General features: G+C 27.8%; 50 protein-coding genes, 3 pseudogenes and 2 other annotated features (1 of these 55 running past the window's edge). Of the genes and pseudogenes, 46 read left to right on the top strand and 7 right to left on the bottom strand.

What is annotated here, in order from left to right; all coding sequences use genetic code 11:
* The 7 genes from CLPU_RS12465 to CLPU_RS12440 all read left to right on the top strand — a co-directional run.
* A protein-coding gene (locus tag CLPU_RS12465; RefSeq protein ID WP_050355999.1) for an MBL fold metallo-hydrolase crosses the window boundary here: on the top strand, window positions 1-252 show its end. Its footprint begins 483 nt before the window's first position; the window shows 252 of its 735 coding nt (coding positions 484-735); the start codon falls outside the window, past its left edge; its stop codon occupies window positions 250-252.
* A gap of 721 nt (window positions 253-973) precedes the next feature.
* The gene (locus CLPU_RS17720; protein WP_200898585.1) at window positions 974-1,276 is read left to right on the top strand and encodes an HAD family hydrolase; all 303 of its coding nucleotides are present in this window, start codon (window positions 974-976) and stop codon (window positions 1,274-1,276) included.
* 14 nt (window positions 1,277-1,290) lie between these two features.
* On the top strand, window positions 1,291-1,611 hold the full coding sequence (locus CLPU_RS17715; RefSeq protein WP_235436180.1) for an HAD family hydrolase: 321 nt from the start codon (window positions 1,291-1,293) through the stop codon (window positions 1,609-1,611).
* Between the two features lie 245 nt (window positions 1,612-1,856).
* A complete protein-coding gene (gene dcd / locus CLPU_RS12455) occupies window positions 1,857-2,381 on the top strand; it encodes a dCTP deaminase (protein ID WP_050355998.1) in 525 nt (174 codons plus the stop codon).
* Window positions 2,382-2,637: 256 nt separating this feature from the next.
* The gene (locus CLPU_RS12450; protein ID WP_050355997.1) at window positions 2,638-3,222 is read left to right on the top strand and encodes an ATP-dependent Clp protease proteolytic subunit; all 585 of its coding nucleotides are present in this window, start codon (window positions 2,638-2,640) and stop codon (window positions 3,220-3,222) included.
* Window positions 3,223-3,319: 97 nt separating this feature from the next.
* Complete coding sequence (locus CLPU_RS12445) at window positions 3,320-4,663, top strand: MATE family efflux transporter (protein WP_050355996.1); 1,344 nt, start codon at window positions 3,320-3,322, stop codon at window positions 4,661-4,663.
* 367 nt (window positions 4,664-5,030) lie between these two features.
* Window positions 5,031-6,329 carry an acetamidase/formamidase family protein gene (locus tag CLPU_RS12440; protein WP_050355995.1) on the top strand — a complete coding sequence of 433 codons (1,299 nt, stop codon included), beginning with the start codon at window positions 5,031-5,033 and terminating at the stop codon, window positions 6,327-6,329.
* A gap of 435 nt (window positions 6,330-6,764) precedes the next feature.
* On the opposite strand, the gene CLPU_RS12435 is transcribed toward CLPU_RS12440, so the two are convergent.
* From CLPU_RS12435 to cbiM, 3 genes are read right to left on the bottom strand one after another with little or no spacing between them, the layout of a single operon-like run.
* Entirely contained in the window at window positions 6,765-7,376 is a 612-nt protein-coding gene (locus CLPU_RS12435; protein WP_162198916.1) for an energy-coupling factor ABC transporter ATP-binding protein, read from the bottom strand.
* Window positions 7,377-7,391: 15 nt separating this feature from the next.
* Window positions 7,392-8,180: an energy-coupling factor transporter transmembrane component T gene (locus tag CLPU_RS12430; protein ID WP_097677573.1), complete on the bottom strand. Its 789-nt coding sequence runs from the start codon at window positions 8,178-8,180 to the stop codon at window positions 7,392-7,394.
* Window positions 8,164-9,165 (bottom strand): cobalt transporter CbiM, encoded by a 1,002-nt coding sequence (gene cbiM / locus CLPU_RS12425; protein WP_050355994.1) that lies wholly within the window; start codon window positions 9,163-9,165, stop codon window positions 8,164-8,166. Before cbiM ends, CLPU_RS12430 begins: the two co-directional genes overlap by 17 nt.
* A 321-nt stretch (window positions 9,166-9,486) precedes the next feature.
* On the opposite strand from cbiM, the gene CLPU_RS12420 reads away from it, so the two are divergent.
* From CLPU_RS12420 to CLPU_RS12365, 14 genes and pseudogenes are all read left to right on the top strand, one after another.
* Window positions 9,487-10,404, top strand: coding sequence for an urea transporter (locus tag CLPU_RS12420; protein ID WP_082154219.1), 918 nt, complete (start codon window positions 9,487-9,489; stop codon window positions 10,402-10,404).
* A gap of 105 nt (window positions 10,405-10,509) precedes the next feature.
* The gene (locus CLPU_RS12415) at window positions 10,510-10,812 is read left to right on the top strand and encodes an urease subunit gamma (RefSeq protein ID WP_050355993.1); all 303 of its coding nucleotides are present in this window, start codon (window positions 10,510-10,512) and stop codon (window positions 10,810-10,812) included.
* 24 nt (window positions 10,813-10,836) lie between these two features.
* Window positions 10,837-11,187, top strand: a complete 351-nt coding sequence (gene ureB / locus CLPU_RS18140; RefSeq protein WP_082154218.1) for an urease subunit beta — start codon at window positions 10,837-10,839, stop codon at window positions 11,185-11,187.
* Between the two features lie 547 nt (window positions 11,188-11,734).
* Window positions 11,735-12,997, top strand: coding sequence for an aminotransferase class I/II-fold pyridoxal phosphate-dependent enzyme (locus CLPU_RS12405; RefSeq protein ID WP_050355992.1), 1,263 nt, complete (start codon window positions 11,735-11,737; stop codon window positions 12,995-12,997).
* A 341-nt stretch (window positions 12,998-13,338) separates the two neighbouring features.
* Complete coding sequence (locus CLPU_RS12400) at window positions 13,339-14,781, top strand: ATP-binding protein (RefSeq protein WP_050355991.1); 1,443 nt, start codon at window positions 13,339-13,341, stop codon at window positions 14,779-14,781.
* Between the two features lie 179 nt (window positions 14,782-14,960).
* Window positions 14,961-15,146 (top strand): annotated as a pseudogene (locus CLPU_RS17920) (DUF255 domain-containing protein).
* A gap of 409 nt (window positions 15,147-15,555) precedes the next feature.
* A complete protein-coding gene (locus CLPU_RS18155; protein ID WP_200898590.1) occupies window positions 15,556-15,855 on the top strand; it encodes a Uma2 family endonuclease in 300 nt (99 codons plus the stop codon).
* On the top strand, window positions 15,846-16,019 hold the full coding sequence (locus CLPU_RS18285) for a Uma2 family endonuclease (protein ID WP_200898589.1): 174 nt from the start codon (window positions 15,846-15,848) through the stop codon (window positions 16,017-16,019). The genes CLPU_RS18155 and CLPU_RS18285 overlap by 10 nt, the downstream gene beginning before the upstream one ends.
* 203 nt (window positions 16,020-16,222) lie before the next feature.
* A complete protein-coding gene (locus tag CLPU_RS12390; RefSeq protein ID WP_050355989.1) occupies window positions 16,223-16,561 on the top strand; it encodes a PadR family transcriptional regulator in 339 nt (112 codons plus the stop codon).
* Window positions 16,554-17,909, top strand: coding sequence for an FtsW/RodA/SpoVE family cell cycle protein (locus CLPU_RS12385; protein WP_050355988.1), 1,356 nt, complete (start codon window positions 16,554-16,556; stop codon window positions 17,907-17,909). The genes CLPU_RS12390 and CLPU_RS12385 overlap by 8 nt, the downstream gene beginning before the upstream one ends.
* A 255-nt stretch (window positions 17,910-18,164) precedes the next feature.
* Window positions 18,165-20,219 carry a thioredoxin domain-containing protein gene (locus CLPU_RS12380; RefSeq protein ID WP_050355987.1) on the top strand — a complete coding sequence of 685 codons (2,055 nt, stop codon included), beginning with the start codon at window positions 18,165-18,167 and terminating at the stop codon, window positions 20,217-20,219.
* A gap of 476 nt (window positions 20,220-20,695) precedes the next feature.
* A complete protein-coding gene (locus CLPU_RS12375; RefSeq protein ID WP_050355986.1) occupies window positions 20,696-21,415 on the top strand; it encodes an ABC transporter ATP-binding protein in 720 nt (239 codons plus the stop codon).
* Entirely contained in the window at window positions 21,408-23,015 is a 1,608-nt protein-coding gene (locus CLPU_RS12370; protein WP_050355985.1) for a hypothetical protein, read from the top strand. The genes CLPU_RS12375 and CLPU_RS12370 overlap by 8 nt, the downstream gene beginning before the upstream one ends.
* Window positions 23,016-23,229: 214 nt before the next feature.
* A complete protein-coding gene (locus tag CLPU_RS12365) occupies window positions 23,230-25,140 on the top strand; it encodes a M48 family metalloprotease (RefSeq protein WP_050355984.1) in 1,911 nt (636 codons plus the stop codon).
* A 121-nt stretch (window positions 25,141-25,261) separates the two neighbouring features.
* On the opposite strand, the gene CLPU_RS12360 is transcribed toward CLPU_RS12365, so the two are convergent.
* Both CLPU_RS12360 and CLPU_RS12355 read right to left on the bottom strand, forming a co-directional pair.
* On the bottom strand, window positions 25,262-25,825 hold the full coding sequence (locus tag CLPU_RS12360) for a cyclase family protein (RefSeq protein ID WP_050355983.1): 564 nt from the start codon (window positions 25,823-25,825) through the stop codon (window positions 25,262-25,264).
* A 24-nt stretch (window positions 25,826-25,849) separates the two neighbouring features.
* Window positions 25,850-26,308 (bottom strand): MarR family transcriptional regulator, encoded by a 459-nt coding sequence (locus CLPU_RS12355; RefSeq protein WP_050355982.1) that lies wholly within the window; start codon window positions 26,306-26,308, stop codon window positions 25,850-25,852.
* 519 nt (window positions 26,309-26,827) lie between these two features.
* On the opposite strand from CLPU_RS12355, the gene CLPU_RS12350 reads away from it, so the two are divergent.
* The 14 genes from CLPU_RS12350 (at window position 26,828) to trpS (ending at window position 44,484) form a co-directional block, all read left to right on the top strand.
* The gene (locus CLPU_RS12350; protein ID WP_050355981.1) at window positions 26,828-27,988 is read left to right on the top strand and encodes a M48 family metalloprotease; all 1,161 of its coding nucleotides are present in this window, start codon (window positions 26,828-26,830) and stop codon (window positions 27,986-27,988) included.
* Between the two features lie 555 nt (window positions 27,989-28,543).
* Window positions 28,544-30,235 (top strand): ABC transporter substrate-binding protein, encoded by a 1,692-nt coding sequence (locus tag CLPU_RS12345; RefSeq protein ID WP_050355980.1) that lies wholly within the window; start codon window positions 28,544-28,546, stop codon window positions 30,233-30,235.
* 67 nt (window positions 30,236-30,302) lie between these two features.
* Window positions 30,303-31,265 carry an ABC transporter permease gene (locus CLPU_RS12340; RefSeq protein WP_050355979.1) on the top strand — a complete coding sequence of 321 codons (963 nt, stop codon included), beginning with the start codon at window positions 30,303-30,305 and terminating at the stop codon, window positions 31,263-31,265.
* Between the two features lie 13 nt (window positions 31,266-31,278).
* Window positions 31,279-32,214: an oligopeptide ABC transporter permease gene (gene opp4C, locus CLPU_RS12335; RefSeq protein ID WP_235436176.1), complete on the top strand. Its 936-nt coding sequence runs from the start codon at window positions 31,279-31,281 to the stop codon at window positions 32,212-32,214.
* Window positions 32,215-32,227: 13 nt separating this feature from the next.
* Entirely contained in the window at window positions 32,228-33,226 is a 999-nt protein-coding gene (locus CLPU_RS12330) for an ABC transporter ATP-binding protein (RefSeq protein WP_050355978.1), read from the top strand.
* Window positions 33,204-34,169, top strand: a complete 966-nt coding sequence (locus CLPU_RS12325; protein ID WP_050355977.1) for an ABC transporter ATP-binding protein — start codon at window positions 33,204-33,206, stop codon at window positions 34,167-34,169. Before CLPU_RS12330 ends, CLPU_RS12325 begins: the two co-directional genes overlap by 23 nt.
* Complete coding sequence (locus tag CLPU_RS12320; RefSeq protein ID WP_050355976.1) at window positions 34,144-34,368, top strand: hypothetical protein; 225 nt, start codon at window positions 34,144-34,146, stop codon at window positions 34,366-34,368. Before CLPU_RS12325 ends, CLPU_RS12320 begins: the two co-directional genes overlap by 26 nt.
* Before the next feature lie 227 nt (window positions 34,369-34,595).
* Complete coding sequence (locus CLPU_RS12315; protein WP_050355975.1) at window positions 34,596-36,512, top strand: M48 family metalloprotease; 1,917 nt, start codon at window positions 34,596-34,598, stop codon at window positions 36,510-36,512.
* Window positions 36,513-36,690: 178 nt separating this feature from the next.
* Window positions 36,691-37,386, top strand: coding sequence for a response regulator transcription factor (locus CLPU_RS12310; RefSeq protein ID WP_050355974.1), 696 nt, complete (start codon window positions 36,691-36,693; stop codon window positions 37,384-37,386).
* 11 nt (window positions 37,387-37,397) lie between these two features.
* A complete protein-coding gene (locus tag CLPU_RS12305) occupies window positions 37,398-38,651 on the top strand; it encodes a sensor histidine kinase (RefSeq protein WP_050355973.1) in 1,254 nt (417 codons plus the stop codon).
* Window positions 38,652-38,692: 41 nt separating this feature from the next.
* On the top strand, window positions 38,693-38,779 hold the full coding sequence (locus CLPU_RS18280; RefSeq protein ID WP_422717879.1) for a zinc ribbon domain-containing protein: 87 nt from the start codon (window positions 38,693-38,695) through the stop codon (window positions 38,777-38,779).
* 1,027 nt (window positions 38,780-39,806) lie between these two features.
* Entirely contained in the window at window positions 39,807-40,469 is a 663-nt protein-coding gene (locus tag CLPU_RS12300; protein WP_050355972.1) for an ABC transporter ATP-binding protein, read from the top strand.
* Window positions 40,470-43,154 carry an ABC transporter permease gene (locus CLPU_RS12295; RefSeq protein ID WP_050355971.1) on the top strand — a complete coding sequence of 895 codons (2,685 nt, stop codon included), beginning with the start codon at window positions 40,470-40,472 and terminating at the stop codon, window positions 43,152-43,154. It begins immediately after the preceding gene.
* 44 nt (window positions 43,155-43,198) lie between these two features.
* Window positions 43,199-43,412: a binding site (T-box leader), on the top strand.
* Window positions 43,413-43,482: 70 nt separating this feature from the next.
* A complete protein-coding gene (gene trpS / locus CLPU_RS12290) occupies window positions 43,483-44,484 on the top strand; it encodes a tryptophan--tRNA ligase (RefSeq protein WP_097677572.1) in 1,002 nt (333 codons plus the stop codon).
* 67 nt (window positions 44,485-44,551) lie between these two features.
* On the opposite strand, the pseudogene CLPU_RS16750 reads toward trpS, so the two are convergent.
* A pseudogene (locus tag CLPU_RS16750) lies at window positions 44,552-44,662 on the bottom strand (winged helix-turn-helix transcriptional regulator); the annotation flags it as partial.
* Between the two features lie 228 nt (window positions 44,663-44,890).
* Here CLPU_RS16750 and CLPU_RS12285 point away from each other — a divergent pair.
* Both CLPU_RS12285 and CLPU_RS17910 read left to right on the top strand, forming a co-directional pair.
* Entirely contained in the window at window positions 44,891-45,451 is a 561-nt protein-coding gene (locus CLPU_RS12285) for a nitroreductase family protein (protein WP_050355969.1), read from the top strand.
* A gap of 254 nt (window positions 45,452-45,705) precedes the next feature.
* Window positions 45,706-46,044, top strand: a pseudogene (locus tag CLPU_RS17910) (IS1182-like element ISCpe5 family transposase); the annotation flags it as partial.
* A gap of 117 nt (window positions 46,045-46,161) precedes the next feature.
* Here CLPU_RS17910 and CLPU_RS12280 read toward each other — a convergent pair.
* Complete coding sequence (locus CLPU_RS12280; RefSeq protein ID WP_050355968.1) at window positions 46,162-47,184, bottom strand: ABC transporter substrate-binding protein; 1,023 nt, start codon at window positions 47,182-47,184, stop codon at window positions 46,162-46,164.
* Between the two features lie 460 nt (window positions 47,185-47,644).
* Between CLPU_RS12280 and pgsA the strand changes: the two genes are divergently transcribed.
* The 9 genes from pgsA to CLPU_RS12240 all read left to right on the top strand — a co-directional run.
* Window positions 47,645-48,175 (top strand): CDP-diacylglycerol--glycerol-3-phosphate 3-phosphatidyltransferase, encoded by a 531-nt coding sequence (gene pgsA / locus CLPU_RS12275; RefSeq protein ID WP_050355967.1) that lies wholly within the window; start codon window positions 47,645-47,647, stop codon window positions 48,173-48,175.
* A 66-nt stretch (window positions 48,176-48,241) separates the two neighbouring features.
* Window positions 48,242-48,464 (top strand) — a binding site (T-box leader).
* A 48-nt stretch (window positions 48,465-48,512) separates the two neighbouring features.
* A complete protein-coding gene (locus CLPU_RS17310; protein ID WP_157857732.1) occupies window positions 48,513-48,689 on the top strand; it encodes a hypothetical protein in 177 nt (58 codons plus the stop codon).
* Between the two features lie 44 nt (window positions 48,690-48,733).
* A complete protein-coding gene (locus CLPU_RS12270) occupies window positions 48,734-51,376 on the top strand; it encodes a valine--tRNA ligase (protein ID WP_050355966.1) in 2,643 nt (880 codons plus the stop codon).
* A 101-nt stretch (window positions 51,377-51,477) separates the two neighbouring features.
* A complete protein-coding gene (locus CLPU_RS12265; protein WP_050355965.1) occupies window positions 51,478-52,773 on the top strand; it encodes a bifunctional folylpolyglutamate synthase/dihydrofolate synthase in 1,296 nt (431 codons plus the stop codon).
* A 303-nt stretch (window positions 52,774-53,076) separates the two neighbouring features.
* A complete protein-coding gene (gene asrA, locus CLPU_RS12260) occupies window positions 53,077-54,084 on the top strand; it encodes an anaerobic sulfite reductase subunit AsrA (RefSeq protein ID WP_050355964.1) in 1,008 nt (335 codons plus the stop codon).
* Between the two features lies 1 nt (window position 54,085).
* On the top strand, window positions 54,086-54,892 hold the full coding sequence (gene asrB, locus CLPU_RS12255; RefSeq protein ID WP_050355963.1) for an anaerobic sulfite reductase subunit AsrB: 807 nt from the start codon (window positions 54,086-54,088) through the stop codon (window positions 54,890-54,892).
* An 11-nt stretch (window positions 54,893-54,903) separates the two neighbouring features.
* Window positions 54,904-55,911 (top strand): sulfite reductase subunit C, encoded by a 1,008-nt coding sequence (gene asrC, locus CLPU_RS12250; protein WP_050355962.1) that lies wholly within the window; start codon window positions 54,904-54,906, stop codon window positions 55,909-55,911.
* A 299-nt stretch (window positions 55,912-56,210) separates the two neighbouring features.
* Window positions 56,211-57,143: a YncE family protein gene (locus tag CLPU_RS12245; RefSeq protein WP_050355961.1), complete on the top strand. Its 933-nt coding sequence runs from the start codon at window positions 56,211-56,213 to the stop codon at window positions 57,141-57,143.
* 20 nt (window positions 57,144-57,163) lie between these two features.
* Window positions 57,164-57,671, top strand: a 508-nt coding sequence (locus CLPU_RS12240; RefSeq protein ID WP_268760471.1) for a cation-transporting P-type ATPase, incomplete at its 3' end; no start/stop codon positions are given.

The following is a 57,671-nucleotide window of genomic DNA, read 5'->3' as shown; positions in this document are numbered from 1 at the left end:
GACTATAAGCGTGAAGTTAGTAAAATTATAGGAGAAGATATAGATATTGCATTTATACCCGTAGATCCAAGACTTGATGAATTCTATTACTTAGGTGGAGAATATTTTATAAATACAATAAAGCCTAAACTACTAGTTCCAATGCATTTTAGAGATAATTTCTATATATGTGATGAATTTATTAATAAAGTGAGTGATAAATCTACTAAAATAGCTAATATTAATCAGTTAGGACAAGAAATTAGTTTTTAAAACTGGAAAATAAGTGAAAAACACTATTTTAAAATAGTGTTTTTTTAATACAGATAAACATGCTTATATATTATTATTTCATGAATGTAAAATCAAAACTACTATTTCATTGAATACTTTTTAGTTAAGTTAAGTTTTCAAAGAATTAGAATTAGTTACTCAAAACTTTAGGAAGTTCTTCTAATAATTTTTCTCTTGTAAAAGCATCATTAGAACTTCACTTTGCATAATCAACAAGATAGACATGTCCATTTTTTACAGCAGGAAGACTATGCCAAATAGGGTTGTTCATTAATTCTTTTATGGCTATTAAATATAATAAACTAGAAGATAGTACGTTATTAAAATTATGAAATATATAGTTGTTTTAGGATAGATTTAGATATTTTTTATTCAGAAATAAAAAAAGAAAAATATATTTAAAAATGATAATTAAAGAATTAATACTATGCATAAATGCTTAAGTAAAATTATATATAAAAGAGAAAATTATATAAATTATATGAATGAATCATCAGTAGTTTTCAAAAGATCTTATAGAATGATTAATGAATTTGTACAAAAAATGACTCAAGAATGTATATTTTACAAGTGAATACTGAGTGATATAATCGTGATAAATATAATGATAATCGTTATTTATAAAAAACGATATTATACTTAACAACTTATAGAGGCAGTAATTATATAATGAAAAAATTTATGAGGTAGTGATAATTTTATGATATTTTTTGATTTAGATGGAACATTACTTGATCATAAGCTTTCTGAATATTTAGGAGTAAAGGCACTTTATAAAATAAATAAAGAATACTTTAATGTCAATCAAAATGAATTTTATCATATGTGGTGTAATATCTCTGAAAAGAACTTTAGAAGATTTTTAGATGGTGAGCTTACATTTGAAAATCAAAGGAATGAAAGAATAAAAGAAATATTTGCTTTATCAGGAGTAAAACTATCTGATGATGAGGCAGAAAAAAGTTTCAAGCCTATTTATCAAGTTATGAAAATAATTGGGTAGCATTTGATGATGTCATTCCTTGTTTAAAAAGATTAAAGAACTATAGATTAGGTATTATTAGTAATGGGGACTATAATCAGCAACTTTTGAAACTTGAGAAAATTGGCATTAAGGATTATTTTGAGGTGATTATAACAGCAGATGATGTAGGAGTTGCAAAACCTGATATTAAGATTTTTGATATAGCTTGCAAAAAGGTAAAAATATCTCCTTCAAACTGTTATTACATAGGTGATGATCTAAAGACAGATATATTATCTTGCGAAAAAGTTGGTATAAAGGGTATCTGGTTAAACAGAAAAAATATAAAATTGACATACCAGATGTTAAAATAATATACGGATTAGATGAATTAGAAAAACATCTGTAGTTTTTATACTTTATAATAAAGGTTATATTATGAAAATAGTTTAATAAATCAGTAATGTTTATTATTCAAATATATAGTCATAATTATTTATGTAAATAACTATGTCATTTGATGATATAATTGTAAATAATACTTAGTATTATAGCATTATCTTGTAGAGTAGCGTGATAAAGTATAAAGTTAAAATCAAATTACATAGGGAGTGAAAAAATGATTCTATCAGGAAAAGAAATTGAAAATAGACTTGAAAAAGATATATTTATTGAGCCTTTTAATCCAAAACAATTGAATCCCAATAGCTACAATTTAAAGTTATATAATGAATTATTAGTATACGAGGACAATATTCTTGATATGAAGAAAGAGAATAAGGCAAAAAGTATCATTATACCAGAGGAAGGTATAGTTTTAGAACCTAACAAGTTATATCTTGGTAGAACTAAAGAATATACGAGGACAGAAAATCTTGTTCCAATGCTTGAGGGAAGATCTTCAATAGGAAGACTTGGGTTGTTTATTCATGTAACAGCAGGATTTGGTGATGTTGGATTTTCTGGATACTGGACATTGGAGATTCATTGTATTCAACCAATTAGAATTTATCCAGATATTGAAGTTTGTCAGATATATTATCATTCAATTGAAGGAGATTATGAAAAGTATAGTAGTGGTAAGTATCAAAATAATACTGGAATTCAACCAAGTCTATTGTTTAAGGATTTTGAAAATAAGTAGTAATATGTAAAGAAAATTAAAACAGAGTTTTAGGTGTAATGATTTATAAGTATTTAATAAAAGACTTATTCATTAAAGTTAAAGGTTTAGTAAATTAATTTTATGTATAATTTACTATGAATAGCAACTTTAAGAGAATAAAATAGATTTTGCCTTTATATGGCAATTGTGTTAAAATTGTTTGAAATCAAAACATATGATGATAAATATGCCTATCATCGTAATTAAATATCTTAAATAATAGGAGAGTGATATTATGAATAATCAAGAACAAGAACAAAAACAAAAAGCTTCTAATTTAGTGACAGAAAAGTTATTAAAATCTAGATCAATTATAATCTCTGGAGAGATTACTCAGGATTTAGCAGAAAAGGTAACTACGCAACTCTTAATTCTACAAGAAATGGGAGATGAACCAATAAAGTTATTTATTAACAGTCAAGGTGGGCATGTTGAAGCTGGTGACACAATTCATGATATGATTAAGTTTGTTAAACCACGTGTTATTGTTATTGGTACTGGTTGGGTAGTAAGTGCAGGTATTACAATCTATCTTGCAGCTGATAAACAAGATCGTTACTCTTTACCTAACACTAGATATCTGATACATCAGCCATTAGGTGGTTGTAAAGGGCAAGCTACAGATATTCTTATTGAAGCAGATGAAATACTGAGAGTACGTAGTAGAATCAATAAGATAATTAGTAATGCTACTGGTCAACCTTTAGAAAAGGTAGAGAAGGATACAGATAGAGATTATTGGCTAAGTGCTGATGAAGCAATTGAGTATGGAATAGTACATAAAGTAATTTCAAATTATGAAGAACTGAGTAACCTATAATTTATAGATGTATTAATATATGTTATTCTTCTTTGCTAAGATTAGAAAGTAATTGATCTCATATACTTTCTGTTTATCTAGAAAGGAATGGTGTTAGTTGAAACAAACAGAACAAAATTTAACTGAAGGGAATATTTATAAATCACTTATAAGTTTTTCAATACCTTTTATAATAGCTAATCTTATGCAGGCTTTATATGGAACAGCAGATTTGTTAATAGTAGGATTGTTTACAGATACGGTTGGACTTTCATCTGTAGCTATTGGTACACAAGTTATGCAGATTGTAAATGGATTAATAACAGGACTAACTATGGGAGGAACAATTCTTGTAGGTCAATATTATGGGGCAAGGAAGAATAAAGATACATCTGAAACTATAGGGACTATGTTGACTTTGGGAATCTTTATATCATTATTGATAACTGGTTTGATGTTTATATCAACAAAACATTTACTCAATATTTTACAAACACCATCAGAAGCTTATGCTGATGCCACAAGATATGTACTTATAGCTTCCAGTGGAATTATATTTATATTTGGTTATAATTCCATAAGTGCTATACTTAGAGGTCTTGGGGACTCTAAAAGACCTGTTTATTTTATTGCTATAGCTTGTGTATTTAATATAGTTCTAGATCTAATTTTAGTAGGAGCATTTAATATGAGAGCTGCTGGAGCTGCTTTAGCAACTATTGTATCACAAGGAATTAGTATGATTTTAGCAATTATATATCTTTCAAGGAGAAAGTTTATATTTGAATTTAAACGAAAGAACTTTATTGTAAATAAAGATAAGATGTTAAAGTTATTAAAGCTTGGAGGTCCTTTATCTTTACAGGAAGTACTACTTTGGATGTCTTTTTTAGTTATTGCTGCTATCGCTAATAGTCTAGGGGTATCGGAATCAGCAGCAGTAGGTATAGTTGCTAAATTTGAGGTATTTTCTATGTTGCCACCTATGGCAATGTCTTATGCCTTAGCATCACTAACTGCTCAAAATATAGGAGCAAATCAACCAGAGCGTGCTAGTAAAGCATTAAATATAAGTATATTAATATCTCTTGTATGTTCATTGTTTTTCTTTGTTTGGGCACAATTACATCCTCAATCTATAATGGGAATATTTAAGGCAGATAAAGATGTAGTAAAAGCAGGAACTGATTATTTGAAAACTTTTAGTATAGATTTTATGTTAGTTGCAATTAAATTCAATCTAAATGGTTTCTTAAATGGAAGTGGAAGAACTACTTTTGCAATGATAAATGGTATATTATCTTCTATATTAGTTAGAGTGCCAATGGCATTTTTACTAGCAATAACTTTCTTAAAAGGTCTAATTGGTTTAGGATTAGCAGCACCTATAGCTTCTGTAGTTTCTATTGTAGTATCTACTATATATATAAGAACAAATAAGTGGAAGGAAAAAGTAATTTAAAATAACAATAAATAAGACTCCCATTTGATAAAACAGAACAGGTTTCTAATATGTAGTCTTTCTTATAGGTAATATGATTATTAAATATACTTCTAAATACTTAATACTAATAACTCTTACTTTGAATATAAGTAGGAGTTTTTTTACTATTTTTTGAGAGAGGATTAAAATACAAAAATTACTCTATACTTTTTCGAATCATTTGGTGGCTATATTATACGAATAGTTATTTTGCATAATTAATATATTGTAATTTAATTAAGTAAAAATAAGGGCTATAAATATATAGAATACAATAGATGAATATGGAGAAAATACAAATATAAATAATGTTAGACGATTTTAGATAAAAGAAGGAGGAGATGTTTTGCCAAAGGAAAGTGTATTCGTAAACGAGTTCACGAATGGAATATTAGATCCAAATCAATCAATGCTTGGTCCTGTCAAAGATGGAGGGATAATAGTTGCTAATACGGCGCCAGGATGCTGGGGACCTATGATTACTCCCGCATTAAGGGGTGGACATGAAGTAACAAAACCTGTATTCGTGGAAAATGCAGAAATAGGAGATGCAATTGCAATCTATATTAAATCAGTTACCGTAACTTCTTCAGTAGCATCTTCAGGAAATGAAGTTGCAGTAGAGAAAAACTTTGTAGGAGACCCTTTTGTAGCTGGGAGATGTCCTAACTGTGGTACACTTTATCCAGAAACGAAACTAGAAGGTATTGGTTCAGCTTCGGTACACTGTGTAAAATGTGATGAAGAGATTTCTGCATTCCAGTTTACTAATGGGTATACAATTGCTTTTAATGAACACAAAACAATAGGGGTTACACTAACTAAAGAAGCATCGGAAGAAGCTGCCAAAAAAGCAAAGTCATACATGGCTGTTCCAGACAATTCAATTCAACATCCGGTAGTAACATTTGCACCTCATGATATAGTCGGTAACATTTCGAGATTGAAACCGTTTATTGGGCAACTAGGAACAACTCCGTCTATAGCTATGCCTGACTCTCACAATGCTGGAGATTTTGGATCATTCCTATTAGGTGCTCCACATAAGTATTCATTAACAGAAGAAGAATTGATAAAAAATAAAACTGATGGACATATGGATATTAATAGGGCGAGAGAAGGGGCAATAGTTATATGTCCTGTTAAAGTAAAGGGTGGAGGAGTTTATGTAGGAGATGTTCATGCTATGCAGGGAGATGGAGAAATAGCAGGTCATACTTGTGATGTTTCTGCAGTTGTTACCTTAAAAGTAAAAGTAATCAAAAATTTAAATATTGATGGGCCAATAATACTACCTGTTGAAGAAGATCTACCATATCTAGCGAAACCACTAAGCTTAGAGGAAAAGAAAAGAGCAGCGGAACTAGCAAGCGAGTGGGGAGTAGAATCCCTAGAAGATACTGCACCAATAAGCTTTGTTGGGACTGGATCAAACTTAAATGAGGCAATAGATAATGGACTTAGTAGGGCAGCTGAACTTTTTGGGATAAGTGTTCCAGAAGTAAAGAATAGAACTACAATAAATGGAGCGGTAGAAATTGGTAGATATCCAGGAACAGCTACAGTTACATTTTTAGCACCGATAGGGCTACTAGAAAAAGTAGGTCTTTATAGTTTAGTAAAAGAACAATATAATCTGAATTAATAAAGGCTATAAAGTATTTAAACTCATGTCGACATATTCGTTTTTCTATACACCAGACCTTAATGAAAATACTTTAGATAGGTGAAGATACTATAACTATTTATAGTATCTTTTTTATTTTAAGGTATAATAACTTATAAAAGAAAGTGATAGTACGACTAACTTAAATAGAGTATCGAACAGATTGATTAATGAAAAAGTCCATATTTTTTATAACATGCTTATACTCAGTAAATTAGAATTTATGAAGTGAAGAAATATTGAAAAAATAAAAGAAGATAAATATATATTTATCTTCTTTTAATAGTTTCATAAAGTTTATCACTTTATATTATACGCTCTTAATAATTCATCATCTTTTATTATTTCATTATAGTTTCCCTGCTTTACAATAGTATGATTTTCTGAAAATACTATTGCTTCTTTAAAGAGACCCTATAAATATTCAAAATCATGTGTTGCACATATAATTGTTTTCCCATGAAAATTAAGTTTAATAAGTATATCTTTTAAGAAATTTTTTGTCCTTGGGTCAAGATTATTAGTGGGCTCGTCTAGAACTAAAACATTTGGATTTAATGATAATACACTAGCTATAGCAACTTTTTTCTTTTCTCCTTCACTTAGATTATATGGTGGAGCCTTCATAAGATGTTCAATATTAAATAGCTCTAGACAGTCTTTAACTCTCTGATCTACATTCTCTTCATTCATATTCATTTGCCTTGGACCGAATGCGATTTCATCATATACTGTTGGACAAAAAAGTTGTGAGTCAGAGTTTTGAAATATAAAACCTATTTTTTTATGAAAAAGACTAGAAAATTTGCTATTATTCATTATCTTTTCATTAATCTCTATACCTTCAAAAGTATACCTTCCTCGGTCTGAAAAAACCAACCCATTCAAGAGCTTCAATAATGTAGACTTTCCACTACCATTAGAACCTATTATGGCAACAGAGTCACCCTTATTAATTTTAATATTTATATTACTCAACGCCTCTACATTCTTATATCTAAAAGACACATTATCAAGTTCTATCATTCTTTCACATCCTAGCTAAATAAAAACTATAAACATTAAAAATATTATTATATTAGCTAAACTATAAGCTAGATCTGTTAAGCTTATTCTATAATTTGAATACCTATTAAATTCTCCCTGAAATCCTCTACATTCCATAGCAAAATACAGTTCGTCCCCCAATTTTTTTGATTTTAGAAATAGCGTCCCTATCATTCCAGATAAATATTTATATTTGTTACTATTCTTACCTATAGATCTTAATTTCAAGCTGTAAAACATGTCTAGTGAAAACTTTCCTAATATAAATATATATCTTAGGGTAATTTCCATAATAAGAATAAAAATATCTGGAATATGTATTAATTTTAAAGATCTTACTATTTCATTCCACATAGTAGTATAGGATAAGATACTAGTAGTTAAAATAGTTATAAAAACTTTACCTACAATCAGTAATTCATGATAATTACCTCCAAAATATATAGAAGGTATTAGGGTTATAAACGTAAAAATAGGGACTACTATACTTATAGATAGTATTTTTTTAATGTCACATTTATCTAGCGAGGAAATTAAAGTTAATAAATATATACCTACACCTATAATAAACTTATAGTTAGTAGATAAAGATACAAGCACAACAATTAGTATAGTAGATATGAGTTTCATTTCACACTTTATATTGTAAATAAAATTTTCTTTATTTGTATTACTACTCTTTATTCTAGATAGTACCCCTAATATAGAAAAGATACTTTTATCTATAAAATTGTTCTTATCATTACTTGGAGTATATTCATCTTCTTTAAACATCCATTCCATTTTGTTGCCTATTTTTATATATTAGTATCCCTTTATTTATAAATTTGGTGGCTATAATAACTATGATTACTCCGAGTATTGCTGAAATGACATATGATATAGGTTCACTTAACTTGGATATTGTATAATCTGGGAGAAGTGCACTATGCTGAAATCCATTTTTAATTCCATTTGGAATATATCCTATTAGTTTATTAATTTCTTCAGAACTCCACTCACCCCATACACTACCACTAGCTAGAAGGCCTAATGGACTTAAAAGGATCATAGATAATAGTAAGCCATATAATGGACTAGTTCTTATTTCTTTATCTTTATTATCCCCTTCATAAATAATGTCTGGAGATGTCTTCTTTACGAAAATATATACTCCTGCAGTAATAATTCCTTCCAATGCTCCTGCAAATAGAAGATGAGGAATCACCATTGATGGTATAGTTATTTTGAGTGAGTAAGGAAAGTATGTTGGCAGTCCTGAAGCACTTTTAAATAAAAGAGGCTGTAAACCAAGCTCCACTGCTGTTACTAAAGCAGATATATTGGCTGCAACATATGCTGCAATAAAGGCAGCTAGATAATTTCTTTTATGATTATCGCCCTTTATTTTGTTGAATAAATAATATCCCACAAAAGGTATTACAATTGCCATATTAAACACATTTGCTCCTAATGCTAAAATTCCTCCATCTCCAAATAAAAATGCTTGTATTGTAAGCACTACAGTTAGGGCAACAGTAGCTGCATATGGTCCTATAAGTATTGCAATTATTGTTCCTCCAATAGCATGCCCAGTAGTTCCACCAGGAAGTGGAACATTAAACATCATTATAAGAAACGAAAATGCAGAACACACACCTAGAAGTGGAAGCTTCTTTTTACTAACCTCATTTTTAATTTTAATTGTAGCCCTCCTTAATATTACAACTGTAGCGGTATACAGTGTAACACATGTTGAGGGACTTAAATAATTATCTAGTATATGCATTTTTCTAAATACCTCCTGTATTAAATTATTGATATTTTAAGTTTTAAGTAAAAGTGTACATATAGGTTTTTTAAGTGATCTTTATAATGAAGAAGCGTATACTTTTGTAAAGAATATGCAAGCTATCTAATAATTATGTCCTAATTTCTACTAGCGATTGTAGGAGACATATTTAAAGACTACAAAGAATATATGGAATAAATAAAATTATATGAAAATAAATATATAGAATAATTTATTTATAGATTTGTCATTATAATACTTAAGATATAATGGCAAATCTATTTTTTATAAAAAATTTTACGGAAAGAGGAATAAGTTATGAGAGAAACTAGCTTTAACAGCTTTATTTCAGCATGTTTAAAAGGTATCTCACAAATTATATTTATTGATAACGCTGTATTAGGTGTAATTATTCTTATAGCTATAAGTATTGTAAATTACAAATTAGGAATTGTATCACTAATATCTTCAATTATAGGAACATTAGTAGGACACTTTGGAGGAGGGAACAAAAGTCTTGTAAATCAAGGATTATTTGGATATAACTCAATTCTAACAGGATTAGCACTAAGTTTATTTCTAACTGGAGATGTAAGGTGGATAATGGCCATTGTGGGAGCGTTATTTGCTGCAATATTTACTGGAGCTATGATGCATTTCTTAAAGAACTTAAATATTCCAGTACTAACTTTTCCTTTCGTTATACTTACATGGCTTTTATTACTTGCAGATTACCAACTTAATATTTTAAAGTTAACTTCTGAACTTGCACCTCAAGATTTGTCTCATTGGAAATTAAATATAAAAAGTACTATTTCTCTTATTGATGGATTAGTCAATGGAGTTGGTCAAGTATATTTTATAGATAATATTTGGCCAGGAATTTTAATTCTCATTGGAGTATTTTGGGCAGATTGGAAGCTAGGATTTTACTCTATTATAGGATCAGGGATTGGATTTCTTACAGCTTATATTTTAGGCGGGGAGCATGCATTGATAAGTCTTGGAGCATATGGGTATAATGCAGTGTTAACCACGTTAGCAGTATCTGCAGTCTTTGATGTGAAGAACTCTTTAGCTAAGATTATGGGATGCATAGCAGCTATAATTACTGTACCAATAACAGCTGGTGTTCATGCATTTCTTTTGCCCTATGGATTACCTACATTAAGTATGCCTTTTGTAATAGTAACATGGATCTTTTTAGGATCTAGAAGAGCATTAAACAAATTGTAATATTAGCTATAAAAAATGGTTTGTTCTGCATACTAGTTAAATTAATGTAAATAATGAATTCAAGTAATATCATGATGTCAATTATAAATTTTGGGAGGAATAAATATGTTACTTTCACCTCGTGAACAGGAAAAGTTATTAATTGTGGTAGCAGCTGATTTGGCAAAAAGACGAAAAGAGAAAGGTATTAAACTAAACTACCCTGAGGCGGTAGCACTAATTACTTATGAAATACTAGAAGGCGCTAGAGAAGGGAAGTCTGTACCAGAACTAATGAAATCAGGAAGGGAAATATTAATCACTGAAGATGTTATAGAAGGTATTGGGGATATGATTCATGATGTTCAGGTAGAAGCTACATTTCCAGATGGTACAAAACTAGTTACAGTACATAATCCAATAAAATAAATAAAAAAGGAAGATAGTCCATAAATGAGATTTCAAAAATATATTTTAAAAGATGAAGATATCATTTGTAATGAGGGAAGAAGAACTATTGTGATTAAAGTTATTAATACAGGGGACCGTCCTATTCAAATAGGTTCTCACTATCATTTTTATGAAGTAAATTTTGCTTTGAAATTTGATAGAGAAGAAACTAAAGGAATGCACCTAGATATTCCAGCTGGTACTGCTGTTAGATTTGAACCTGGTGATGCTGTTCGTTTAGGAGATACTGATTTATATATAGAGATTGAAAAAGATTATGCAACCTATGGAGATGAAGTAATATTTGGTGGAGGTAAAGTAATTCGTGATGGCATGGGGCAAGATCCTAATTAAATGCAAAAATGGAATTGGTAATTAGATTTAATAAAGAATGCTATAAATGAGGAAATAAGTTGCATACTGGTAGTAAAGTAGTTAAATAATTAAAAAAATTATTAAAGTTTAGATTGTTATATGTTGAATCTTATCATAAATAAAGTAGGCTATTTGGTTAAGTTTTAATATTACTAATTAAAGGTAGTTTATGAAGTGGAAATCATGGCATAAGCTAGATAAAATATATTGTTTTATGAACGTTTATTGATTAAGTTAGGGAGAGTTTTTCTATCTTTTTTATGTTGTACAAATTTTGTACAAATTATAGTAAATAATAAATAAATTTTAAGTACTACTTGATATGCAAAATAACATTGATTAAAAAGAACTTTGATGTAGATTTGAAAGCTAATATTCCTAGGAAATTAGCGACTATTTACAAAAAAATACTTATTTGCTATATTATAATTAAGATGGGTAGGGTATTCCATAACTTTATACAGTAAATTATATTATAGATAAATACAAATTTTTCATAATCTTAAATTATTAAGGAGATGACTAGATGGACAAGCATTTGAGTTCAATAGGAGAAGTATTAGCATATTTAAAAAGTAATAATATAATCAATATAGAAAAAAGAGCAAAATATATACAGGATTTTATCAATAAAGAAAATAGATATACAGGATATGAATACGACAGATATCTAGAATATGGAGCTTCTAACCTTTCAAACGTTATTACAGAGAATTCTGGAAATAAAAAAGAGTGTATATTATGGTGTGTTAATCACTATTTAAGTTTAAATAGAAATAAAACTATAATAGAAAAAGCTTGTGATGTTCTAAGAAAATTTGGTACAGGATGTGGTACTTCTGCATCATCTTGTGGGATGAGCTCTTTACACAAAGAAGTAGAAAAGAAAATAGCAAAACTAGTTGGAAAAGAGAAAGCAATTCTTTTTCCCACAGGATTTACTGCAAATATGGCTGCAATTTCTTATTTGGCAGGAAATAACGATTTGATTATTTTTGATAGAGAGTGTCACTCATCTATAATAAATGGATTAAAATTATCAAATGCAAAATGGGTTTCATTTAAGCATAATAACGTTTTAGACTTAGAGTCAAAAATAGTTAAGTACAAGAATTCTTATGATAATATTTTTGTAATTGTTGAATCTGCTTATTCTATGAGTGGAGATTTGGCGCCTTTGAAGGAAATAGTTTCTCTAAAAAAACAATATAACTTCTACTTATATGTAGATGAGGCTCACACCTTTGGTATTTATGGAGATAAAGGTCAAGGATATTGTTATAATGAAGGAGTAAGTGAAGATGTTGACTTTATTATGTCAACTTTATCAAAATCTACTGCATCTATAGGGGGTTTTGTTGCTACCAAGGAAAAATATTGTTCACTACTAAAGTGGTCGGACCCTTATGTATTTCAAGCTTGTATGACACCAGCAGATGCTTCTGTGGTTCTTTCATCCATTGAAGAAATTGAAAGGAATACTTGGATGATAAAAGAGCTTCATAAAAAAAATAAGTATATGAGAGAATTATTAAAAATTAAGGGATTTAATCTTGGAAATAGTCAAAGTCCAATTATTCCAATATTTATAGAAGACCACAAAAAATTAAGAATGGTTGTCAAGGATCTTTATTATGAAGGAATATATTCGACACCAATATGTTACCCAGCTGTTAAACTTCGTGAGGGTAGGATAAGATTAATTTTAAACATTAGTCATACGGAAGAAAATATAAAAATTACAGTGGATGTACTAGAGAAGATATGCAAAAGACACAAAGTTATTTAAATTACTTAATAAAACCTTCGACAGAAATGCTAAAGTTTTCTCCTGTTTTGTCAGTAACTTAACAAAAAAATTATATTTTAAAGAAATAAAATATTGATTTATTATAGTTAAATTACTTATAAGTATTATAAGTAATTTAACTATAATAAATCCTAGGGATTTTAGTTTAAATAAAACAATTGGATGATTATTCTCCCTGTTATTAATTTTTTAATAGACAAAGACACTGCTTTAAACTATAAAAGATTCTTTTAAACTTTTTAAGCAATTTAGGGTGATTGAAATAGTATTCTAATTATAGATTTAGTAGTTGATTTTGTTCTTAAGGAGGTATTCAATATATGTTGCAACATATACATGAGCAAGAGGCAAGTTATATTTTAGAATCAAAAAAGAGGTGTAGAGAATTAGGAATGGATCCCAATAAACTTGGTATACCTCAAAATATTATGTCGGAATTAGAGTTAGCTAAAAAGAAAGAAGCATATAAAGAAATTTTAGACGTTGTAAGATTTTTTGGTAAAAAAATAATTAAATCATTAGAAGGTACTCCCATATTAATAGGTATTTCAGATGAAAACGGATATGTGTTAGATACTTTGGGAGATGAAACGATAAAGTCAACAGTAGCCAAATTGGGAATTGATCCGGGTGTTCAATATATTGAAGAGCATGTAGGTACAAATGTGGTTACTTTAACACTTAAACAAAATCATCCCGTACAGTTAATAGGAACTAATCATTATCATACACATTTCCATAATAGTGCTTGTTATGGAGTTCCACTCCATTACTCGAATAATAACAAATTGTTAGGTACTGTATGTATTATGACTGAAGTAATGTTTCATAATCCATTTTTCTTAATGATATTAACTACTGTAGTGGATGCAATAGAACGTGAACTATTACTTAGAAAACAAAGTCGTAAAATTAATAAACAACAGGAATTATTATATAAATCAGAAAAAAAGCAAAGAGAACTTCTTGAAAAAGACCTTGTTATGAAAGATGAGTTTATAACGCTTATTACTCATGAATTCAAAACTCCAATAAATGTTATTTACTCTGCTATCCAATTAATTGAACATGTACATATTAATAAAATTCCCGAGCGTGTTAGAAGTCTTATAGAGAGTATAAAACTAAATACATTTAGACAATTGCGTCTTGTAAATAATTTATTGGATATTACCAGATTAGATTCAGATCAGTTAAAATTAAATTTGAAGAATGTGGACATTGTACTTTTAACAAAGTTAATTACAGAATCCGTAAATATATATGCAGATCAGAAGAAAATTAATCTATATTTTAAATCTAATATCAGTAGTAAGAATATTATAATAGATGACGAAAAATATGAACGTATAATTTTAAATCTTCTGTCAAATGCTATAAAGTTTACACCTGAGGGTGGCAGTATAACTGTCAAGGTTAAAGAAAATACAATCAATAATACAATAGCTATTGATGTAAGTGATACTGGTATAGGAATTCCAAAGGAAAATTATGAGAAAATTTTTGAACGATTTGAACAAGTTGAAAAAAATCTTTCTAGGCAAGCTGAGGGCAGCGGCATTGGGTTAGCTATTGTAAAGATGTTAATAGTTATTTTGGAGGGGAGAATACAAGTAGATAGTGAATTAGGTGTTGGAAGCACATTTACTATAATATTGCCAATAAAAGAAGGTATAGTTGATGAAGAGAATCAAGTTTGTCTAGATTCGGATACTAGACTCATAAATGCTGTTAATGTTGAGTTTTCTGATATTTATTTTTGAGATTATTATTTAAAAGAAAATGGCCAACTGCATCTACGCCAAAAGAGTGAAATGGTTTACTTAAAACTATAATAAAACGTATAACTTACGAGAGACAAGGGGATAATGTAACATTAAAAGTATAATATTCATAATATTTCTAATATTTTTTACTTCGAAAAGAAAAGGGAGATGGTAACATGAGCATTTCAAAGAAACCTAATAGACTGATTGAAGAAGAAAGTCCATACTTACTTCAACATGCATATAATCCAGTAAACTGGTATTCATGGAGCAAAGAAACATTTTAAAAAGCAAAGGAAGAAGATAAACCTATATTTTTAAGTATTGGTTATAGTACATGTCATTGGTGTCACGTTCATTGACGATACTACGTGCTAAGTCCTTAAAAATAATATATTTATATATGATAAAGAGCATCTAGCTGAATCATCTGCATTATATAGTGCAGGGGAGTTAGGTGCTCTTATATTTTTGAAACAAAGATATCTTGAAATAAATAGGATCATATAACAAATTATAGAGATATAAAAATATAATTTCAAGATATAGTGATAATATTATGAGTAGAAAAAATATTGAAAACATGGCATTTATGAAGATGGTACGACTTGAACTCATTAACTCAAAGAGAATAGAGAATTAACCTAGAGAGCTAGTATCTAATAGAAACTACAACATCTAAAAGTATTCAATATAACTACACAACTTTCTACACTTGTTTTGGAAAAATATTACAATTAAATACGACTAGGTGAGAGTGATTAACTTACTATCAACTTCTTCATTAGCACATCAACGGTAGTTGCAAACTTATCTGCTGAATTTAGAAATTACTTTAAGAAGAATAGAGGGAAATGTGTGAATTTTGTATCTCCATTTGATGTGGTGCTTTGTGATGGTGATAATACAAATAAGGTGCAGCAGCCAGACCTAACAGTTATATTCAATAAGGATAGACTAGGAGAGAACAATTATAAAGGAGTTCCTAACCTTGTAGTAGAGATACTATCCCCTTCAACTGCTTCAATCGATTATATTGATAAGATGAATTTATATAGGAGATTTGGATAAAAGAATACTGGATCATATCACCTAAAGAAAACTTTGTTCATATATTCTCTTTAAATGAAGATGATCAATATAAAGAGCCAAAGATATATTTGAAGGATGATATAGCTAAATCTGAAGTTTTTAATGATTTAGAGATTGATTTAAATGATATATTTACATTTTAACTTATTTAAATAGATGTTGTGATATGGATTAAGTTAATAATTAGAATAATTATAGTTAAGCTATTCTTTGTAAGTATTTTGTATTTTAATTTAAAGTACTATACTGCAAGCTAAGACTTTTCTTATATGCATCTTTGATTGACAATGTATAGAATTGAAGTTAATATATAGATATACAATACATAGATATAGGAGGTATATAATTGAAAATCAACAAAGAGCTTTTAAAAGGAAGTACAACTATGTTAGTACTTAACTTGTTGAACACAGGTGATATGTATGGATATCAAATGATTAAGGAACTAGAAAAGAAATCAGATAATACTTTTACTTTAAAAGAAGGAACTCTTTATCCAATATTACATGAGCTACACAGTCGGGGAATGATAGAGGCATACTGGGAAGATACTAAATCTACTCGAAAACGAAAATATTACAGCATTACAACAAATGGAAGAAAGTTGTTAGCTGAAAAACAAAAAGAGTGGCAAATTTATAGTAGAACCATAAATAAGATCATAGGAGGTGAAAATATTGAATAAGTATATCTCAGAATTTTTAAAAGATGTGTGTAAACAAATAAAGTATAAAAAAATTCATAATGATATTTCAAGTGAATTAATGGTACATATAGATGAAATTAAGGATGAATATATGAGTGATGGAATGACTGAGGATGAAGCTGTAAAAAAGGCAGTTAAACAAATGGGGAACCCTATTGAAATAGGAGAGAATCTTAATAAAACTCATAAACCTAAAACTGAATGGTCTATCATCATTCTTATTAGTATGATGGTTATAGCAGGTGGACTGGTGCTATTTTATCTTGCAAATGATATTGCTTTTTTAAATACAGAGAATATATCTATTAAATCTTATCTAGTATATATAGGTATAGGGATTATTACTTTATTAACACTATATTTCTTTGACTATACAAGGCTTGAAAAGTACTCTATACATATTTTTATAGCTACCATTGCTTTTTTATTTTTATCTATACATTTTCTAGATGATATGCATGGTTTTCCTTATATTATCATTGGTCCAATAGGCTTTGATCCAATGTCTGTATCTATACCTTTTTTACTTGTATCATTTTCAGGTCTTTTAATAAGATGGATAAATGGTAATATAAAAGATATGTTAAAAGTACTTGGTTTAGCAGCTTTAGCTATATCAATTAATTTAGCTTACAAATCCCTTATAAACACTATGATACTTGGACTTGTATTTTTAGTTATGATTACAATAGCAATTATGGATAAAAACTTTAAAGGAAACAAAAAATCATTTTTAATTTCTATATATGGGAGTTTAATAGGTGCAGTGTTAGGCTTTTTACTTTTATATATTATTCCTCAAAATTATCGAATGGAAAAGTTAAGTGCTTTTTTGAATCCTAGAAAAGATCCAACAGGAAATGGATGGATATATGTATCTATAGAAAAAGTATTATCTGGAGCTAAATTATTAGGAAAAGGAGACGGACTATACTTTTATGATAAGGGATTCGGAACTAGATTTACAATTCCAGCATTAGAATCTGATTTTGTATTTACCTATATTGTTTCTTCTTTTGGCTGGATTGTTGGTATAGCTATAGTCTTCATAGCTTTATTAACTATCATACGTATGTTTTTGACAACAAAAAAAATTCATTCAATATATGGAAAATATATTATAACTTCCATTATTATAGTGTTCTCTTTACAGTTAACTGCTAATATGCTCATGAATTTAGGACTATTTCCTGTAATGAATATTGCATTACCTCTTATTTCATATAGCAGTACGAACTTTATAGTTAATATGGGTCTAATTGGATTACTGCTTGGAGTATATCGTAGAAAAGATTTGATAATATCTAGTAATAATATTAAGAGTTAATTAGGATAAATAGATGAAACATATCTAGATTTTATAAAACTAATACTAAGATGAGATTTAGGAGTTTATGCTCTTAAATCTTTGATAATATAGGACAAGACTTGGCGTCAGCAACTTAACATATTAACTTTTATTAATAGAGGTACTTAAATACTAAAAGTATATAAGTACCTCTATTTTCTTATAATTATTAATAATTACATAATCAAAAGGGTATCATAATTCTAATAATAATTAAACTAGGAGTTGATACATATGAATGCAAATGGTGAACCTAACAGACTAATTAGCGAAAAAAGTCCCTATCTCTTACAACACGCCTATAACCCAGTAAACTGGTATTCATGGAGTGAAGAAGCATTTCAAAAAGCAAAAGAAGAAGATAAACCTATATTTTTAAGTATTGGTTATAGTACCTGTCATTGGTGCCATGTAATGGAAAGAGAATCTTTTGAAGATGAAGAAGTTGCAGATGTTTTAAATAAATATTTTATTGCTATAAAAGTAGATAGAGAAGAAAGACCAGATATAGATAGTATATATATGAATTTCTGTCAGGCTATAACTGGAAGTGGAGGATGGCCTTTAACTATTATAATGACACCGGATAAAAAGCTTTTTTATGCAGGAACATACTTTCCTAAACACACAGTATACGGAAGAGTAGGGTTAATAGAATTACTAAATTCTATACATGAAAGTTGGAACAGTAAAAAAGAAGATGTATTAAAGTCTAGTAAAGATATATTAGAATTTGTTGAAAAAAATATGTTATCACATGTAGAAGAAGACATAGGGGCTGAAAGCGTTAAGAGAGCATTTACCGAATATAATAACTCGTTTGATAATATATATGGTGGATTTGGAACTCAGCCTAAGTTTCCTACACCCCATAACTTATCATTTTTATTAAGACATCATATATATGCAAAAAGTAAAATTTCCTTGGAAATAGTAGAAAAGACACTAGAGTCAATGTATAAAGGTGGAATATTTGATCACATTGGTTTTGGATTTGCTAGATATTCAGTAGACGAAAAGTGGCTAATTCCACATTTTGAAAAAATGTTGTATGATAATGCCTTATTAGCTATAGTTTACACAGAAGCATACTTAATAACTAAGAAAGAAATATATAAGGAAATAGTTGAAAAAATATTTGAATTTGTAATTAAGGATATGACTTCAAAAGAAGGGGGCTTTTATTCTGCTATAGATGCAGATTCAGAAGGAGTAGAAGGAAAGTTTTATGTATGGGGATATGAAGAGGTATTTGATGTATTAGGGGATGAAAAAGGAAAGTTATTTTCAGAATACTATAATATAGTTCCAAGAGGTAATTTTGAAGGTAAAAATGTCCCAAACCTAATAGGAAAAGATTTAGAGGAATTAAATAAAAACAAAGATTTAAAAGAAGAAATTAATAATATAATAAGAAAACTATATGACTATAGAGAAAAAAGAGTACATCCTCATAAAGACGACAAAATACTTACATCATGGAATGGTCTTATGATAGCAGCATTGGCTTATGCAGGGAAGGTATTCAAAAATAAAGATTATATATCAATGGCTAGAAGGAGTGTTGAGTTTATATTTAAAAATTTAGTAGACGATAACGGTAGACTTTTAGCAAGATATAGGGATGGGGAAGCTGCTTATCCTGGATATTTAGATGATTATGCATTTCTAACATGGGGACTTATAGAACTTTATGAAGCAACTTTTGATACTAATTATTTAGAAAAAGCCCTAGATATTAACAAAGAAATGTTAGATTTATTTTGGGATAATGAAAATGGTGGACTGTTCATATATGGAAAAGATAGTGAACAATTAATAGTAAAACATAAAGAAATATATGATGGAGCTATTCCATCAGGAAATTCAGTAGCTGCATTGAATTTACTAAGGTTATACAAATTAACAGGAGATAATTATTTAGAAGAAAAAGCGCAAAAAATACTTAAAGCTTTTGGTGGAAATGTAAAAGTATCACCTAATAACCATGGGTATTTTTTAATGGCTTTACTATTTAATATATCATCTACTAAAGAAATTGTAATTTCAGGACATAAGGATAATGAAGATACTCAGAAAATGTTAGATAAAATAAATCAAGAGTTTTTACCTTTTTCAATAGTTGTATTAAATGATGGAAGTAAAGAAATACATAGGCTAGTTCCTTTTACAGAGAATCAAGAAATGATAGATAATAAAGCAACAGCTTATGTATGTGAAAACTATTCATGTAATATACCGACATCAAATATAGAAGAACTTGAAAAACTAATAAAGTTTTCAAGTTAATTAATAAAATATTAAGTATAACTAAATAAATATATTCAATAAAGATTGTTGATAATTCAACAATCTTTCATTTTTTTGAAGATATATATATGAAGTAGAAATTCTGACTCGGATGAACTATGATGAAATCTTTCACGATAAAAACAGATGATGTATTTAAAGTATTGTATTTAAATACAAATTAGATTTAATGAAAAAGCACCTTATATACAGTAAAATGTAAATATAAAATTATTATTAAATTAAAAAAAATATTTTTAAAATGAGTTATAATAAAAGTCTGTAAATCAATAAAAATAATTCAAATAAAAGTTAGCTCAGACGATAGATAATATTATCTACAAGATTATAAATTCATAGTAAGTAATGATAATATAAAAATAAAAAAATATAGAATTTAAAAAATGATAGTTTATTAATAATGAAGTAAACTTAGATAATTTCTATGTATCTATTTACGAAAGGAAAGATTGATTGTGGAACATAAAAGTCTAACGTTAAAAAATATAACTAAATCTTTTGATAATAAAAAAATCTTAAAAGATATTAGCTTCACATTTCAGCAAGGAGAAATATATGCTTTATTAGGAAGAAATGGAGCAGGAAAAACTACACTTTTTAATATTTTAGCTGAAGAATTAAAGAAAGATTCAGGAGAAGTTCTTATTTCCTATGAAGGAAATATTAAAAAATTAACATCTGATCACTTATCTTATGTATATTCTAATCCTATACTTCCTGAGTTTCTAACAGGATATGAATTTATTAAATTTTTTATGGACATTAACAAAGATAAATTAAATAGTAGTCTTAATATTGATGATTATTTTGATATTATAAAAATAAATAAAGAAGATAGACATAAATTAATTAAAGCTTATTCTCATGGAATGAAAAACAAAATTCAAATGTTAATGTTTATGATTAGTAGACCACCTGTAATACTACTTGATGAGCCTTTAACTTCTTTAGATGTAGTTGTAGCTTTAGAGATAAAAAAACTTCTTAGGGAAATTAAAAAAGATCATATTATTATTTTTTCTACACATATTCTTGAATTAGCTAAAGATTTATGTGATGAAATAGTGGTTTTAAATGAAGGAAAGCTTGAAATGATAGACAAAGAATTGTTAAAAAATCCAAACTTTGAGGAAGAAATAATGGAAATGCTCAGGGAGAAAGATAGCGATGATTAGTAATATATTTATTATAATTAGTATACAAGTATCTATGAAAATTAATGGCTTCATTTATTTTTTAAAAAGGATTCCTATACTAAAAAAATTATTTGAAAGAACGAACTATTCTTTTTTAAAGATAAAAAAATTTATAAGTGCTTTATCTTTAATCTATAAATGTATTAGTGGACCTATAGAATCTGGAATTATATTTTTATTAACAATTTATTTGCCAATGAATGCTATATTAAAAGGAGAGAAAAAAATAGATGGAATATTCTTTTCTATTGTTTCTTTTTATTTTCTTCTTAGAATAATAAATTCAGATTTATTAGATATAAAACAAGAAAAATTTATTCTAGTAAAACAAATGAAAATGCATCCTAAGGACTATTCTCTAGCATTAACAGTACTAGAAGAAGGGTTGAATCTCTTTAGTAAAATCATAGTCTTTATTATATTTTTTAAATTTATTAACTTAAATGCTTTATTAGGAGTAAATGTGGCTTTAGGTATAGTTGGTTTTTCTTTATTTGTTGAAGCCATTCATTTATATTTATTTAAAAAATATGGCTTTAGTATTAATAACAAGGAAGCTATACAAGTTATATTATTTGTATTAGTTGTAGTTGGAAATTATGGAGTTGTATTTGCTACGGATATACCTAAATATATAAATTTAGTAGGATTTTTTAATAGTATAATAACTACTATATATTTTTTAATACTAGGTATAATTGGATATTTATATATTTATAAATATGATAACTACTGGGATATAATAAATGAAAAAAATACTATAGAAAACTTTAAAGATATAAATCAGACGATAAAAGAAGCTCAATTTGCTGATGTAAAGATGAAAGAAAAGGAATTTGAGAAAAAAGATTTAAGTAAAGATATTTTTAATGATAAGAATGGCTATCAATATTTAAATGAAATTTTTTTCTATAGACATAAAAGAATGTTCTATAGACCAATGATAATTAAATCTTTAATAGTAGGTGGAGTTTTTATAGTTTTAATTTTAATTAACTTTTTTACCAGTGAAAACTTAGGAAGTCAAGCAACTAATGTTTTTATTGATAAATATACTATATTTATTTTTATAATGTATTTATTATGTAATTCTACTAGAATAATTAGATCAATGTTTTATAATTGTGATAGGAGTTTATTACAATATGGATTTTATAAAAAAGGTGATGCTTTACTTAAAATGTTTTTTCTAAGATTAAGGAAAATAGTCTATAACAATATTGTTCCTACTATTATACTTTGCACAGGAATATTCTTGACTACATTTATATATAATCCAGAAAGGCTTTTAGAAATTATACCAGTTTTATTTTATATAATAGTCTTAGCTTTGTTTTTCTCAATACATTATATTTTTATGTACTATATATTTCAACCCTTTACAACATCTTTACAGATGAAAAATCCTTTCTATGGGTTAATAAATTGGATTGTATATTTTATAGCTTATATGTCACTAAAAAGTAAAGCTCCTGCTAATATAGTTTTACCAATTATAATTGGGTTTTCTATCATTTATATTATCTTTGCTATAATATTGGTTTACAAAAAAGCACCTCAAACTTTTAGAGTTAAATAAAAGATTAAAGAAGACATAAGGATTCTGATATTATATTTATAGAATTTTTAATAAAAGATTGTTGATAATTCAACAATCTTTTATTTTTGAAAAACATCATCTAAAAATTAATAAATAAAATATTTGTAGTATAGACTCGATATATAAAACTATGTATAATAATTAAAGAAATGTAACAGATATCAACTTAACTTTACAAAAGCAGGAGGACATCATGGAATATGATAGATTTGAATCTATTATAAAAGAATTAGAGGATTATAGTCAAAAACATCCTAAACTATACAAGTTTAAAGTATTTTTATTAGGAACTTTAGGATATGTGTATGCCTTTGGAATATTACTTTTAGTTTTGGCAGTAGTTGTAGGAATTTATGCAGGTACAGTTTCACTAAGTTTATCTTTATCTGATAATGTAGGATACTTAGTAGGACATGCAATAACTCAATGGCTTGCAGTACCACTGTTTGGGGTTATATGGATAATATTAAAAGGATTTTGGATAAGAATTTATCCACCAGAAGGAATAGAAATAACTAAAAAAGAATTCAAAGAGTTGTTTGACACTATAGAAAAAATAAGAAAGCAACTAAAGGCTAAGAAAATTCACAAGGTATTACTAAATGAAGAATTTAATGCAAGTGTTTATAGACATCCTAAGTTCGGGATATTTGGTAATTGCAAAAACTATTTAATTATTGGAGTACCACTTATTATGCATTTATCAAAAGATGAACTTGATGCAGTGATTGCTCACGAAATAGCTCATATATCTAAAGAACATAGTAAGATTACTAGATGGATAATTATGGTGAAAGATACATGGGAAAATATAAGTAGCAATATTGAAGAGAAAAAAAGAAGAACTAGATTTTTATATAAAAGATTTCTAGACATCTATGAGCCTTATCTTGATGCCTATACATTTGTACTACAACGAGGACAGGAATATGAAGCAGACAATTTAGCTGGAATCGTTGTAGGAACTGAGACTATAAAGAATTCAATATTATCATTAGAAATAGGAGAACAAACATTAGATTTAGAATTCTGGCCAAAAATCAATAGACAAATTAGAAAGTTTACTCAACCGCCTAATAATGTATATGATGAAATGAAAAAATATTTATATAAAACAATACCAGAAGATAAAATGATTAAATATATTAATAAAGGTTTAAAAAGAAATACAGACCTTACTGATACACATCCTTCACCTAAAAATAGAATATTAAATTTAAATGAAAGTAGTAATTATAATAAAGATTGTAGTTTGAGAGCATCAGAAGAATATTTAGGCAAATCTTTAGATAATATTATAGACATACTTAATAAACAATGGAAAGATAATATATCAGATTGGTGGGTGGAAGAGCATAGAGAAACAAGTGAAGGAATAGAGCAGCTAGAAAAACTAAAAAAAGATGTAAATAATTTATCTATTGATGAAAAACTATTTATGGGTGTTTTAGAAGAAAATTATGGAGATATAGATGAAGCGATAAATATTTATAAAGATATTATAGAAATAGATAATGAATATGCAGAAGCTTTATATAGACTAGGAGTTATTCAAATTCAAGATGATAATAAAGAAGGAATAGAATTTATTGAAAAAGCTATGAAAATAGACATAAGATACACAATAGATGGATGTTATGAAATATATAAGTATTTAATCAATAATGGAAAATCAGAACAAGCTAAAAGGTATTATAAGAAGGCAGAGAAATATGAAAAATTGGTAGAAATGGCAACAGAAGAAAGATCGAATATTACTTATTATGATAAATTCTTAGAACATAAAATAACAGATGATAATTTAAACAAATTAGAGGAATTTTTAAAAAAATATGAAGAAATTAATAAAGTATATTTAGTTCGTAAAGAGTTAAAATATCTGACACAATATCCACTGTATGTTATTTTTTTAGAGTTAAAATCAAATGTAAAGAATATAGACTATGATGAGTTTTTTGGAAAACTCAATGAAGAAATTGATTTCTTAAAAGATAATGCAGCCATGTCTATAGAGTCAGATGATAAAGAAATACAAGGAATACTAAGTCAAATTAATGGTTGTAAAGTGTATGATGTAAATAAAATAGATAATACATGTAATTAAATAAATAAGGCTACTTAAATATTTAAGTAGCTTTATTTATTATTGCTGATATAGGTTCGAAAATAGAAATTAGTGTGAAGTTACTTTCAGATAATAACAATATTATTTAAGAGTTATAGAGTTATTGTTTTACAATTACTCTGCACTTCAACCCTGTAGCTACTTCATCATCAAGCCACATAGTGTATACAGTGAAAGGAGCATTTGATAAATTTTGTAAGTTACATAAGTTTTCTATAACATAAATTCCGTTTTCTTCACAACGAATATCTGCAGGTGTGTGTTCATCTCCACGTCTGATACCTGAACAGTCAATTCCTATAAAACTAATCTTCTTATTAATTAGATAATCAATAAGATCATGAGAAAGCTGAGGGTGATCATGGAAGTACTCTTTTGTTCCATATTCATATTTTTCAATTTGCTTAGTACGGAAAAGTACAAAACTATTTTCAGGGATTTTAATGTGCTCTATGTCAGAAATAGCAATATCCCTTTCGCTTTCAATTTCTGATACATCAAATAAAACTCCAGTTCGTTCAAAATATTCTAGTGGAATGTTGGATTTCTGATAAGTATCTAGATGTGTTCCTACATGCCCAGTAGCAATACGTTTGTTTTCTTGTGTATCTAACCATGCATTAATCAGCTCATGGTTAATTTTTGTTGTTAAATCGATAATCATTTTAATTCTCCTTTGCTAATTATTCTAATTTTCATTCTCCTTGATTAATTCGTCTAGATAATTATTGAAATTCTGCAAGAAGGAAAGTACTGTTTGTTTATCTTTCTCATTAATAGTGCGTAGAAAAGCAGTATCACGTTGCTCCCATTTTTCGTGAGCTTTTTGGTGCTTTTCAAAGACTGTTTGCCCCTTGTTAGAAAGTCTGTAAAAAACTTCTTTTTTATTATCAGGTTTTTGATATTTATTTACTAAACAGTCTTTTAATAGCCTACGAATAATTTTGCTTACTGCACTACGGGTAACTTTCATGTGTTCAGCAATCTGAGTTCCGTTTGCTTCACCCATGATACCAATGGCATCAATACAGTGAATTTCAGAGTTTCCGTATTTATCAAATAAGTCTTCGTTACAAACTTTACTAAGAACATCTTGTTTTTCGTAAAGTTCTTTAAATAAATATAGTAAGTTTTTCTCTAAGTTCATAAAAGGCACCCTTTCAAATATTGTTTCCATGGACGCAATAAAATCGTATCAGATAAAAATATATTTGTCAACAATTTAAATTTTAGCATTATATATAATGAACAAAATGAGTATAGAAAATATAGAATATAAATAATAACATATCATCTATATAGATAGGGGGATGACTATCCGTTAATTGATACAGCTTTAGCATTACAATGATGACACACTTTTCTCTTAGCAAATCTAAAATCCTCAACTTCTTGTTTTCCTTGACCTACTATGTTAGGATAATGATAGTTTTTGAATATATAAAATTAGGTGCTTTACATTTGTTACAATGCTACTTCTTCAAGCTTATATATAGCTTAATTATAGCGTACCTACATAAATACACCAATTTTTAACATTGACTTACAATGTAGTTTAAAATTAATAGCAAAATTTTATAGTATGGACTTAATATATAAAAAAACGTATAATCATTAATGAAAGATTATAAATATGAGCTAAATTTTACAAAATTAGGAGGAGATCATGGAAGATGACAATATTGAATCTATTGTAAAAAAAATAGAGGACTATAGTCAAAAACACCCACATCTATATAAGTTTAAAGCGTTCTTACTAGGTATCTTAGGTTATTCATATGTTTTTATAATGTCAATTTCATGCTTAGTAGTAATAATAGGGTCACTTTTACTAATAGATTTTTTGGCAGAAGATTTAGAAGTATCATTAATAGATACTACAGATAAATGGTTGTTAATCCCTTTGATATCTGTTATATGGGTGACGTTAAAAGGATTATGTATTAGGATATATCCACCAAAGGGAATAGAAATAACAAAGAAAGAATTTAAAGAACTATTTAAATCTATAGAGGATATAAGAAAAAAATTAAAAGTAAAAAAAATTCATAAAGTATTATTAACTGAAGATTTCAATGTAGAAATTTATCAATATCTTGGCCTTAGAATATTTGATAATAATAAGAGTTATTTAGTTATTGGTGTACCACTTATGATGCACTTATCTAAAGATGAATTTGACTTAATAATTGCTCAGAAATTAGCTTATATATCTAAAAAACACAGTATACTTAATAATTGGATAAATAGGATCAGAGCAACATTAGAAAATATAGTTGATAATATCGAGAAAAAGAAGAGTAAAAGTAAAGTCTTATATAAAAAAATTCTTGAAGTTTACATACCTTATTTTAATACATATACAGTCTTTTTAAGAAAATTACATGAAGATGAGACTAATAACTTAGTTACAGCTATTGAAGGAATCGAGGCTAAAAAAAATGCATTATTATCATTGGCTATAGGAGAGAAAATGTTAGCTGCAGAATTTTGGCCACAAGTATATGAGGATGTTGAAAAAAATAGACAACCACCTGAAAAAGTATATTATAGAATGAAAGACTTCTTATATAAAGGATTAACTGAAGATGAGACTATAGAATATATAAATAAAATTGTAGAACTAGACACTGGTAATATAAACGAACATTTTTCATTAGAAAACGAATTGGAAAATTTAAATAAAGATATTAATTATAAAAAAAGCTGTAATATAAAAGCATCAGAAGAATATTTAGGAGAATCATTAGATAAGTTTATAGATTTATTTAGCAAAGAATGGAAAGATAACTTACGAGATTGTTTTATAGAAGATTATGAGATCTAAGAAACATAAAAATATAATTAGAGAAATTTACAAAATACTATAAATTGCATATTGTTAAAATATTCTCACACTTTAACTTTAAAAGATACAAAATATAAAAAATTATAAAATATTTATAAAGATATATTTTAATGTATAGTGTTTGAATCATATGATATAAATAAAATAATTAGAGCTATCTAAATGTTTAGATAGCTCTAATTATTTTGTTAAAAAAGATATATTTTAATTCTATATTTTAACTTACATACATAACATATATTTAACATATTAGAAATAAACATGTAAAAAGTATTTATAAATTTAGATTAATTAGTTTTTATATTTTTATAAATATACAAAAAAATATATCTATATAACTGAAAAAAACATAAGGTAGGACAAATATATTAACAAGAACGAAAATTGAAAATTACAGGTGAGATTAGTATCTCTATAAATAGATGTTAAAGCCATATAAAATAAAATGAAAAATACATAAAAATTCATAATTTTAAATTTCTTAAATTAAATATTATGACTTCAAAGTTAAAAATAATCAAGGAGGTTTTTTATATGAAAAGAAGGTTAAGTATTTTTTTAACGGTTATTTTAGTGTTTTCTTTATTTTTAGCAGCTTGTTCTGGTAAAAGACAAGAAACTAAAAATCCTGACAAAGTTTCATCAGGAAATCCAGCTAAAACTAGAGAGAATGCAGATAACACATTAGTAGTAGGAATTAAAGAAGCTAAAGGAGAATTTTTACCAGTTTATTTTAGTAGTACGTATGATAGACATATTGTTGACTTAGTTTATGATAGGCTGGTTAAAGAGGATAACAAAGGAGAAATAGTACCTGATATAGCTAAGGAATGGACTATATCAGAGGATAAAAAGACATATACATTTAAGTTAAAAGATAATGTTAAGTTTTCAGATGGAAAACCATTAACAGCTAAAGACGTAGAATTTACGCACTTAATTGCTATGGACCCTAATTATGATGGAAGATATATTACTACTGTAGATGTAATAGAAGGCTATGAAGAATATAACAAAGATAAAGAAGGAAAGATTACTAGCGTATCAGGAATAAAAGTTATAAATGAAAATACCATATCATTTACATTTAAAGAACCATTAGTTACTAATCTTGTTAACTTATCAGACATACCTATAATGCCTAAACATGAATTCCCAGACTATAAAAAAGGTAAAATTGATGTTATAAAAGCTAAAATGGATAAACCATTGGGTTCAGGTAAATATATTTTAGAAAAGTTTGAACCTAAACAATATGTGAAGTTTAAAGCTAATCCTGATCACTTTGCTGGTAAACCTAAAATAGAAAATTTAGTAGTTAAGTTTACAAATGCTGAAACTATGATATCAGAGTTACAAAAAGGAACTATAGATATTCAATCACAGGTTGCACCTACTGAAGAAAATAAAGAATTAATATCTCAATCTAAATTTTTAGATATATCCAGTTATCCAGGAAATAGTTATGGGTATTTAGGGTTTAACTTAAGAGATTCTAGATTATCAGATAAACGTGTACGTCAAGCTTTAGTTTATGGATTTAATCGTAAACAATTTGTAGAAAATTATTATAAAGAATTTGCAGATGTAATGAATGTACCTATGTCAAAAGTTTCATGGGCATATACAGATGATGTTAATAAATATGAGTATGATAAAGATAAAGCTATAAAACTTTTAGAAGAAGCTGGATGGAAATTAGGTAAAGATGGTATAAGAGAAAAAGATGGTAAAAAACTAGAATTTGTATGGGATACGTATACAGATAGTAAATATGTAGAAACTTTAATTCCAATGTTAAAAGATGATTGGCAAAAAATTGGAGTTAAAATAGAACCTAATATAGTAGAGTTTAGTGCTTTAACTACAAAAGTATATACAGAACGAAATTTTGATATGTATAATATGGCTTGGTCATTAACAGGTGATCCTGACTATTATGGAACTTTACACAGCTCAGCAGATATACCAGATGGAAATAACTCTGTAGGATTTAGAAATGCTGAAAATGATGAACTTATAGAAAAAGGAAGACAAGAATTTGACAAAGAAAAACGTAAAGAAATATATAAAGATTGGGCTAAGCTAATAGGAGAAGAACTCCCATATATGTTTATAGATCAATCACAACAATGGGAAGTATATAATAAACGAGTTAAAAACTTTAAACCAGAACCATTTAAGAAATGGACAGATACGTTATTAGAAATAGAGCTTGAAAAATAGAACAGGAGTTAACCCGGTAGTATTACCGGGTTAATATTATATATCCAAATCACGAGGGAGGGATAATATGTTAAGGTATATATTTCAAAGAATAATAAATCTTATACCTGTAGTGATTATAATATCTATTTGCTTATTTGGAATAATGAAACTCATGCCAGGAGATCCTGTGGGAATGAATCTAGATCCTAGGGCAACAGCAGAACAAAAAGCTCTTGAAAGAGAAAGACTAGGATTAAATAAACCTATACCTGTACAATACGTTAACTGGGTAAAACGTTCAGTTCAAGGTGACTTTGGAGAATCACACATATATAGAAAACCTGTGAGTGAAGTAGCTCCACAATTTGTATGGAATAGCTTTATATTGAATGTAACAGTATATATATTTGCATTTATGATCTCTATACCAATAGGTATTATATGTGCAGTTAAGAGATATTCTAAGACAGATAATTTTTGGACTGTATTTTCTATAATAGGTATTTCTATGCCAACTTTTTTCTTTGGACTACTTTTAATATATATTTTCGCAGTTAAGTTAGACTTATTACCTATAAACGGAATGGTTACTCCAGGAAGTATGACAGAAGGATTCAGCAAAGTAAAGGACGTTTTATATCATATGATATTACCTGCTATAGTTCTTACAATAGGAAGTTTAGCAAGCATAGTAAGATATGTAAGAACTAGCATGCTAGATATTATAAGTCAAGACTATATACGTACTGCAAGATCAAAAGGACTTAAAGAAAAAGTAGTTATTTATAGGCATGCTTTTAGAAATGCTTTGATACCTATAATTACTCTAATAGGACTTACTATACCAACGTTATTTTCAGGAGCAGTAATTTTAGAAAGAGTGTTTATATGGCCAGGTATAGGAAATATTTTAATGGACTCTATAAGTAACAGAGACTATAATCTAATGATGGCTTTAAATATGTTTTTTGCAATGTTAACGCTACTTGGAAATTTACTTTCAGATATAGGATATGCTTTTGTAGATCCTAGAATTAAGGTTGAATGAGGGGGGATAGGAGTTGACTAAAAATACTAATGGCATTTTAAAAGAAAATATGTCAGAAAATACTGAAATATTAGAAGAAGAAATAAGCAATCCTTGGAAGATAATTATAAAAAGACTATTAAAAAATAAAATAGCAATTATAGGACTTACAATACTTATGATAATGATATTAGCTACTATTTTAGCTCCTATATTGACTTCATATGACCCTTATGAAATGAATTATTCAAAAGTAAATCAACCACCATCTAAAGAACATATTTTAGGAACAGATGAGGTAGGAAGAGATTATCTAACGAGAATCTTATATGGTGGAAGAGTTTCCATGCAAGTAGGGGTATTTGCAGTAATTATATCAGTTAGTGTAGGTACAATAGTAGGAGGACTTGCAGGATATTATGGTGGATGGATAGATAATTTACTTATGCGTTTAACCGAAATAGTTATGTCTTTTCCATTTATACCTTTGGCCATTACTATTTCTGCAGTTATAGGAACTAGAGTAAAGCCTGAACAAAGAATGTATATTGTCATGATGATTATAGGGCTACTTAGCTGGCCTTCTTTAGCAAGAATGATAAGGGGTCAAATACTTTCACTAAAAGAGGAAGAATTTATTCAAGCTGCTAAAGTACTGGGAATTAGTGATTTAAAAATAATTTCTAGGCATTTAATTCCAAATACAGTGGGATATATAATAGTTAGCGCAACTCTACAAATGGCGTCAGCAATAATGAGCGAAGCTGCTTTATCATTTTTAGGACTTGGAGTAACTCCACCAACACCAACTTGGGGAAATTTAATTCAAAATGCTAGAGATATATATGTATTAAAAAATAGGGTATGGATTTGGTTACCTCCTGGAGTTTGTATTTTTTTAGCCGTGATAAGTATCAATTTATTTGGAGATGGACTTCGTGATGCTATAGATCCAAAGTCTAGTAAATAGGGGGGAAATACAGGTGAGTAACTTATTAGAAGTTAATAATTTAAAAACATACTTTTATACATCAAATGGAATAGTGAAGGCTGTTGATGGGATTAGTTTTAATATAGAATCTGGTAAGACATTAGGAATAGTAGGAGAGTCAGGATGTGGAAAAAGTATAACATCTATGTCTATATTAAAGCTAATTCAAGCACCACCAGGGAAAATTGAAGAAGGGGAAGTAATATTTGATGGTAAGGATTTACTTAAAGTTTCAGATGAAGAAATAAGAAGGATAAGAGGAAATGAAATATCTATGATATTTCAAGAACCTATGACTTCTCTAAATCCTGTATTTACAATAGGTTATCAAATAATGGAAGTAATCATGTTACATCAGAAAGTCAATAAGGAGGAAGCAAAAAAGCAAACTATAGAAATGATAGAAATGGTGGGAATATCAAGGGCTGAAAAAATTGTAGATGAATATCCTCATCAGCTTTCAGGAGGAATGCGCCAAAGAGTTATGATAGCTATGGCGCTAGCCTGTAGACCAAAACTTTTAATTGCAGATGAGCCTACCACCGCATTAGATGTAACTATCCAAGCTCAAATATTAAAACTTATGAATGATCTCAAATCAAAATTTAATACATCTATTATGCTAATAACTCATGACTTGGGAGTTGTTGCAGAGATGGCAGATCATGTCATAGTTATGTATGCAGGTAAAGTAGTAGAAGAAGCACCAGTTATAGAATTATTTAAAAATCCAAAACATCCTTATACTATAGGTCTTATGAATTCTATACCATCTTTAGCTAAAGATTATGAAAAGCTTGATAATATTCCAGGTACTGTACCTAATCCTCTAAGATTACCTCAAGGATGCTATTTTTATCCTAGATGTAGATATGCCACTGAGGAATGTTCAGAAAAGCAACCAGAATTATTAGAAATTACAAATGGACATAAAGTAAGTTGCTTTAATGCTGAGGAGGTGTCTACAGATGAATACGCTTTTAGAAGTTGAAAATCTAAAAAAATATTTTCCTATACAGAAAGGATTTCTTAGAAAACATGTAGGAGATATAAAAGCTGTTGATGGTATATCTTTTTCCATTAAAGAAGGAGAAACACTAGGGATAGTAGGAGAGTCAGGATGTGGAAAGTCTACTACAGGAAGAACTATACTAAGACTAATAGAAGCTACAGATGGAATTGTTAAATTTAAGGGTCAAAATGTTATTAAAATGAATAAAAAAGAAACGAGAAAATTAAGGAAAGAAATGCAGATGATTTTCCAAGATCCATATAGCTCTTTAAATCCTAGAATGACAATATCACAAATAGTATCTGAGGCATTAATAGAGCATAATCTTTTTAAAGGTAAACAACTACAAGAATATGTGGAAGAAATTATGGGATTATGTGGATTATCTAGATATCATTTAAATAGATATCCACACGAATTTTCAGGTGGACAGAGACAACGTATAGGAATAGCTAGAGCTATTTCACTTAGTCCATCTTTTGTAGTTGCAGATGAACCTGTATCAGCACTAGATGTATCTATTCAATCACAAATTATAAATCTTTTAACGAATTTACAAGAGGAAAAGAGATTATCTTATTTATTCATATCACATGATTTAGGGGTAGTTAAATATATAAGTCATAAAGTAGGTGTTATGTATCTAGGATCAATAGTAGAATTAGGGAATAAAAACAATATATTTAATAATGCTAAGCATCCCTATACTCAAGCGCTACTTTCTGCAATACCTATACCTGATCCTACACTAAAAAGAGAAAAGATAATATTAAAAGGTGACATACCAAGCCCTGCTAATCCACCTTTAGGATGCAAATTTCATACTCGATGTCCATATTATCAGGACATATGTACAGAGAAGATTCCAGAGTTTAGAAATCTAGGAGGAGATCACTTTGTGGCATGCCACTTCGCAGAATAAAAAGAGTATTAAAGATTATGAAGAGGAGATTTTAAATAGAATAGATGATATAGATGATGAAGAAAAAATAAAACCAACGAAACAAGATGTATTAGCTATGATTATAGCAGGTTTTCAAGTTATATTTCCAATAGTTCTTATAGGTGCAGGATCTTTATTTTTACTAACTTTATTTTTTACAAAAATATTTTTAAGATAATAAAAAATACAGATATTTATATCACTTCCTTAAATAAAGTTATTAGATGTAACTGAAAAATTATTTTAAGGGAGTTTTTATTAGACTTTACATTATTAACTTAATATAATTATGATAGTATACTTCGGTTAATTTACTTTATGGACTTAATATATGAAATCAAATATAATAATTATTACAATGGAAGAAAAGTACATAATACAATACGAAAATATAGGAGAAAAAATATGACTCAAAAGGAACACGACATTGATGTGAAAAAACTAGAGGACTTTAGTCAAAGATATCCTGGTTTTTTTAAGTTTAAACTAGCTTTATTTACAATTTTAGGATATGGATATATATTTGGAATTATATTAGCATTATCAGCTATATTATTTCTGTTTTTAATTTTGACAAATGATATTATACCAGAAAATATTTCTATACCTATAGGAATAATTATTTTAGCACCAATACTTAGCATTGTAGTTACTATTTTTCGTTCATTATTATTTCATGAAGATGAACCAGAAGGTTTGGAGATAAATAATGACAGGTATAAGCATCTGTTTAATGAAATTGAAAAAGTTAGAAAGACATTAGGAGCTAAGGAAATTCATAAAGTAGTGTTGAGCCAAGAATTTGATATGTATATTTACCAAAGATGTAGATTTGGTATTTTAGGAAATTATGAAAACTATTTAGTTATAGGACTACCTCTTATGATATATTTATCAGAAGAAGATTTCAAAATAATGCTTTGTCGTGAAATAGCTTATCTAAATAAGAGAAATAATAGATTTGTAAACTGGGTATATAGAGTTGGTACTGTTTGGAGAAATATAGTAGATAATATGGAAGATAAACTAGAAGTTTTTAAGTTTTTATATGAAAAGTTTTTAGAATGGTATATTCCTCGTTATGATATATATACTTCTTTATTAAATGAGATAGAAAAAAGCCAAACATACAGACTAGCAACAATAAGTATTGGATTTAATAATCAGCAAAATGCTTTACTAACTATGTCTATAGGAGAAAATCTTTTAGAAGAGTATTTTTGGCCTAAAATATATGAAAATACTGGAGCAATGGAAGAGCCCTTTGATAATATATTTTTTAGAATGAAAGACTTTTTTGCTCAAAATGTAGATGACAAGAAGACTCATGAAGTAATAAATATTATATTAAATGAAGTAGAATTACCTGTAAATGAGCTTATGTCACTAAGAAATAAACTATTCAATTTATTAAGTAATGATTATAATAATAAATTAAAAGTTTCTCAAAAATATTTTGAAAATGATGAAACTGATATAATAGACAGGATAAGTAAAGATTGGAAAGATGATAATATAGAATGGTGGACAGAAGTATACGAAGAAAGGCTAAACTTTGAGAATCTAAAAGAAAAGCTGAAAATTAGAAAGTTATCTCTAGATGAAATGAATGATATGATACTTTTGGCTGAAACATATGAAGCAGATAATCTTTTAAAGATATTTCTTGATATATTAGAAATAAATCATAATCATCCACTAGCTTTGTATAAAATAGGGGAATTATATTTAAATAATGATAATGAAGAAGGAATTGATTTTATAGAAAAGGCTATAAAATTTGATAAAGACTATATTATTGAAGGTTATGAAATAATATATAATTACTTAACTGATAAAGGTAGAGATACAGAGGCTAATGAGTATTGTACGAAGATATCAAACTATGAAGATTTATTGGAAAAGGTAGAAGAAGCAATAGATGATATTAAGTATAATGATGAATTTATTGAACATGATCTTTCTTGGATAAAAGTTAAAGACCTAGTAGATCAACTTAGAGATTATGAAGAAATAAATAGAGCATATCTAGTTCGTAAAGATGTAGATGAGTTAAAAGATTTTTCATTCTATGTTTTATTTTTAGATATTGATCGTTATATTGAAGGACATGATTCAATCGAAACTATAGGTAATATTATGAGTGAAATATTTGGAAGAAGTTATATTGAAAGATTCCTAGATAGAATTTGTAATGAAATAGAATTTGATGAAACTATTAAGATATTTGTATTAAAAGGAAAAGAATTAGATGAATTATTATATAGTGAAATGATACAAAAAAGTAAAATTTATGATTTATCAGAAGAAAATCAAGATTAATTTGTGATATGAGAAAAGTTAATGTGCAAAATAAAAATATATTAATTTAAGATCTTAATATAGACTTATTTATAAAAAAATTATGAAGAATCTCTAATTATAAGAGATTCTTTTTTTACTTTATAATTTGTATATAATGTATAATACTAAATATAGGATATACATTAGGAGGATTAATATGAAAAAAATTCTAGTTCTAGAGGATGATAGTACTTTAGCAATGGGATTGGAGTTTGCACTTAAAAAAGAGAATTTTGAGTGTGAAATTACAAATACAGTAAAAGAAAGTATAGATGCTTTCAAAAAAGAAAGCTTTGATTTAGCTATATTAGATGTTATGCTTCCAGATGGAAGTGGATATGATGTATGCAAGGAAATAAGAAAAACATCTGATATACCTATAATATTTTTAACAGCTTGTGATGAAGAAGTGAATGTAGTACTTGGTCTTGATATTGGAGGAGATGACTATATAACTAAGCCATTTAGAGTGAATGAGCTCATATCAAGAATAAAAGCTGCTATAAGAAGGCATAAAAGTTCAAATAGTAATAAAAATAATAGTATTATAAAGTCTAAAGATATAGTTATCTATCCTCTTGAAACTAAAGTGACTAAATTCGAAGAAGAGTTAATTTTGACTCCTATAGAATATAAACTTTTAAATATATTAATTAAAAATCCTTTAAATACTATTACTAGAGAAGTTATCCTTCAAAAACTTTGGGATATAGATGGAGAGTTTGTAGATGATAATACACTATCAGTGTATATAAGACGGTTGAGAGAAAAATTAGAGAGTAATCCATCTAAGCCAGAATATATAGTTACAATTAGGGGCATAGGCTATAAATGGAATCAAAAGCATGACTAGGAGGATAATTTATGGAAAATAAGATATTTGAAAATTCTGAGGTCAAAAGAATTTTTATGAAGGTACTAATTGTGTTGGTAATATTCTATTTTATAAACTTAGCTTATACAGACATGTTATGGGGAGAACTTAATAAGTCTTTAATAAATCAAAATCTTGTAGTCATGGGAAAATTAATTTCTAAATATCCAGATGAAGAAGGAGAGATTGTTGATACTTTTTTTAAAAACGCTAATAAAAATGAAGTAGAATACAGTGTAAATACACTTAAAAAATATGGTTATAATGAAAATCTTAATTTAAAAATAACCCCTATAATAAATACTTATTATAGTAAATATAGAATGACTAATATATTTTTCTTTATAATGCTTATGGCTTTATTGTTTATTGTTATAAAAATGTTTTTAAAAAATATATATAAAAAAATATATTTTACATCCAAATGTGCGGAAAATATAGTAGAAGGAGACTTTAGCATAAAACTTCCAGAAGGTGAAGAAGGGGCATTTTCAAAATTTAGCCATCATTTTAATCAGATGTCAACGGTGATCGAATCTAACTTGGCTAGATTAAAAGATGAAAAAATATTTTTGAAAAATATTCTTTCAGATATATCTCATCAACTAAAAACACCACTATCTTCGTTAAAAATGTTTAATGAATTCATGCAAGATGAAGACTTATCTAATGAAGATAGAAAAAAATTTATAATAAAAAGTAAAGAACAATTAGAACGTATGGAGTGGCTAATAAAAGGACTTCTTAAATTAGCAAGATTTGAAGCTGGGACTATAGAATATAAAAAAGAAAAACTTTTAATATCAGAAACAATTAAGATAGTTGTAGAAGATTTAGAGGTAAGGGCTAATAAGAAAGGGCAAGTAATTAAGTTGTTAGGCATAGAAGAAAAAGTTTTATTTTTACATGATAGAAAATGGATTTCTGAATCTATAAGTAATATTATCAAAAATTGTATAGAGCATACTGAAAGTGGCGGATGCATAAAAGTACACTTAGAAGAAACTCCTGTACTAATTAGAATAACAATAAGCGATAACGGAAAAGGAATAGAGAAAGAAGATATTCCTCATATCTTTGAAAGATTTTATAAAGGAAAAAACAACATACACGGGAGTGGGACAGGTATAGGCCTTACACTTTCTAAAAGTATAATAGAGAGTCATGACGGAGCAATATATGTCACAAGTGAAAAAAATAAAGGAACAACATTTACGATAACATTTCTTAAAAGTAGAATATAAAAATTAAAAAATTTTGTATTCGAATTCGAATACAGAATTTTTTGTATATATGGATATGTCCTGAATGTAATACGAAACATGATAGGGATATGAATGCTAGTAAAAATCTACTGAAATTAGCTATATAATTTTAGTAAATGCGAGGTCGGTACGACCTTTAGAGCTTGGGTAAACTTGTCTCGTTGGAGATATTGATCAAGAAGCTCCCTCTTCTATAAGTGGGAGTAGTTCACTTATGTATGGATTATATCAAATTATGATATGTGAATAATGTAGAAAAAAATAGGTATAATTAATATATTAGTTTTGTAAAAATAAGTCTAAATTATTGAACAAAATATGTTTACTAAGTAGAGCAATGTGTTATAATAAAGGTGTAAAGATGTTAAAAAATTTTTAACACATATTTACTAAAGGCAATTTATTCAAAGTGAGTGCAGTAGACAGGTAAGGCTAACCTGTCTACTTTATTTTTTGTATTTAAAAATGGGAGTTGGCTAGACTCCCATTTTACATATTACAAGAACCATCTTATTACTTTTACTATGTTATCTATTACGGAGATTATGAAAAATATCTTTTCTGCATATTTTTTATGGTTCTTGTTTATCTTATGTTTTTTAGGCAATTTATTCAAAAGTAAGTACACCTCCTTTCATATATGAAATGTGAGGCACTTTCTATTATACTTTATTTGAATAAACGTACAAGAATTATTTACATAACAGGTTTTGATAATTAGTGGGAGATTTAATAGGCAAAGGAGTGACTATTCACTTCTTTTTTTATTTTTATAAATATTTTAGATTAGATGTATGAGTATTTCAGAATATGAGAAATTATTTACAAAATAACAATACATAAAGGAGAATGAATTTAATAAAACAAAATAAATAAAGAGCAAGTGTTTGATTTTTTTGATTTGATGTCAAGGATTCATCTAAATTTTAATTCTTTTTTATTATACTTACTATATATTAAAACTTGTTAAATGGCTAAAATACTGGATTTGTGAGTTGAGATATATTTTGTTATCTAAAATATATTGAAATATTGAAACAAATCTTACTAAAAAGTAAGATTTATAGTCATGTGATTGTAAGATAATTTTAGGATAATAGAGATAAGATAATTATAGAAACTAGGAGGATATTTATGGAGATATTAAAGACTATAGACTTATGTAAAATATATGGCAAAGGAGAAACAAAGGTAGAGGCATTAAAAAGTGTTAATTTAACTATCAACGAAGGAGAATTTATAGCTATAGTTGGACCTTCAGGTTCAGGTAAAAGTACGTTACTCCATTTATTAGGTGGATTAGATAGACCTACTTCAGGAGAAGTAGTAATTAACAATACAAAAATATACGATTTATCAGAGAAAGAATTATCTATATTTAGAAGAAGAAAAATAGGTTTTATATTTCAATTTTATAATTTAATTCCTGTACTAACAGCAGAAGAGAATATCAAACTTCCACTAATTTTGGATAATAAAAATATAGATAATAATTATTTAGAAGAACTTATAAATATATTAGAACTAAAAGGTAGAAAGAATCACTTTCCTAATCAATTATCAGGAGGACAACAGCAAAGAGTATCTATAGGTAGAGCACTTGCTTATAAACCATCAATAATATTTGCAGATGAACCTACAGGAAATTTAGATAGTAAAAATAGTAAAGAGGTCATTGAACTTTTAAAACTTTCTGTAAAAAAATACAAACAGACACTAGTTATGATAACGCATGATCCAAATATCGCATCGCAAGCAGACAGAGTTATAACTATAGAAGATGGGATGGTGAAGTAAGTGAAAAAGTATCAAGAGCTTACATTAAGATATTTAAAAGCTCAGAAGAAAAGAACTATATTGACAATAATGGGGGTTATATCATCTGTTGCCCTTATAACAGGACTAGGTATCTTAATGTTGACTATGCAAAATAAGGAAATACAAAACACTATACAAAATACTGGATTCTATCATTTTAGTATTAAAGACACAGATAAAGATACATTAAAACAGATAAAAAATCATTTAAAAGTTGATAGAGCTGGAATCAAAATGGAAGGTGGAGTTGCCAAACCATTAGAAACCGGTTATATCAGTGTAGCTGGATATGATGAAGATATACTTGATATAATGAAAGAAAATGTGAAGATAGTTAAGGGAAAACTACCTAAAAAAGAAAATGAAATAGCTATTGAAGAATGGATTGTTAATGATATGAAGGAAAAACCTCAGATAGGAGAAAATATTTCATTAACTTTATATGATCAAACAGGAGAGGAAGCTGAGGAAGAGCTTAATGAAAAACTTTATAACTATGAATATGAAAAATCAGAGATTAGAAATAAATCTCAAAATATCAAAACAAAGGAGAAAATATTTAAAGTAGTTGGAATATTAGAAAATAGTCCAAATTGGAAAATGACTAAGATAGCCAAAGGAATTGTAACTTTAGACGAAATAGGAAACATAAAAGGTAATAATGTTAAAGATAAGGCTTTTATTAGAGTTAAAGACAAGCTACCCATACAAGAGAGTAAAACAGATATACTACAAGACTTTAAAATAGATGATAAAAGAGTAACTGATAATGAGCCTTTACTTAAAAGAATGGGAGAGTCGGGAAATGCTAAATTTGATAACTCCTTAATTGGTATAGGAATATTTTTAGCTTCATTAATATTTTTAGCAACGGTAGCAATAATATATAACTCATTTCATATTTCCGTTGTAGAAAGAGTAAAGCAATTTGGAATATTACGTTCAATAGGGACTTCACCACATCAGATTAAAAGAATAGTACTAGGTGAGTCTTTAGTTATTGGATTAATATCAATACCATTTGGATTAATATTTGGAACAGTAGGAGTTTCAATAGTCCTTAAAATTTTAAATGCAATTAATTTTACATTGTCAGGTAATGTTAAAATTAGTATAGATTATAGGATAATAATAGTAAGTTCTATAGTTGGTATATTATCAGTATTAGTTTCGGCTTTTTTACCAGCTTATAGAGCATCAAAGGTATCGCCAATAGAAGCTATTATGAATACTAAAGTTGATAAAAAAGTATTAAAAAAGATAAGAAAAAGTTGGATTTTAAAAAGAATATTTGGAGTAGAAGGCGAGTTTGCTTATAAAAATATTTGGAGAAATAAGGGAAGACTATTCATAACAGCATTTTCTATGTGTATAAGTATAGTGCTTCTTATAGTGTTTAGTACTTTTATAAAACATGTATTTGATAGATCTGTAAACAATGTGAAACATGGAAGTGACTTCATACTATCTTCTGAACATAGAAATGAAATAGAAAACGGACTTACTGAAAATGATTACAATAAAATTAAAAATATAACTGGAGTAAAAAAAGTATACTCTACTTTTAAAGAATCACTATTGGTTACATTTCCGAAAGAAAAATTTACTAAAGAAGCATTAGAAAGTAAAAAGTATATGGATGCAGATAAAGAAATAAAAACGATAGGAAAAACCAATTATTTTAAGCCAGATCAAGAGTCATCTTTACTTGGAGTTAATACTGAAATGATTAAGGAACTAGAAAAATATCTCATAAGTGGAAGTGTAGATGAAAATAAAATCAATAAAGAAAATGGAGTAATTATAGTTCCTGGAATGTATATCTATGATACTAAGGATAAAAAACAAGAAGAAAATGAAGGAATGGAATTAAAAAAAGTAGATAAAGGTGTAAATCTAAAAGTTGGGGATTATATATATGTAGATGAAGATAGAATTATTTATGGTGAGGATACAGATGATAAAAATATAAGCTTAGACAAGTTAAAAAAACTTAAAATAGTTGGTATACTTGAAAAGTTTCCTTCTAAATATAATTATGATTATAATTATAATACTATTGACATAGTTACAACAGAGAAAGTGTTAAAGACACTTACAAAAAAGAAATACTATGATAATATTCAGATAAGTCTTGATAACAATGAGGAAAGATATGAATATGCTAAAGGTGAAATAGAAAAGTTAGTTAACGATAGAAAATCAACTATAAATATTTTTGATAAATTTGAAGAGGCAAGAAGAGAAAGAGAACAAAAGCTAGGAGTTGGCATACTTGCATATGGGTTTGTAACTGTAATAGCTTTAATAGGAACCTTAAACATAATAAATACTATAGGTACTAATTTAATATTGAGAACAAGAGAATTTGGAATGTTAAGAGCAACGGGTATGCATATGAAACAAATGAAGAAAATGATATTAGTAGAAGGAATTCTTTATGGTATTATAGGAGGCATGATTGGAACTGTAACAGGAACAGGACTTTCATATATACTGTATAAAATTATGATTGGTATAGGTGAAACTAAATGGACATTACCTATAAATGCTATAATTATATCAGTGGTTGGAAGTATTGTAATAAGCTTATTAGCCACTTTGATACCACTTAAAAGAGTATCAAAAATGAATATAATAGATTCCATAAGTATAGAGGAATAGTTTACTTTTTACTAATGTAGTGTATAATATATATTAGATTAATATTTAAAACGAAGAATGAGAGTAGTAAATATATTTTCTTACTAAAGCGATTCAGGGATAGTGAGAGCCTGAAGTTTAGAGGTATATTGAATGGACTCATGAGTTTAACTTTGAATATAAGTAGAGGTTAACGTATATCCAACGTTAAAGGATAAAGAGGGTCAAAGATTGACCAATGAGAGTGGTACCACGGAAGTAAAGCCTTTCGTCTCTTCTAAAATAGAGATGAAGGGCTTTTATATTTTTATGTACTATAATGTCAAGTAAAAAAGAGGAGGGGCAAGAAGTGAGTGAAAAAAAGGTTATATTTAGTGGTATACAACCATCTGGAGCACTTACATTAGGCAATTACTTAGGAGCTATTAAGAACTGGGAACAATTACAAGATGAAAATGAAAACTTTTTTTGTATAGTTGATCTTCATGCTATTACTGTTCCTCAAGAACCTAAAAATTTAAGAAAAAATACTTTAGAAGTGTTAGCTTTATATTTAGCAAGTGGAATTGATCCAGAAAAGAGTACTATATTTATTCAGTCTCATGTTAGTGCTCATACAGAACTAACATGGGTTTTAAATACTATGTCATATATGGGACAGTTAAGTAGAATGACTCAGTTTAAAGAAAAGTCTCAAAAAAGTGAAGCAAATTTAAATGCAGGATTACTTACATATCCTGTACTTATGGCATCAGATATATTATTATATCAAACAGATGCAGTTCCTGTAGGAGAGGATCAAAAACAACATTTGGAATTAGCAAGAGATTTAGCTGAAAGATTTAATAATAGATATAGTGAAACATTTAAGATTCCAGAGCCTATGATATCAAAAGTAGGAGCTAGAATTATGAGTCTTCAAGAGCCAACTAAAAAGATGTCAAAGTCTGATGAAGACAAAAATGCGTTTATATTACTATTAGATGAACCAGATGATATAAGAAGAAAGCTCAAAAGAGCAGTTACTGATTCAATTGGAGTAGTTAAACATAGTGATGAACAACCAGGAATTAAAAATTTACTAACTATATATTCCAAAATATCAGGAGAGAATATAGAGGAAATTGAAAAGAGATATGAAGGAAAAGGTTATGGTAAATTTAAAGAAGATGTTGCAGAAGTAATAATAGAAGGACTTAGACCAGTTAGAGAAAAAGCTAATTATTTATTAAAGAATAAAGATCATTTAGAAGAAATATATATGAATGGAGCAAATAAAGCAGAAGCTGTTGCTAGAAAAACATTGAGAAAAGTATATAAAAAAGTTGGATTTATTCCAAGAAAATTTTAATATAAATTAGCTTAATATATAAAGGGGCTGTCTCACAATAGAAATACTTCTAAATGTGACAGCTCTTTTATTTTTCATATTTAGGAGGAATTTCATTATATTCTTTACGATTAATTAACTCATCCTTTTCTAAATCTTTTAGCTGTTGACTTAACATTTTATGGGTAATTTTATTAAGTTTCTTTTTTAAGGTATATTCTGGAGTAGTTCACGGTATATTCTATTGGGCAATATAATTATTTTTATCTTCAATATTCATAAATTCTATTTCTCTCCTTTTGTATAGTATCTTACTTAAAAGTACATACTTCAAAGCTTATATTATATTAATTATAATAAATATATCAGTATAACATATATTAAAAATAGAATTAAATAAAAGTATATGAAATAGGGAGGGCTAATTATGAAAGAAGTTTTAGAAGCTATAAGAAATAGAAGGAGTACTAGAAATTTTTTATCGGAGCAAATCAAAGATTCGGAACTAAATGCTATATTAGAGTCAGGAGTTTATGCACCTAGTGCTACAAATAAGCAGCCTTGGCATTTTACAGTAGTTCAGAATAAAGATCTAATAGATAGACTAAATCATAGCTTTAAAGAATTTGCTAAAAAATCTGATAATGATTATCTAAGAAAATTTGGAAGTAATGAGAAGTTTCATGTGTTTTATAACTCACCAACAGTAATTTTAGTTTCTGGAGAAATAGGTAACAAATATGCTTCAATTGACTGTGCAGCAGCAGTGGAGAATATGCTAATAGCTGGAGAAGCTTTAGGAATTGGCTCTTGTTGGATTGGATTTATTGAATATTTATTGAATAGTGAAGAGGGAAAAGAGTTTATTAAAGAACTTAAAATACCAGAGGGGTTTAGACAGATACATGCAGTAGCACTTGGATATAAAAAAAATAATTTAACAAATGCACCTGCTAGGAGAGAGAATACTATTACCTATATAAAATAAAATATAAAACTAAAAATAAGGAGATGTCTCACAATATAAATATTTCTAGATGTGACAGCTCTTCTATTTTTTATAATTAAAAAAGCTGATTCTAAAGAACCAGCTTTTTTTGTATAATTTCGTTACTAGTTATCTAAATTATACAAAAAATCATATCAACAATAACTAAGTTTATCAATTAGTTTTTCCTATAGAAACAGAAATTTTAATACCAGCAGATGATTCAGTGAGACTCCTAAACAAAGTAATGGAGAAAGGAATCTGAAAATATTATATTTGTAACTGGAAAAGGAAAAAGAAAAACTAAAGTTCAAAGAGAAATAGAACTATCGGAGAAATTTATTGAAAAACAATCAAAGTATGATAGTTATAACAATACTTTTAATGGTAGAAACAGTTTCTCTAAAACTGATAAAGATGCCAGATTCATGCATATGAAAGAAGATAATAAGAAAAATTCCCAATTAAAGCCTGGATATAATATTCAGATTGGAGTGGAAGCAGAATACATTATTAGGATAGATGTTTCAAGTGAGCATTCAGACCAATTAACCTTAATTCTATTCCTAGACAAGTTGAGCAAAAACTTATCTATTTAAATTACTTGAAATTCAAACGAAAATTTAAGTAATTTTTTGTGAGAAAGAAAAAAGAGGCTAAGGCCCAAAATAATTTTTTAAATTATTTTGAGACAGCCTCTTTATATTATTCTACTTATTTACTTCATCAGACTTAATATTTTTTAAAGTTTCTTCTGCAAACTTGGTTATAACAAGCTTTTCGTATGGTGGAGATTTATCTAATTGTCCAGCTGATTTCATAATTTTTAATATATAATCAAAGCCATCCTTGGTAAATACAGGATCAGGTTTCCAGGTGTCTTGTTCTTTATATCTGCTTACTAAAGTAGATAAAATATCTTTATCTGCGTCAGGAAAATGTTCTTTTAATACATTAGCCACTTCTTCTGAGGAATGTGATTGAACCCATAACATTCCTTTATATATAGCATTAGTAAATCCTTGGATTATTTCAGGATTTTTTTCTATATAGTCTTTAGTAGCACTATATGAAGTATAAGGAATATATCCAGCTTCTTTTCCTATAGATGCAACTATATGCCCCTTACCTTCTTTTTCAAGTAAAGTAGCTACTGGTTCAAAGAGTGTAACATAGTCACCTTCACCACCAGTAAAAGACCCTGCCATTACATCAAACTGTATATCTGTTCTAATTTTCACATCTTTTTGTGGCTGTAATCCCTGTTTTTTAAGTACGTATTCTAGTGTCATTTCAGGCATTCCACCAATACGGCCACCAATAATAGTTTTATTTTTTAGCTTATCAAAAGAAAAGTTATCATCTTTTTCTCTTCCAACTAAGAAAGAACCATCTTTCTGAGTTAATTGAGCAAAGTTAATAGCATAATCATCTTTACCTTGATTATAAACATAAATAGATGCTTCTGAACCCATAAATCCTATATCAGCTTCACCACTTAATAAAGCAGTCATGCATTTATCAGCACCCTTACCGTTAGTTAGCTCTACTTTTATACCTTCTTCCTCAAAAAATCCTTTTGACATAGCAATATATTGAGGAGCATAAAAAACGGAGTGAGTTACTTCTATAAGTCTAACTTTTTTTAGTCCATCTTTTTGACATCCTACTAAAAATAAACTAAGTGTTAGAATGCTTACTAGAAATAGGGCTAAAATCTTTCTTTTAGACACAGTATCCCTCCTAATGATAAAATGTTAGCATAATTTAAATATATTCCAGCATACAATAAAAGTTACAAAAATATATAGCTTGGCTACTAATATCAAAAAATTAAATAATATAATATAATGTAATATAGATAGAAATTGTAAAAAGATTTGGTATAATATAATATATTGATGAAACCTAGTAATAATTTTAAGTATTAGATGATCTTTCACTTATATAAAAAATAGCATATCTATTTAAATATAAATGTATTTTTATTAATTAAAGGTGGTATAGATAAAATAAAACTTAATTTAGATTGATAAGAATCCAATCAAAGTTTTAAACTTTTTGATTAACTTGAATCAATTTAGAGGCTTTACAGTTCTCATCTTCCACTTATAGAAGTTGAAATGTTATAATTACCAGTAATTAGAAAAAACAATAAATACATAAACGATAAAATTATAAAAGAGGTGTAGTATGAATATACCAAATATATTAACAATGGTTAGGTTCTGTTTGATACCATTATTTATAATAGTTTTCTACTCTCCTATAGATCATAATGTACTTTATTCTACACTCATATTTGCTTTAGCTGGGGTTACAGATGTTCTTGATGGGCATATAGCAAGAAGTTATAATATGGTAACTCGATGGGGAATAGTACTCGATCCTCTTGCAGATAAACTTATGGAAATAACAGTTTTAGTATGCTTTACAAGTGCAAATTATCTTCCTCTATGGGTTATTATTGTTATAGGTATAAAAGAAATATGTATGATATTTGGTGCAATATTTTTATACTATTCAGAGGAAAAAACAGTTGTTCCTTCAAATATTTACGGTAAGATAGCTACTTTTTCTTTTTATATAGCAATATTTGCTATAGCAATAAATTTAAATAAAACAGTTAATTTTATATTAATAGGTATTACGGTTATACTAACTATAATAGCTTTTATAAACTACTTTATAGCTTTTAGAGAGATTCGCAAAGAATCAAAGTAATATAAAAATATTTAAATATATTGACAAAATACTATTAATATAATAACTTATAAATTGAAATATAATAGTTTAGCTATGATGGAGAGAAGTAATTAAATAACCTATAAAGAGAGTGAAGTCCATGGGCTGAGAGACTTTACTAGGCAATGTTTATTGAAGGTAGCTCCTGAGCTTTCAAGCTGAAATAATAGTAGGCTTGAACGGTAAATCCGTTATCTGTTTGAGAGCTAGATATATTTATTATATCTAGAATTAAGGTGGTATCGCGAGTAGACCCTTCGTCCTTATATATTTGGATGAAGGGTTTTTTTAATTCTTAAATAAAGGGGATATTTGAATGTTCGCTTTTGGAATAATTTTATTTTTAGTAGGTACTCTTGTAACGTTTATGTCTGATAGACTTTATAGAAGAGGTAAAATAACTACTGTTGAGAACTTATTAAAAGTAAAAATGGTAGGATTAGGTGTAGTATTAATTTCAATAGTTTTTATGACTTTAGGCAATAAACAGTAAAATAAAAGTACTTAAAATTAGGGTTAAAATTAGGAGGGATTATTATGAGAGAAGATATGGCTAAGACATATAGTCCTAAGGACTTTGAGGAAAGGATATATAAATATTGGGAAGAAAATGATTATTTTAGAGCAGAGGTAGATGAAGAAAAAGAACCTTATACAATAATGATGCCACCACCAAATGTAACAGGTAACCTTCACATGGGTCACGCCCTTAACAATACTATGCAAGATATACTTATAAGATGGAAGCGTATGGAAGGATATTCTGCATTATGGGTTCCAGGAACTGACCATGCCAGTATTTCAACAGAGGCAAAAGTTGTAGGTAAAATAGAAGCAGAAGGAAAGACAAAATATGAGTTAGGAAGAGAAAAGTTTTTAGAAGAAGCATGGGACTGGACAGAAAAGTATGGTGGGAATATTAGAAACCAGTTAAGAAAATTAGGAATTTCATGTGACTGGTCAAGAGAGAGATTTACATTAGATGAAGGATTAAGTAGTGCAGTTGAAGAGGTATTTATTAGACTTTATGAAAAGGGACTTATATACAGAGGAGATAGAATAATAAACTGGTGTCCAAGTTGTGGAACTGCTATATCAGATGCAGAAGTTGAACATGAGGAATCACAAGGTAATCTATGGCATATAAAATATCCTGTTAAAGATAGTGATGAATATATAGTAATTGCTACAACAAGACCAGAAACTATGTTAGGTGATCTTGCAGTTGCTGTTCATCCAGAAGATGAAAGATATAAAAACCTAATTGGTAAAATGTTAATATTACCTCTTGCAAATAGAGAAATACCAGTAGTAGCTGATGAATATGTTGAGATGGAATTTGGTACTGGAGCTGTTAAAATAACTCCATCACATGATCCTAATGACTTTGAAGTTGGAGCTAGACATAATCTTGGACAGCTAAAGGTTATGAATGATGAGGGATATATAAATAATCAAGGTGGAAAGTATGCTGGATTAGAGAGATATGAGGCAAGAAAACAAATAGTTAAAGACTTAGAAGATGAGGGTTATTTAGTTGAAATAAAAGAGCATCTTCATAATGTAGGTCACTGTGAAAGATGTTCAACAGTAGTTGAGCCTATAATATCTAAACAATGGTTCGTATCAATGAAATCTCTAGCAGAGCCAGCTATAAAAGCCTATAAAGAAGGCGAAGTGAAATTTGTACCAGACAGATTTGGAAAAATATATATGCATTGGCTTGAAAATATTAAAGATTGGTGTATTTCAAGACAACTCTGGTGGGGACATAGACTACCAGTTTACTATTGTCAAGATTGTAATGAAGTAATAGTATCTAGAGAAAAAGTAGAAAAATGTACTAAGTGTGAAAGTTCAAATATAATACAAGATCCAGATACATTAGATACATGGTTCTCATCAGCATTATGGCCGTTTTCAACTTTAGGTTGGCCAGAAAAAACTGAAGAGTTAGAGTATTTTTATCCAACTAATGTTTTAATAACAGGATATGATATTATATTTTTCTGGATCGTAAGAATGGTATTTTCAGGTATCGAGCAAATGGGAGAAGTTCCATTCAAAGATGTTTTAATAAATGGTCTTGTAAGAGATTCTCAAGGAAGAAAGATGAGTAAATCTCTAGGAAATGGAATAGATCCGTTAGAATTAATAGACGAATATGGTGCTGATGCATTAAGATTCATGTTAGTTACAGGAAATACTCCTGGAAATGATATGAGATTCCATGTGGAAAGAGTTGAGTCAAGTAGAAATTTTGCTAATAAACTATGGAATGCTTCAAGATTTGTTCTTATGAATTTAGAAAACTTATCAAACAAGGAACTAAATAGAAGCTTATTAAGAGAAGAAGACAAGTGGATAATTTCAAGGGCTAATAGCGTTATAAAAGAAGTAACTGAAAACTTAAGTAAATATGAATTAGGTATAGCTGCACAAAAAATATATGATTTTACTTGGAATGAATACTGTGACTGGTATATCGAAATTGTAAAACCTCGTCTATATGGAGAAGAAGGGGAAGATAAAGATATTGCTAGAAATGTATTATTGATGGTTCTTAAAGATATACTAAAGTTATTACATCCATTTATGCCATATATTACAGAAGAAATTTGGAGACACTTACCATCTATAGATAAGAGTTTAATAGTAGAATCTTGGCCAGTATATAGTGAAGAGAACAACTATAAAGATTCTGAAAAATCGCTAGAATTTGTAATGGAATGTATTAAGAATATAAGAAATATAAGATCTGAAATGAATGTAGTTCCTTCTAAGAAAGCTACAGTAATATTTGTATCAAATGATTCTAATATCAAAGAAATATTATCTAAAACAGAAACTTACTTTACTACATTAGCATCTGCATCAGCTATAGAAATAAGAGATAATAAAGAAGGAATAGGCGAAGATGCTATGTCAGCAGTAGTAACAAATTGTGAGATATTCTTACCATTAGAAGAGCTAGTTGATATTGAAAAAGAGATAGAAAGATTAGAAAAGGAAAAGCAAAAGCTTGAGGGAGAATTAAAAAGAGTACGTGGAAAGCTTTCAAATGAAGGATTTATAAGTAAAGCTCCTCAAAAGGTAGTAGATGAAGAAAAAGAAAAAGAAGCTAAGTATCAACAAATGATGGAAAAAGTTCTTGAGAGACTTAATAGCTTAAAAAAATAAAGATTTTCTCTTATCTTCATACTAATAAATTTCCTTGTAATAAGACAAGTTTCATTATAAAATAAAAAAGGTTAAAATTAATTGTATACAGGAGTGAGGATATGAACTATACAGAGGCTTTAGAGTATATACATGGTACTAAAAAGTTCGGTAGCAAATTGGGTTTAGAAAATATACGTCAACTCTTAAGTTTAATGGGAAATCCACAAAAAGAACTTAAGTTTATTCATATAGCAGGAACTAATGGTAAGGGATCAACTTCATCATATATAACTAATATGTTAGGAAAAGCAGGATATAGAGTTGGACTATTTACTTCACCATATCTAGAAACATTTAATGAAAGAATAAGAATAAATGATGAATATATTAGTGATGAAGATTTAGCAAGTACGACTTTAAAAACTAAAGCAAAAGTAGAAGAAATGCTAAGTGATGGATATAATCACCCAACAGAATTTGAAATAGTTACAGCTATTGCTATGGAATATTATAGAGAAAAAAAGGTTGACTTTGTAGTTCTAGAAGTAGGATTAGGTGGTAGATACGATTCAACTAATGTTATAGATAGTTCTATAGCATCTGTTATAACACCTATAGCATTAGACCATACAGATATATTAGGGGATACAATAGATAAGATAGCTTACGAAAAAGCAGGTATAATAAAGGAAAATGGATTTGTAATATCATATCCTCAAAAACCAGAAGCAGAAGAAGTAATAGAAAATGTTGTAAAAGAGAAAAGTGCAGAACTAATTAAAGTTCCAGTTGATAATTTAAATATAAAAGAGATAAATGAATTTGGAAGTAAGTTTGATTTTAAATATAATAACTATGAATTTAAAGATCTACAAATAGGTCTTATAGGACAACATCAAGCATATAATGCTTCTACAGCTATTACTACAGTTCTAGGATTAAAAGATAAAGGAATTATCAATATTACAGAAGATAGCATAAGACAAGGACTAGAGATTACAAAATGGAGTGGAAGATTAGAGCTATTAAAAAGAACTCCTAGATTTTTAATAGATGGTGCTCATAACATGCAAGGTATAGAAGCACTAAAGAAAACACTAAAAGAAATTTTTAATTATGATAGACTTATTTTAGGATTAGGAATATTAGCAGATAAAGATGTAGAGAGTATGATTGAAGAATTAGCTCCAATTGGAGATGTTGTGATAGTTACTGAACCGAATATATTTAGAGCTATGACAGCTGAAGAACTTGGAGAAAGAATTAGTAAATATAATGAAAATTGTATAGTAGAAAAAGATATAAAATCTGCTATAGAAAAAGCATATGAAATAGCAAATGAAAACGACTTAATAGTATTTTCAGGTTCACTTTATTTAATAGGTGATGTTAGAAGCATTGTAGTAAATAGATAAGTATTTAATTAGAATATATAAATTTTACTAGAATAAAAAGTATTGGTGGATAATTAGAAAAGAAGATTTTCTATCAATTAAAAAATAACTTATAAAAAGATTTTAAATTAAGGGAAGAACTTATTACATAACAAGTTCTTCCCTTATATTTTTTGTATATAAAAGTTTATTAGCATATTTTAATTAAATCCATAAGAAAAACTTATCATAGCGATTACAAATCCATATTATACATTAAACTCCTGCAGGATTATAATTAAAACAAAGAAAGTTAAAGATTTAACGATACTAGGAGGGGTTAAAATGGCTTTTTCTATACCTAATAAAAAAATAGATGAGATTTTCGAGATAATGCAAAAAGAGTATGAAATTTGGGGTCCAAAGAGATTTCCTAGTAGAGGAAGGTTTTCAGATGATGATTTAATTATATACGATAAAATTCAAAGCATTGATGAATTAGAAGTAAAAGAAAAATCTGAAGGCTCTCCTAAAGAACCATACTTTCCAATAACTCAAACCATGTTTTATTTCAATGAAAAAGGATACGAAGTTCCAGACATAACTGATAAAAAGTTACTTATCTTTGCTAGACCTTGTGATATTAATGCTATAGAAAGATTGGATAATATTTATTTAAAAAATGGAGGATATGAAGACTTTTATTATAAAAGACTTAGGGAAAAAGTAAAGTTCGCACTTATAGAATGTAGTGATGGATTTGAAAACTGTTTCTGCGTATCAATGGGATCGAATAAAACAGATAATTATTCCTTAGCCTTTAGGTTTTTAGATGAAAAAGTATTTGTAAAAGTTAAAGATGACGAATTTAAAAACTATTTTTTAGGGAAAGAAATAAAATTTGAACCAAAGTTTATAGAAGAAAATAAAGTTAAAGTTGTGGTACCAGAGATAAAAGATATGCCAATGGAAATCTTCAATCATCCTATTTGGAAACAGTATGAAAGATGTGTTGCTTGTGGAAGATGTAGTACTAGTTGTCCAATTTGTTCTTGTTTTACAACTTCAGATCTATTTTATGATGAAAATCCAAAGGTAGGAGAAAGGAGAAGAGTATGGACATCCTGCCATATAGATGGATTTACTAATATGGCAGGAGGGCATGAATTTAGAAAAGAACATGCTGATAGAATGAGATTCAAAACTTTACACAAAATTTATGATTATAAAAAGAGATTTAATAAAAATCATATGTGTGTGGGTTGTGGAAGATGTGATGATAGATGTCCTGAGTATATTTCATTTTCATGTGCTATCAATAGCTTAGGGAAAATTCTAAAGGAGGAATTTTAGAATGGATAATATATATATACCTAAACCTTATAAAATTATAAAAGTAGATAGGTTAACAGATATAGAGACTTTATATAGGGTTGAGTTCGATAATATGAGTGAAATTAAATTTGGTCAATTTATACAGATATCTCTTCCTAAGATAGGTGAATGTCCTATATCAGTTACGGACTTTAATGTAGAAGAGGGTTGGATAGAATTCCTAATTAGAAAAGTTGGAAAAGTTACAGATCAAATTTTTAATTTAAAAGCTAGAGATATAATGTACTTGAGAGGACCATATGGAAATGGATTTGATTTTTCAAACTATGAAAATAAGAACTTAATAATAGTTGCTGGTGGTTCAGGACTTGCTCCAGTTAGATCTATGATTAATTATATATATAAACATGCAGGTTCAGTAAAGAAACTAGATTTAATTTTAGGATTTAAAGATACATCATCTATCTTATTTAAAGATGAAATAGACAATTGGAGAAAAAAATTTAATACTATACTTACTGTAGATAAAGGTAGCGGAATTAAAGGAGAAAAAGTTGGATTTGTTACTGAATATATTTCTCACTTAAGTATAGAAGAAGATAAAAGTGATTTAGAGATAATTATTGTAGGCCCTCCTGTAATGATGAAATATGCAGCTATAGAATTTGAAAAGATAAAAGTTTCTGATGATAAGATTTGGTTATCATTTGAGAGAAAGATGTCTTGTGCAGTTGGAAAATGTGGTCACTGTAAAATTGATGAAATCTATGTCTGTTTAGATGGACCTATTTTTAACTATACTAAGGGAAAAAAACTATTAGATTAGGAGGGACTAGAATGTCAATGGATTTGAATATAAAAGCTCTTCGTACAAATGAATATAGAGAATCAAAAATAAGAGGAGAATTTATGGTAAGTATTAGAGTACCAGGTGCTATATTCCCAGTTAATTTACTTCCAACAGTTCAAAAAATCGCAGAGAGATATGGAGATGGAACTATTCATATGGGTACTAGACAGAAAATAGCTATTCCAAGAATTAAAGCAAAAGATATAGATTCCGTAAATAAGATGTTACAACCTATAATTGAAGAAATAGAATGTAATATATGTGGTGTAGACATTGAAGACACAACTAAAGGATATCCAACTATAGGGGCAAGAAATATTACTAATTGTATTGGAAATGTTCATTGTGTTAAAGCAAATGTAAACACAGTTTCTATAGCAAGAAGATTTGAGAAAACTATTTTTCCTAATCATTATCATATTAAAATATCTGTTGCTGGTTGTCCAAATGATTGTGTCAAGGCCACATTTTCAGATTTTGGAATAATTGGGGTGTCTAAAATAGATTTTGATTATTATAGATGTATAGGATGTGGAGCATGTGTAAAGGCATGTAAGAACCATGCTACTAATGCTCTTGCTGGAAAAAATGGAAAAGCTGTTAAAGAAGAGAGTAAGTGCATAGGGTGTGGAGAGTGTGTCTTAGTATGTCCTACAAGTGCTTGGACGAGAAATCCCAAGAAATTTTTTAGAGTTAAAATTGGAGGAAGAACTGGAAAGAAAACTCCAAGAGCAGGAAAAACTTTTCTAAACTGGGTTACGGAAGAACACTTACATCAAATTGTGAAAAATATTTTTAAGTTTTCTGATTATATGTTAGAAGGAAAACCTGTATATCTACATTTCGGACACTTAATTGACAAAGCTGGATATAATAAATTTAAAGATTTTGTTTTAGACGGTATTGAACTAAATCAAGAGGCTTTGGTGGCAGATAGGATTTACTGGTATGAAGATGAAACTACTGCTGATATCCATTTGAAATCTAATAAATAAGATAACAATTAAAAATGTATATTTTAATTAATAAAAATGGTATTTAGAAAAAATTAATAGCATATATATTATAAATAGTAAATATTATATATTATAAGATCGTTTAGATATTTTGACTTTAATTTACAAGCTAAGATATAAATTAATTGTAAAACTATATTAAAAAAGATCAAATAAACAATACTAGTATTGTTTATTTGATCTTTTTTGTTTATCCAACATTCTTAACTTCTATCACCTATAAAATCTACTCTGCATAAACTGAAAGTATGAGTTATAAACGGTATGGAGGTGGTAGAGTGGGAACTTGTAGTGAAAAGCTAATAGTATCTAATGCTGGTAGTGATTCCCTATCAATAATAGATATGAAAGAGAATCGTAAAATAGAAGAAATTTATATATTATCTTTAATTAATAAAAATAAAAATAAAAATCTATCTCTTAATGATGATCGTATAGGACCACATCATATAGTAAAGAGTAATAGTGATACAATTTATTCCGTTAATTCCTATGATAATAGTATTTACAAGATAAATCTTAAAAATAAAGAAATAGAAAATGTTGTATTTGTTGGAAGATTTCCAAGTCATATGGAGAAAGTAGAGAATTATATTTATGTAACGAATAGTGATTCTAACTCTGTGACAATAATAGATGATAAAGATTTTAGTATATTAGAAAACATACCAGTAGGTGAACGACCGCATGATATAAAGATAGATAAAGCAAACGATGTAATTTATGTTACTAATAGTGGTGGATATAGTATAGATATAATAAATATAAAAAAAAATACAAATAAAAGGGTTACACTAGATTGTAATCCCTTAAATTTATATTTAAGTAAGAATATTATGTTCATATTATGTTACGCATCTAATGGAGTAATAAAAAGTAAAATAAAGGCTTTAAATTTATCAGATGGGAGCATAATAAAAGATATAGAAGTAGATGGAGTAATTGTAGATATGATATATCTAGAGCATATAGGAATAATCTATGTAACTAATGCGGAAAATGGATGTTTATATAAAATAGATTTTGAAAATGGATATATAATTAATAAATATAATATTGGAGGAATGTTGAATAATATAATATGTATTAGAAATAAACTATATATTACAGATGCCTTAAATAATAAGGTATTAGTCTTTGACTATAACAGGGGTGAGATAACATGTAATATAGATGTGGGAATAGAACCAAATGGACTACTTATAATTTGATATTTGGTAGGAGGGAATTAATGAAAAATAAACTTTGGTATAAAAAAGATACTAAGCAGTTATCTGAGGAACTTAAAGTAGATATAAATAATGGACTTAATATTGATGAAGCTAAAAGAAGAAAAGAACAATATGGGGAAAATAGTTTAAAAGAAGAAAATAAAAAATCAGTATTAAAGATGTTTTTTAATCAATTCAAAGATCTAATGGTAATAATACTGATAATAGCATCAATAATTTCAGGGATTGTAGGAGAAATAAGTGATACAGTAATAATAATGATAGTAGTTCTATTAAATGCACTACTAGGAGTAATACAAGAAAATAAGGCAGAAAAATCACTAGAAGCACTAAAGAATCTTTCTAGTCCTATAGCGAAAGTAATAAGAGAAGGAAAAAGAATGGAAGTTAGGTCTCAAGATATAGTTCCAGGAGACGTAATATTATTAGAAGCAGGAGATCTAATTCCAGCGGACGGAGTAATAATAGAAAGTGCAAGTTTAATGATAGAAGAAGCGGCATTAACAG

Origin of the sequence: Gottschalkia purinilytica (assembly GCF_001190785.1) — a bacterium.
Taxonomy (GTDB): Bacteria; Bacillota; Clostridia; order Tissierellales; family Gottschalkiaceae; genus Gottschalkia_A; species Gottschalkia_A purinilytica.
The sequence above is the reverse complement of the archived record's forward strand: the minus strand, read 5'-3'. Positions and strand labels throughout refer to the sequence as shown.

Bases quoted from the DNA above. Each gene is read 5' to 3' on its own strand.
- CLPU_RS17720 (WP_200898585.1), top strand. From the start codon at position 974: ATGATATTTTTTGATTTAGATGGAACATTACTTGATCATAAGCTTTCT.
- dcd (WP_050355998.1), top strand. From the start codon at position 1,857: ATGATTCTATCAGGAAAAGAAATTGAAAATAGACTTGAAAAAGATATA.
- CLPU_RS12450 (WP_050355997.1), top strand. From the start codon at position 2,638: ATGAATAATCAAGAACAAGAACAAAAACAAAAAGCTTCTAATTTAGTG.
- CLPU_RS12435 (WP_162198916.1), bottom strand. From the start codon at position 7,376: ATGATAGAACTTGATAATGTGTCTTTTAGATATAAGAATGTAGAGGCG.
- CLPU_RS12430 (WP_097677573.1), bottom strand. From the start codon at position 8,180: ATGGAATGGATGTTTAAAGAAGATGAATATACTCCAAGTAATGATAAG.
- cbiM (WP_050355994.1), bottom strand. From the start codon at position 9,165: ATGCATATACTAGATAATTATTTAAGTCCCTCAACATGTGTTACACTG.
- CLPU_RS12420 (WP_082154219.1), top strand. From the start codon at position 9,487: ATGAGAGAAACTAGCTTTAACAGCTTTATTTCAGCATGTTTAAAAGGT.
- CLPU_RS12415 (WP_050355993.1), top strand. From the start codon at position 10,510: ATGTTACTTTCACCTCGTGAACAGGAAAAGTTATTAATTGTGGTAGCA.
- ureB (WP_082154218.1), top strand. From the start codon at position 10,837: ATGAGATTTCAAAAATATATTTTAAAAGATGAAGATATCATTTGTAAT.
- CLPU_RS12405 (WP_050355992.1), top strand. From the start codon at position 11,735: ATGGACAAGCATTTGAGTTCAATAGGAGAAGTATTAGCATATTTAAAA.
- CLPU_RS12400 (WP_050355991.1), top strand. From the start codon at position 13,339: ATGTTGCAACATATACATGAGCAAGAGGCAAGTTATATTTTAGAATCA.
- CLPU_RS12380 (WP_050355987.1), top strand. From the start codon at position 18,165: ATGAATGCAAATGGTGAACCTAACAGACTAATTAGCGAAAAAAGTCCC.
- CLPU_RS12370 (WP_050355985.1), top strand. From the start codon at position 21,408: ATGATTAGTAATATATTTATTATAATTAGTATACAAGTATCTATGAAA.
- CLPU_RS12365 (WP_050355984.1), top strand. From the start codon at position 23,230: ATGGAATATGATAGATTTGAATCTATTATAAAAGAATTAGAGGATTAT.
- CLPU_RS12360 (WP_050355983.1), bottom strand. From the start codon at position 25,825: ATGATTATCGATTTAACAACAAAAATTAACCATGAGCTGATTAATGCA.
- CLPU_RS12355 (WP_050355982.1), bottom strand. From the start codon at position 26,308: ATGAACTTAGAGAAAAACTTACTATATTTATTTAAAGAACTTTACGAA.
- CLPU_RS12350 (WP_050355981.1), top strand. From the start codon at position 26,828: ATGGAAGATGACAATATTGAATCTATTGTAAAAAAAATAGAGGACTAT.
- CLPU_RS12345 (WP_050355980.1), top strand. From the start codon at position 28,544: ATGAAAAGAAGGTTAAGTATTTTTTTAACGGTTATTTTAGTGTTTTCT.
- CLPU_RS12340 (WP_050355979.1), top strand. From the start codon at position 30,303: ATGTTAAGGTATATATTTCAAAGAATAATAAATCTTATACCTGTAGTG.
- CLPU_RS12325 (WP_050355977.1), top strand. From the start codon at position 33,204: ATGAATACGCTTTTAGAAGTTGAAAATCTAAAAAAATATTTTCCTATA.
- CLPU_RS12315 (WP_050355975.1), top strand. From the start codon at position 34,596: ATGACTCAAAAGGAACACGACATTGATGTGAAAAAACTAGAGGACTTT.
- CLPU_RS12310 (WP_050355974.1), top strand. From the start codon at position 36,691: ATGAAAAAAATTCTAGTTCTAGAGGATGATAGTACTTTAGCAATGGGA.
- CLPU_RS12305 (WP_050355973.1), top strand. From the start codon at position 37,398: ATGGAAAATAAGATATTTGAAAATTCTGAGGTCAAAAGAATTTTTATG.
- CLPU_RS12300 (WP_050355972.1), top strand. From the start codon at position 39,807: ATGGAGATATTAAAGACTATAGACTTATGTAAAATATATGGCAAAGGA.
- CLPU_RS12285 (WP_050355969.1), top strand. From the start codon at position 44,891: ATGAAAGAAGTTTTAGAAGCTATAAGAAATAGAAGGAGTACTAGAAAT.
- pgsA (WP_050355967.1), top strand. From the start codon at position 47,645: ATGAATATACCAAATATATTAACAATGGTTAGGTTCTGTTTGATACCA.
- CLPU_RS17310 (WP_157857732.1), top strand. From the start codon at position 48,513: ATGTTCGCTTTTGGAATAATTTTATTTTTAGTAGGTACTCTTGTAACG.
- CLPU_RS12270 (WP_050355966.1), top strand. From the start codon at position 48,734: ATGAGAGAAGATATGGCTAAGACATATAGTCCTAAGGACTTTGAGGAA.
- CLPU_RS12265 (WP_050355965.1), top strand. From the start codon at position 51,478: ATGAACTATACAGAGGCTTTAGAGTATATACATGGTACTAAAAAGTTC.
- asrA (WP_050355964.1), top strand. From the start codon at position 53,077: ATGGCTTTTTCTATACCTAATAAAAAAATAGATGAGATTTTCGAGATA.
- asrB (WP_050355963.1), top strand. From the start codon at position 54,086: ATGGATAATATATATATACCTAAACCTTATAAAATTATAAAAGTAGAT.
- asrC (WP_050355962.1), top strand. From the start codon at position 54,904: ATGTCAATGGATTTGAATATAAAAGCTCTTCGTACAAATGAATATAGA.